53 protein-coding genes and 1 other annotated feature (2 of these 54 running past the window's edge) are annotated in these 56,746 nt (G+C 53.8%); of the genes, 42 read left to right on the forward strand and 11 right to left on the reverse strand.

The annotated features are described in order from the left end of the window. From AC2TF6_RS09495 to AC2TF6_RS09510, 4 genes are all read left to right on the forward strand, one after another. Window positions 1–114 carry the 3' end of a hypothetical protein gene (locus AC2TF6_RS09495; RefSeq protein WP_491310822.1) on the forward strand. It extends 426 nt beyond the left edge of the window, so 114 of the gene's 540 nt are visible here — the last part of the coding sequence; the start codon falls outside the window, past its left edge; its stop codon occupies window positions 112–114. Then, the gene (locus tag AC2TF6_RS09500; RefSeq protein ID WP_491310823.1) at window positions 101–1,084 is read left to right on the forward strand and encodes a hypothetical protein; all 984 of its coding nucleotides are present in this window, start codon (window positions 101–103) and stop codon (window positions 1,082–1,084) included. Before AC2TF6_RS09495 ends, AC2TF6_RS09500 begins: the two co-directional genes overlap by 14 nt. A gap of 563 nt (window positions 1,085–1,647) precedes the next feature. Beyond that, a complete protein-coding gene (gene gnd, locus AC2TF6_RS09505) occupies window positions 1,648–3,060 on the forward strand; it encodes an NADP-dependent phosphogluconate dehydrogenase (protein ID WP_491310824.1) in 1,413 nt (470 codons plus the stop codon). A 618-nt stretch (window positions 3,061–3,678) separates the two neighbouring features. After that, window positions 3,679–4,224 (forward strand): shikimate kinase, encoded by a 546-nt coding sequence (locus AC2TF6_RS09510; protein WP_491310825.1) that lies wholly within the window; start codon window positions 3,679–3,681, stop codon window positions 4,222–4,224. 25 nt (window positions 4,225–4,249) lie between these two features. Here the strand turns inward: AC2TF6_RS09510 and AC2TF6_RS09515 are convergent, their stop codons facing one another. Then, entirely contained in the window at window positions 4,250–4,543 is a 294-nt protein-coding gene (locus tag AC2TF6_RS09515) for a rhodanese-like domain-containing protein (RefSeq protein WP_009672581.1), read from the reverse strand. A 132-nt stretch (window positions 4,544–4,675) separates the two neighbouring features. Here AC2TF6_RS09515 and crcB point away from each other — a divergent pair, with 132 nt between their 5' ends. From crcB to AC2TF6_RS09575, 12 genes are all read left to right on the forward strand, one after another. Continuing rightward, the gene (gene crcB, locus AC2TF6_RS09520) at window positions 4,676–5,053 is read left to right on the forward strand and encodes a fluoride efflux transporter CrcB (protein ID WP_491310826.1); all 378 of its coding nucleotides are present in this window, start codon (window positions 4,676–4,678) and stop codon (window positions 5,051–5,053) included. Next, a complete protein-coding gene (locus AC2TF6_RS09525) occupies window positions 5,050–5,409 on the forward strand; it encodes a fluoride efflux transporter FluC (RefSeq protein WP_491310827.1) in 360 nt (119 codons plus the stop codon). Before crcB ends, AC2TF6_RS09525 begins: the two co-directional genes overlap by 4 nt. A 57-nt stretch (window positions 5,410–5,466) precedes the next feature. Beyond that, the gene (gene aroA, locus AC2TF6_RS09530; RefSeq protein WP_491311614.1) at window positions 5,467–6,765 is read left to right on the forward strand and encodes a 3-phosphoshikimate 1-carboxyvinyltransferase; all 1,299 of its coding nucleotides are present in this window, start codon (window positions 5,467–5,469) and stop codon (window positions 6,763–6,765) included. A gap of 34 nt (window positions 6,766–6,799) precedes the next feature. Continuing rightward, window positions 6,800–7,594, forward strand: coding sequence for a C39 family peptidase (locus AC2TF6_RS09535; protein ID WP_491311615.1), 795 nt, complete (start codon window positions 6,800–6,802; stop codon window positions 7,592–7,594). Between the two features lie 52 nt (window positions 7,595–7,646). Continuing rightward, complete coding sequence (locus AC2TF6_RS09540; RefSeq protein ID WP_377625454.1) at window positions 7,647–8,072, forward strand: CoA-binding protein; 426 nt, start codon at window positions 7,647–7,649, stop codon at window positions 8,070–8,072. 196 nt (window positions 8,073–8,268) lie between these two features. Beyond that, entirely contained in the window at window positions 8,269–9,033 is a 765-nt protein-coding gene (locus AC2TF6_RS09545) for a hypothetical protein (RefSeq protein ID WP_491310828.1), read from the forward strand. Between the two features lie 135 nt (window positions 9,034–9,168). Continuing rightward, window positions 9,169–11,061, forward strand: a complete 1,893-nt coding sequence (locus AC2TF6_RS09550; RefSeq protein ID WP_491310829.1) for a glucose PTS transporter subunit IIA — start codon at window positions 9,169–9,171, stop codon at window positions 11,059–11,061. Then, window positions 11,054–12,784 (forward strand): phosphoenolpyruvate--protein phosphotransferase, encoded by a 1,731-nt coding sequence (gene ptsP, locus AC2TF6_RS09555; protein ID WP_491310830.1) that lies wholly within the window; start codon window positions 11,054–11,056, stop codon window positions 12,782–12,784. The genes AC2TF6_RS09550 and ptsP overlap by 8 nt, the downstream gene beginning before the upstream one ends. Window positions 12,785–12,815: 31 nt before the next feature. Further along, window positions 12,816–13,361, forward strand: coding sequence for a type 1 glutamine amidotransferase domain-containing protein (locus AC2TF6_RS09560; protein ID WP_009672636.1), 546 nt, complete (start codon window positions 12,816–12,818; stop codon window positions 13,359–13,361). Window positions 13,362–13,526: 165 nt separating this feature from the next. Next, entirely contained in the window at window positions 13,527–13,973 is a 447-nt protein-coding gene (locus AC2TF6_RS09565) for a hypothetical protein (protein ID WP_491310831.1), read from the forward strand. Window positions 13,974–14,214: 241 nt separating this feature from the next. Next, window positions 14,215–15,234 (forward strand): catabolite control protein A, encoded by a 1,020-nt coding sequence (gene ccpA / locus AC2TF6_RS09570; RefSeq protein WP_491310832.1) that lies wholly within the window; start codon window positions 14,215–14,217, stop codon window positions 15,232–15,234. Window positions 15,235–15,273: 39 nt separating this feature from the next. Further along, a complete protein-coding gene (locus AC2TF6_RS09575) occupies window positions 15,274–15,972 on the forward strand; it encodes a 5'-methylthioadenosine/adenosylhomocysteine nucleosidase (RefSeq protein WP_218228457.1) in 699 nt (232 codons plus the stop codon). A 159-nt stretch (window positions 15,973–16,131) separates the two neighbouring features. Here the strand turns inward: AC2TF6_RS09575 and AC2TF6_RS09580 are convergent, their stop codons facing one another. Continuing rightward, window positions 16,132–17,310: an acetoin utilization protein AcuC gene (locus AC2TF6_RS09580; RefSeq protein WP_491310833.1), complete on the reverse strand. Its 1,179-nt coding sequence runs from the start codon at window positions 17,308–17,310 to the stop codon at window positions 16,132–16,134. Between the two features lie 36 nt (window positions 17,311–17,346). Further along, complete coding sequence (locus tag AC2TF6_RS09585) at window positions 17,347–17,985, reverse strand: GNAT family N-acetyltransferase (RefSeq protein ID WP_009672639.1); 639 nt, start codon at window positions 17,983–17,985, stop codon at window positions 17,347–17,349. 206 nt (window positions 17,986–18,191) lie between these two features. Between AC2TF6_RS09585 and acsA the strand changes: the two genes are divergently transcribed. Then, a complete protein-coding gene (gene acsA / locus AC2TF6_RS09590; protein WP_491310834.1) occupies window positions 18,192–19,916 on the forward strand; it encodes an acetate--CoA ligase in 1,725 nt (574 codons plus the stop codon). A 115-nt stretch (window positions 19,917–20,031) separates the two neighbouring features. Further along, the gene (locus AC2TF6_RS09595) at window positions 20,032–20,397 is read left to right on the forward strand and encodes a hypothetical protein (protein WP_491310835.1); all 366 of its coding nucleotides are present in this window, start codon (window positions 20,032–20,034) and stop codon (window positions 20,395–20,397) included. Between the two features lie 259 nt (window positions 20,398–20,656). Here the strand turns inward: AC2TF6_RS09595 and AC2TF6_RS09600 are convergent, their stop codons facing one another. Next, the gene (locus AC2TF6_RS09600; RefSeq protein ID WP_491310836.1) at window positions 20,657–23,755 is read right to left on the reverse strand and encodes a transglycosylase domain-containing protein; all 3,099 of its coding nucleotides are present in this window, start codon (window positions 23,753–23,755) and stop codon (window positions 20,657–20,659) included. Window positions 23,756–23,900: 145 nt separating this feature from the next. After that, window positions 23,901–24,217, forward strand: a binding site (T-box leader). A 60-nt stretch (window positions 24,218–24,277) separates the two neighbouring features. Here AC2TF6_RS09600 and tyrS point away from each other — a divergent pair. Beyond that, on the forward strand, window positions 24,278–25,543 hold the full coding sequence (gene tyrS / locus AC2TF6_RS09605) for a tyrosine--tRNA ligase (RefSeq protein WP_491310837.1): 1,266 nt from the start codon (window positions 24,278–24,280) through the stop codon (window positions 25,541–25,543). 97 nt (window positions 25,544–25,640) lie between these two features. On the opposite strand, the gene rpsD is transcribed toward tyrS, so the two are convergent. Beyond that, window positions 25,641–26,246, reverse strand: coding sequence for a 30S ribosomal protein S4 (gene rpsD, locus AC2TF6_RS09610; protein ID WP_217557720.1), 606 nt, complete (start codon window positions 26,244–26,246; stop codon window positions 25,641–25,643). A 317-nt stretch (window positions 26,247–26,563) separates the two neighbouring features. On the opposite strand from rpsD, the gene AC2TF6_RS09615 reads away from it, so the two are divergent. The 5 genes from AC2TF6_RS09615 (at window position 26,564) to AC2TF6_RS09635 (ending at window position 31,437) form a co-directional block, all read left to right on the forward strand. Beyond that, the gene (locus AC2TF6_RS09615; protein WP_491310838.1) at window positions 26,564–28,579 is read left to right on the forward strand and encodes a diguanylate cyclase; all 2,016 of its coding nucleotides are present in this window, start codon (window positions 26,564–26,566) and stop codon (window positions 28,577–28,579) included. Window positions 28,580–28,774: 195 nt separating this feature from the next. Then, window positions 28,775–29,488 (forward strand): TVP38/TMEM64 family protein, encoded by a 714-nt coding sequence (locus AC2TF6_RS09620; RefSeq protein ID WP_491310839.1) that lies wholly within the window; start codon window positions 28,775–28,777, stop codon window positions 29,486–29,488. Window positions 29,489–29,538: 50 nt separating this feature from the next. Further along, a complete protein-coding gene (locus tag AC2TF6_RS09625; RefSeq protein ID WP_491310840.1) occupies window positions 29,539–30,654 on the forward strand; it encodes an aminopeptidase in 1,116 nt (371 codons plus the stop codon). 104 nt (window positions 30,655–30,758) lie between these two features. After that, window positions 30,759–31,007: an HPr family phosphocarrier protein gene (locus AC2TF6_RS09630; protein ID WP_009672583.1), complete on the forward strand. Its 249-nt coding sequence runs from the start codon at window positions 30,759–30,761 to the stop codon at window positions 31,005–31,007. A 145-nt stretch (window positions 31,008–31,152) separates the two neighbouring features. After that, complete coding sequence (locus AC2TF6_RS09635) at window positions 31,153–31,437, forward strand: Fpa/YlaN family protein (RefSeq protein WP_009672628.1); 285 nt, start codon at window positions 31,153–31,155, stop codon at window positions 31,435–31,437. Window positions 31,438–31,485: 48 nt separating this feature from the next. On the opposite strand, the gene cax is transcribed toward AC2TF6_RS09635, so the two are convergent. Beyond that, window positions 31,486–32,529 (reverse strand): calcium/proton exchanger, encoded by a 1,044-nt coding sequence (gene cax, locus AC2TF6_RS09640; RefSeq protein ID WP_491310841.1) that lies wholly within the window; start codon window positions 32,527–32,529, stop codon window positions 31,486–31,488. A gap of 198 nt (window positions 32,530–32,727) precedes the next feature. Here cax and AC2TF6_RS09645 point away from each other — a divergent pair, with 198 nt between their 5' ends. Then, on the forward strand, window positions 32,728–33,114 hold the full coding sequence (locus tag AC2TF6_RS09645) for an Asp23/Gls24 family envelope stress response protein (protein WP_009672597.1): 387 nt from the start codon (window positions 32,728–32,730) through the stop codon (window positions 33,112–33,114). Between the two features lie 108 nt (window positions 33,115–33,222). On the opposite strand, the gene ftsW is transcribed toward AC2TF6_RS09645, so the two are convergent. Then, window positions 33,223–34,404, reverse strand: a complete 1,182-nt coding sequence (gene ftsW / locus AC2TF6_RS09650) for a putative lipid II flippase FtsW (RefSeq protein ID WP_491310842.1) — start codon at window positions 34,402–34,404, stop codon at window positions 33,223–33,225. Between the two features lie 12 nt (window positions 34,405–34,416). Beyond that, entirely contained in the window at window positions 34,417–34,761 is a 345-nt protein-coding gene (locus AC2TF6_RS09655; protein WP_491310843.1) for a YugN family protein, read from the reverse strand. A 136-nt stretch (window positions 34,762–34,897) separates the two neighbouring features. Between AC2TF6_RS09655 and AC2TF6_RS09660 the strand changes: the two genes are divergently transcribed. Beyond that, complete coding sequence (locus AC2TF6_RS09660) at window positions 34,898–36,136, forward strand: M20 metallopeptidase family protein (protein WP_491310844.1); 1,239 nt, start codon at window positions 34,898–34,900, stop codon at window positions 36,134–36,136. Between the two features lie 50 nt (window positions 36,137–36,186). Beyond that, window positions 36,187–36,621, forward strand: coding sequence for a CBS domain-containing protein (locus AC2TF6_RS09665; RefSeq protein WP_491310845.1), 435 nt, complete (start codon window positions 36,187–36,189; stop codon window positions 36,619–36,621). 68 nt (window positions 36,622–36,689) lie between these two features. On the opposite strand, the gene AC2TF6_RS09670 is transcribed toward AC2TF6_RS09665, so the two are convergent. Then, the gene (locus AC2TF6_RS09670; RefSeq protein ID WP_491310846.1) at window positions 36,690–37,460 is read right to left on the reverse strand and encodes a thermonuclease family protein; all 771 of its coding nucleotides are present in this window, start codon (window positions 37,458–37,460) and stop codon (window positions 36,690–36,692) included. A gap of 172 nt (window positions 37,461–37,632) precedes the next feature. On the opposite strand from AC2TF6_RS09670, the gene AC2TF6_RS09675 reads away from it, so the two are divergent. From AC2TF6_RS09675 to AC2TF6_RS09685, 3 genes are all read left to right on the forward strand, one after another. Further along, window positions 37,633–39,330 carry a DNA repair helicase XPB gene (locus AC2TF6_RS09675; protein ID WP_491310847.1) on the forward strand — a complete coding sequence of 566 codons (1,698 nt, stop codon included), beginning with the start codon at window positions 37,633–37,635 and terminating at the stop codon, window positions 39,328–39,330. A 1,144-nt stretch (window positions 39,331–40,474) separates the two neighbouring features. Continuing rightward, complete coding sequence (locus AC2TF6_RS09680) at window positions 40,475–41,317, forward strand: helicase-associated domain-containing protein (RefSeq protein WP_491311616.1); 843 nt, start codon at window positions 40,475–40,477, stop codon at window positions 41,315–41,317. A gap of 219 nt (window positions 41,318–41,536) precedes the next feature. Beyond that, window positions 41,537–41,989, forward strand: a complete 453-nt coding sequence (locus tag AC2TF6_RS09685) for a YlbF/YmcA family competence regulator (RefSeq protein ID WP_009672603.1) — start codon at window positions 41,537–41,539, stop codon at window positions 41,987–41,989. A 159-nt stretch (window positions 41,990–42,148) separates the two neighbouring features. On the opposite strand, the gene AC2TF6_RS09690 is transcribed toward AC2TF6_RS09685, so the two are convergent. Next, on the reverse strand, window positions 42,149–43,159 hold the full coding sequence (locus tag AC2TF6_RS09690) for an asparaginase (protein WP_491310848.1): 1,011 nt from the start codon (window positions 43,157–43,159) through the stop codon (window positions 42,149–42,151). A gap of 73 nt (window positions 43,160–43,232) precedes the next feature. Here AC2TF6_RS09690 and AC2TF6_RS09695 point away from each other — a divergent pair, with 73 nt between their 5' ends. From AC2TF6_RS09695 to AC2TF6_RS09735, 9 genes are all read left to right on the forward strand, one after another. Beyond that, the gene (locus AC2TF6_RS09695) at window positions 43,233–43,496 is read left to right on the forward strand and encodes a YlbG family protein (RefSeq protein ID WP_009672616.1); all 264 of its coding nucleotides are present in this window, start codon (window positions 43,233–43,235) and stop codon (window positions 43,494–43,496) included. A 299-nt stretch (window positions 43,497–43,795) separates the two neighbouring features. Beyond that, on the forward strand, window positions 43,796–44,233 hold the full coding sequence (locus AC2TF6_RS09700) for a hypothetical protein (protein WP_009672645.1): 438 nt from the start codon (window positions 43,796–43,798) through the stop codon (window positions 44,231–44,233). Window positions 44,234–44,350: 117 nt separating this feature from the next. After that, window positions 44,351–45,262, forward strand: a complete 912-nt coding sequence (locus AC2TF6_RS09705; RefSeq protein ID WP_491311617.1) for a selenium metabolism-associated LysR family transcriptional regulator — start codon at window positions 44,351–44,353, stop codon at window positions 45,260–45,262. Between the two features lie 79 nt (window positions 45,263–45,341). Continuing rightward, window positions 45,342–46,199: a PHP domain-containing protein gene (locus tag AC2TF6_RS09710; protein ID WP_491310849.1), complete on the forward strand. Its 858-nt coding sequence runs from the start codon at window positions 45,342–45,344 to the stop codon at window positions 46,197–46,199. Next, complete coding sequence (gene galU, locus AC2TF6_RS09715; protein ID WP_376125168.1) at window positions 46,186–47,067, forward strand: UTP--glucose-1-phosphate uridylyltransferase GalU; 882 nt, start codon at window positions 46,186–46,188, stop codon at window positions 47,065–47,067. The genes AC2TF6_RS09710 and galU overlap by 14 nt, the downstream gene beginning before the upstream one ends. 15 nt (window positions 47,068–47,082) lie before the next feature. Continuing rightward, complete coding sequence (locus tag AC2TF6_RS09720) at window positions 47,083–48,399, forward strand: UDP-glucose dehydrogenase family protein (protein WP_491310850.1); 1,317 nt, start codon at window positions 47,083–47,085, stop codon at window positions 48,397–48,399. 72 nt (window positions 48,400–48,471) lie between these two features. Next, window positions 48,472–48,900: a MerR family transcriptional regulator gene (locus AC2TF6_RS09725; protein WP_491310851.1), complete on the forward strand. Its 429-nt coding sequence runs from the start codon at window positions 48,472–48,474 to the stop codon at window positions 48,898–48,900. Window positions 48,901–48,914: 14 nt separating this feature from the next. Beyond that, window positions 48,915–49,151 carry a hypothetical protein gene (locus AC2TF6_RS09730; RefSeq protein ID WP_491310852.1) on the forward strand — a complete coding sequence of 79 codons (237 nt, stop codon included), beginning with the start codon at window positions 48,915–48,917 and terminating at the stop codon, window positions 49,149–49,151. A gap of 5 nt (window positions 49,152–49,156) precedes the next feature. Continuing rightward, on the forward strand, window positions 49,157–49,351 hold the full coding sequence (locus tag AC2TF6_RS09735; RefSeq protein WP_491310853.1) for a hypothetical protein: 195 nt from the start codon (window positions 49,157–49,159) through the stop codon (window positions 49,349–49,351). A 103-nt stretch (window positions 49,352–49,454) separates the two neighbouring features. Here AC2TF6_RS09735 and AC2TF6_RS09740 read toward each other — a convergent pair whose 3' ends face one another. Continuing rightward, window positions 49,455–51,212 (reverse strand): Rqc2 family fibronectin-binding protein, encoded by a 1,758-nt coding sequence (locus AC2TF6_RS09740; protein ID WP_491310854.1) that lies wholly within the window; start codon window positions 51,210–51,212, stop codon window positions 49,455–49,457. Window positions 51,213–51,386: 174 nt separating this feature from the next. Here AC2TF6_RS09740 and AC2TF6_RS09745 point away from each other — a divergent pair, with 174 nt between their 5' ends. The 3 genes from AC2TF6_RS09745 to AC2TF6_RS09755 all read left to right on the forward strand — a co-directional run. Beyond that, entirely contained in the window at window positions 51,387–54,167 is a 2,781-nt protein-coding gene (locus AC2TF6_RS09745) for a calcium-translocating P-type ATPase, SERCA-type (RefSeq protein WP_491310855.1), read from the forward strand. A gap of 161 nt (window positions 54,168–54,328) precedes the next feature. Further along, a complete protein-coding gene (gene dapF / locus AC2TF6_RS09750; protein WP_009672613.1) occupies window positions 54,329–55,165 on the forward strand; it encodes a diaminopimelate epimerase in 837 nt (278 codons plus the stop codon). 109 nt (window positions 55,166–55,274) lie between these two features. Continuing rightward, window positions 55,275–56,746: the 5' portion of a bifunctional homocysteine S-methyltransferase/methylenetetrahydrofolate reductase gene (locus AC2TF6_RS09755; RefSeq protein WP_369993826.1), read on the forward strand. 421 nt of this gene lie beyond the right edge of the window; the window shows 1,472 of its 1,893 coding nt (coding positions 1–1,472); its start codon is at window positions 55,275–55,277; its stop codon lies off the right edge, out of view.

The raw sequence follows: 56,746 nt of genomic DNA on the forward strand, positions 1-56,746 counted from the left end.
AGCTTGAACCGTACACCGGCAGTTGTCTGGCAGGACGCTCTAAACGGGACGAATACGCCCGGCGGACAGCTTTACATGCCGTACGGAGGAATGGTCCGCAATGAAGATAACTAAACTGGCCATTTTCTTTGTTCTCATTTATGTGCCCTTCGCCTGGACGAACAAATTCGATGCAAAAGCCCAGTTTCAAATGCTGTTTCTGGAGACGAAATACGATGCCGCTGTGAATGCGGCCGTCCAGGACGGCGCGGCGGCTCTTTCCGTCAATGAAAAGCAGGGGGAAGAGGCCCGGTACGAATCCTCGAAGAAGGTCCGGGTCAACCGGAAAGAGGCTGTCGATAGCTTTTATAAAACCTTCTATTCGAATTTCGGCGTGTCGGAGAATGCGGCGGGCCGACAGGTTCTTGATTCTTATCTTTCCGCTCTCCTCGTTGTCGGCTACGACGGCTGCTACTCCTACACATTCGAATCCTATACGGGTGAAGACGGCTTTGAACGGAGCCGGAGACTGGAAGGGCCGAAAAGGCCGTACGTCTACCAGGACCCGACAGGAGAGGTTATAGCCTTTACGCTGGACGAATACGTAACCGTGAAAAATGCTGCGGGAACCGGCTGGGTAGAAGGGTTCCGGAGCGAGATCCAGCCTAAAACGCAAACGGCGCTTTTAAAGACGGGGGCACGCTTTGACGAAGTCAGGAGATTCGCGATTATAAACACGATCCAGCGCGAGCTCGAAAATACGATCCGGGAGCACAATATTCAGACACGCCGTTTGGGAGCTGCCTATACGTTCACGCTGCCCCTTCTGTCGGACGAAGAATGGAGCAATACGATCGACGATGTGGGGATGCTCGCTTTTGTACAGGGCATTCCGATCGGATACCGGACCTATAACAATTACGCGCTGGGAGGGGCAAGGATCGTGAAGCGGCCCGTGTTTTATGGATACCGGCAGAACAACCTTCCTTATTTCACGAGCAGCCGGTGCCCGCGGCCCCAGGAGATTCTGGAAACCTTCACAAGCTCCAAAGCCGCTGCTGCAGCCGGTTATTACCCGAAGGAATGCATCAACGGACGGACATAAAACACTCGTTTTCCGGACGGAACAAAGAAAGCGCTCTACCGAAAAAGATTGTCCGATAAAATTGACATCCGATCCGCGGAACGTTTATCATCAAGTCAACGATGAGTTCGATGCGGCTTCCGCACATTTGTGATGCCACGTTTCATTTATGACTGCAGTGGTTTAACGTCATAATGCGGTTCACGGGCGGAATCAGCATGTTGGGCGGTTTGACTGATCTGTGCTATCGGGGCGCTCGGGTCCATGTTAAGAACTGAAACATGAGGCACGCGGAATCAGGCGCAGATGCTTTGGGAAATCTACGGGAATGTGGAAACTACCGGGCAATGTGCTTTTTTTCACACAAATTTTCGTCTGTTCTTACACGTGTATCGCCCCGAATTTTGATCAGCAAACGCAAGCCCGGAAGCTTTGCCTCGAGCCGGGAGCAGCGGTCCTTGCATGATCCGTAACGGAAAATGCGCCGTTTGTTCCCGAGCGGGTCGAATCCATCCTTCGGCAGCCGTTCTGACACCAAGTGGGAGCGGTGACGATCTAATACAAGAGGAAAGGGTGTTTGATTCATGTCCAAACAGCAAATTGGTGTAATCGGTCTTGCGGTCATGGGTAAAAACCTGGCGCTTAACATCGAGAGCCGCGGCTTTACCGTTTCCGTTTTTAACCGCTCGCCTGAGAAAACGAAAGAACTTCTTGAAGAGGCAACCGGTCGCAAACTGGTCGGTACTTTCAGCATGGAAGAATTTGTGCAGTCGCTCGAAACTCCGCGCAAAATTTTAATTATGGTCAAAGCCGGACAAGCGACCGACGCGACCATTGAACAACTCGTTCCGCTTCTGTCCGAGGGAGATATCCTGATCGACGGCGGAAACGCCTACTTCCCGGATACCCAGCGCCGCAACAAAGAACTGGAAGCACGCGGCATCCGCTTTATCGGCACGGGTGTTTCCGGCGGTGAAGAGGGCGCGCTTAAAGGCCCGTCCATCATGCCTGGCGGACAGAAAGACGCATACAAGCTCGTGGAACCGATCCTGACGGCGATCTCCGCCAAAGTGAACGGCGATCCATGCTGTACGTATATCGGTCCGGACGGCGCCGGTCACTACGTTAAAATGGTACATAACGGCATCGAATACGGCGATATGCAGCTGATCTGCGAAGCTTATCAACTGCTTAAAGACGTGCTGAACGTCAGCACGGAAGAACTGCACGAAATTTTCACGGAGTGGAACAAAGGCGAGCTGGACAGCTACCTGATCGAAATCACCCGTGATATTTTCACGAAATACGACGAAGAAACCGGCAAGCCGATGGTCGACGTTATCCTCGATTCCGCAGGTCAGAAGGGCACGGGCAAGTGGACCAGCCAGAGCTCCCTGGATCTGGGCGTGCCGCTTTCCATCATTACGGAATCGGTGTTCTCCCGCTTCCTGTCCGCCATGAAAGAAGAGCGGGTAGCTGCAAGCAAAGTGCTGAACGGTCCGGCGGTGAAGCCGTTTGAAGGCAGCCGCGAAGAGTTCATCGAAGCGGTCCGTAAAGCTCTGTACGCGAGCAAAATCGCTTCGTATGCACAAGGCTTCGCTCAAATGCGCGCCGCATCCGAAGAGTACAACTGGAATCTGAGTTACGGCGAAATCGCCATGATTTTCCGCGGCGGCTGTATTATCCGTGCCCGTTTCCTGCAAAACATCAAGGATGCGTACGACCGCGATCCGGAACTCCGCAACCTGCTGCTGGACGATTACTTCAAAAACATCGTGGAAAACTACCAGGATGCTTGGAGAAACGTCGTTTCCGTAGCGGTAACGCGCGGTATTCCGGCACCGGCTTTCGCCTCCGCGCTGGCTTATTACGACAGCTACCGCACGGAGCGCCTGCCAGCCAACCTTCTGCAGGCCCAGCGCGATTATTTCGGCGCGCACACGTTCCAGCGTGTGGATAAAGAAGGCACCTTCCACTACAACTGGCTCGAAAGCTAACAACGGAACCCGAACAGGCTCCGTTCCGTCTTACCGGACACTGCGTCCGTTTCGCTGGCTTCCAATGGGGTACGGCATCGTCCGCGCTTCCTAATCGTTTGCCGGTGAGGAATCCCGCTCCGAAGGGGGTTCATTCTCTAAAAGACCGTACGAAGCTTCTTTCAGACAGCTTTTGATACGGTCTGCTTCCTGATCGAAGGCGCTTCTGCGATGGACAAGCATCATGGACACTTCGGCGAAAGATTCAAAGTTTTTCAATAGACGCGGCTGAGTGAGTTCCTTTAACCGGGGATCCTGCTCAGCCATTTTTTTGCGTATAAACTCGAGCGCCCAGACTACGTCATCTCTGCACAGCATGTACGAGGGCTGAAGCATCTGACTCAGCCGACCGGAAGTATTCCGACCGGGATTGGGAATCCTGGGATGAGGCATCAATCGGACATCGCTCCTTGTAATCTACTGATCCTTCTACGGATTGTGTACGTACTCTCATTTTTGCTGTCTTTGAAAAGGTTTATTCACTATACCATATGAAATTGATGCGATTTGTATTCATCCGGGGCTTTTGCTGTGATATGATAGTGGAAAGTTTAAACCGAGAGAGGATCGACGGGCACGATGAGCACACAACCGAGATCAAATATAGTGCTGATTGGGTTTATGGGCACTGGTAAAACGACTGTCGGGTTAAAGTTGGCTGATCGGCTGGGTTGGCCTATGATTGATACCGATGAGGAAATTGTAAAAAAAGCCGGAATGTCGATTCCGGAGCTGTTCGCCGCACACGGGGAAGCTCATTTCAGGACTTTGGAGCGTGAGGTCATCCGGGAGACGCTGGACGGCAGCCATCGCGTGATTTCAACCGGGGGCGGTGCCGTACTGGCGGAGGAGAACCGGGTGTGCATGAGCGAGCGGGGCTTTGTCGCGGCTTTATCCGCAAGTTTGGAAACCATCGTGGAGCGGGTTAAAAACGACTCCAACCGGCCTTTGCTGCAGGGAAGCGGACTGGAAGAAAAGGTCCATACGATGCTCCAGGAACGTCAAGATGCGTACAGGTTTGCCGACCTTACAATCGATACGTCACCGCTTGCCGCGGACGACATTGCCGAACACATCTTTAACGCCTGGACCAAAGAAAGGCTGAAGCGGGAAGTTTCAGGCTGACCGAGCCGCTCGTCCGGCGGCGGGCTTAAAGCTGTTCCCAGGCGAGCATTCCGCCCTCCATGTTTTTCAAATTCGCAAAGCCTTGAGACTCCAGGAAATCGTATGCTTTCCCGCTCCGGTTGCCGCTGCGGCAGACCAGAATGACTTCGCCTTCTTTAGGGATTTCGTGAAGACGGGTGTGAATTTCCATCAAGGGAATCGATTTGGCGCCGGCAATTTGACCGGCCGCGACTTCTTCGGGCTCGCGTACGTCGATAACGCACAGCGGCTCACCCGCCGCAAGTCGGGCTTTCAATTCCGAGGGTTGAATCTTATTCATATAAAGCGCACCTCCTGTATTCTCGTTTTCCCTGTAACTATACAAAACCCGGAAGCACGGAGTCAAACCGTCTGCGGACTTCACCGAATCTATCTTCAAAGCAAAATACGGGACAGAATAGGTGGTTTGCCCATGAAAAGTTGGATCATCGGAACAGCCGGCGTGTTCGGAGCCCTGTCCCGTTACGGGTTATCCGTTCTATGGAACGAAGGGGACGGTTCCTTCCCGTGGGGCACGCTGGCCTGTAATATGATCGGCTGCCTGCTGCTCGGTTATTTCAGCGAAGCTCTGCTGCCGAAATGGCCGCAGGAGCTGCGTACTGCCGTTACGACTGGTTTTATCGGGGCTTTCACGACTTTTTCCACCTTCAGTATGGAAACGGTCCGGATGCTTCGGGATAATCAGGTGCCGGCAGCCCTGCTTTACATCGGGATCAGTCTGTTCGGAGGGCTTGTTGCCGTCAGTCTGGGCACGGCTGCCGCGCACCGCAGGAAGGAGAAAGCCCTATGAATGCGGGCTGGATGAATGTACTGCTGGTAGGGGCAGGAGGATTCGTCGGCTCCATCGCCAGATATAAATTAGCCGGCTGGGTCCAGAGCCGTACGGCTTCTCCGTTTCCATTCGGTACACTGGCCGTCAATCTCACAGGCTGTTTTTTTCTGGGGTGGCTGTTCGGGCATGTGACGGATGCCGCCTTGCTTATCGGGCTGGGAACAGGCTTTACCGGCGCCTTTACGACGTTTTCCACTTTAAAGCTGGACAGCTGGAAGCTGAGAAAGAGAAAACTTTTTAATCTGGATATGATCTATCTGCTCGCAAGCTATTTGGCCGGAATCGGCTTGGCTTTTGCCGGCTTTTATATATAAACAGAAGGCCGTACACAGACCACTCATCGACCAAAGGAGAGAACTACCATGAATTCCATGAAAGCCATTGTAAAAGCGACACCGAACCTGCAGGGAGAAATTCAGGCGCTGTCTTCCAAAAACTATACGACTCGTTACCTCCTTCTTGCAGCGCTGGCTGACGGTACGAGTACGATCCACTACCCGGCTCACAGTGAAGACAGTGACGCCATGCGCCGGTGCATCCGGGATTTGGGTGCGGTTATCGAAGAAGACGAGCATAAGATGGTTATTAAGGGATTCGGCAAAAACCCTCTCCCGATCAAAGAATTAAACGTCGGCAACGCGGGAGCGGTTCTCCGTTTTCTGATGTCTACGGCAGCGCTCTGCCAAAGCGAAGTTACTTTCATTAATCAATATCCGGAATCGCTCGGCAAGCGGCCGCATATGGATCTTATTGATACGCTGGAACAAATGAACGTCCAAGTCGAACATAATGAGGGCCGTCTGCCGATAACTATTAAAGGGGGACAGCCCCGCGGCGGCAAAATTACCGTGTCGGGCAGCGTAAGCTCGCAGTTTTTGAGCTCCCTTCTGTTTTTGACTCCTCTGCTCCAAGAAGACAGTGAAATCGAAGTGCTTCACGATTTGAAGTCCAAAGTGATTGTCGGACAAACCCTGGAAGTGCTCGAACAAGCAGGGATTCGCGTGGAAGCCAGCGAAGATCTTATGCATTACCGGATTCCCGGCAATCAATCCTACCGTGCGCAGGAGTATGTCGTGCAGGGGGATTACCCAGGATCCGCGGCGATCTTGGCGGCTGCGGCCGTCACCCGCTCGGATGTTACCGTTCATCGTCTCGACGAGAACAGCCGTCAAGGCGAGAAAGCCTGCGTGGACGTTCTCCGCGCCATGGGCGTCTCGCTGACTCACAAGGATGGAATCGTGCGCGTACAAGGCACGGGCAAACTTAAAGCCGGCGAATTCGACGGCGATCATTTTACGGACGCGGTGCTTGCTATGGTAGCGGCCGCGGTGTTCGCGGAAGGCACCTCCCGTTTTTACAACGTGGAGAATCTTCGCTACAAAGAGTGCGACCGGATTACGGATTTCCTGAACGAGCTGCGCAAAGCCGGAGCCGACGTGGAAGAGCGTCAAAGCGAAATCATTGTCCACGGCCGGCCGGAAGGGCTTGAAGGCGGCGTGGAAATTAACGCGCATTATGACCATCGCGTCATTATGGCCCTGTCCGTGGCAGGGCTGAGGAGCAAGCAGGGTCTTGTTATCCGTGACGCCCACCATGTGGCCAAATCTTATCCGCAGTTTTTCGATCATATGATTTCACTCGGAGCGCACATCGAATTAACGAACGAATGAATGGGTGAATAGGATGCGCATTATTTGGAGGGGCATGAAAGTAACGTTCGGTTTCTTTCTGATCCTCGGGTTATTGTTCTCAGGCGGTTTCATGTCTGTGATGCTATATGCCAAAATAAGCGGGCAAGACGTTCAGACTGTCATGGCCATGGACGCGAAACTGGAAAAACAGCCTCTGCCTGAACCTGAGCAGCCACCGGCGGCGGAACAGGTTCAAGAGCAGCGGAAAACGAAGGCTATGATCGATGCGCCCGTTATCGCGCAGAAACCGGAACTGCCGTCTGGCTGTGAAATTACTTCGATTGCCATGATGCTTCATTATAAAGGCATCAAACTGGACAAGATGCAGCTGTACGACGAAATGCCGAAGGACCCGACTCCTATCGTCTGGAACAAAGACGGGACGATTGCCTCGTGGGGCCACCCGAACATTGGCTACGTGGGAGACGGTACCGGGAAATCCAAAGGCTTCGGCATTTACCACAAGGCGCTGTTTCCGCTGTTGAAATCGCATATTCCTTCTGCCGTAGATTTAACGGGCGAATCCTTTGACGTGTATGAAAAACAAATCGCAAACGGCCGCCCGGTTGTCGTTTGGACGACTATCGGTTTCACGATGCCGACCCGCTGGTCCGAATGGAATACCTCCATCGGTCCGATCCGCGCGACATTTTCCGAGCATGCGGTATTAATGGTCGGTTACGACGAGACGTCCGTTTACGTGAACGACCCGTGGACGGGCAGCAAAAATGTTCAGCTGGACAAAAAGCTGTTCATCGGCATCTGGGAAGCGATGGGCAAGCAGGGCTTGTCCTATACGGCTGATTAAGAACAGACAACGGACAATGCCGGTTCTTTAAATAGCGAAAGGGAGTGTTCTCATGCCTTTTGAAAATCCGTCCAGAGACGAAATCAAAACCTTGCTGGCTTCAGCCGGCCCCATTGCCGTAGTAGGTTTGTCCGATAACCCGGAAAGGGTGTCGCACATGGTATCGGCAGCCATGAAATCCCGCGGTTACGAGATTATTCCGGTTAATCCGAATGCGGATGTCATTTTGGGCGGAAAAAGCTATGCCAGTCTGTCCGATATTCCCGGTCATGTGGATATCGTCAATGTGTTCCGCAGAAGCGACCAGGTTGTGCCTATCGCGGAGGAAGCGGTTCGCAAGGGAGCTAAAGTTCTTTGGCTGCAGCAGGGCGTTTATAATGAAGAAGCGGCTGAAATTGCGCAACGCGGCGGGTTGACGGTCGTAATGGACCGCTGCATCAAGGTGGAAGATGCGATTTTGAATCCGAGAGGCAACTGAACCGGTGCGGCACAGCCGCTAAAAGTGTCATGACCCGACTAAAGCGCAAGCTCTAGTCGGGTTTTGTTTTTTCTGAAAAAAATATTTCTGGGAAGCTTCATAATTTCAGCGGCTCCTGCAAACAATAGTGGAGGCTTCAGAACAAGGAAAGACTTGTCTGGAAGACTCATTAATTTCCTTAAAGGAGGAACTCCGCATGTACAACCAGTATCAAAATCAAGCTGGTATCGGCTCCCAGTCCCAATACCAAAACAAGTTCCAGCCGACCGGTTATGTTCAATCTTCGTATGGTCAGAACCAGTTCCAAAATTCCCAATACGGCAGCCACCAAAACCCGCAATCGTTCCACACGGCTAACTACCGCGGCCACCAACCGGGTCATGACAGCTACCTGCACTCGGATTCCCAAACTCCGGCCCAGCATCAAGGCTTCGGACAAGCTTCCTACGGCCTGACTCAATCCTTCGGTTCCCAAGCTTACGGCAACCAAGGAAATCAATCCTACACGAGCCAACAACAAAGCTACGGACAATTCGCTTCCCCTCAGTCTTATCACACGGCTAACTACCGTGGCGATCAGCCGGGACACGACAGCTACCTGCGTTCGGATTCCCAGAATCCGTCCCAGCAAGGCTACGGCCAAGCTTCTTACGGGCTGAGCCAATCCGCTATCGGCCAAGGCTACGGCTCTCAACAAAATTACGGTTCCCAATCCTACGGTCAATCCTCTGGCCAATCCTCTGGCCAAGGCTACGGCACGCAAAGCTACAGCCAATCCGCGTCTCCGCAGTCTTACCATACGGCTAACTACCGCGGCGACCAGCCGGCCCATGACAGCTACCTGACTTCGGATTCCCAAACTCCGGCTCAGCAGCAGTTCGGCGGTTACTCCAGCAGCGTGGGTTCCGCTCAATCCGGCCGTTTTAACACGGGCAATCCGTACACGACAGGTACGTTTTAATTAAAGGCTGACGATAGCTCACAGCATCGTCATGCTGCATGACGCCAACAAGCGGGTCTTCGGACCCGCTTATTTGTTTTTGACAAAAAGTGCGGTAGCCATTAGGATCGAAATAGAGAGGGGGCAAGGCTTAAGTTGAACTGGATGGGAAATTTGCAGCAATTCGGGCGTTCTTTGATGCTTCCGATGATTACGCTCCCTGTTGCCGCAGTGCTTATACGACTGGGAATCCTGCCATGGGATAGTATGGGGGCGGCATGGCTCGGCGACATGATGCTGCTTGCGGGTCATACTATTTTTACATATTTGCCGCTCGTGTTCGCGGTAGGCGTTGCTCTCGGTTTGACGGAGAATGCGGGTATCGCCGGACTTTCCGCACTGATGAGCTACTTTTTATTCACCGTACTGACCCAGCATCAGCTGGGCGAAGCGTTTCAACTGGGTGTCGCGGGAGGAATCCTGATCGGTCTGCTGTCGGCGGTCGCGTACCACCGATGCAAGCGAATCCAGCTCCCCGAATACGTACAGTTTTTCGGAGGGCCGCGGATGGTTCCGCTTATTATGGGAGTCGTTACGCTCGCCCTGTCCATTCTGATGATCAAGCTGGGCCCCGTCCTGGAGAACGGGATGGAGCAGTTGACGGCATGGGTTCTCAGCCTCGGCGGATTCGGTGCTTTCTTGTACGGCATCGCGCATCGTCTTCTTGTGCCTTCCGGGCTTCATTATATCCTGAACAATTTCTTCTGGTTTCAACTGGGTGCTTACAAAGAACCGAACGGAGACATGGTTTACGGCGATTTGCCCCGTTTCTTCGCGGGTGATCCGACGGCCGGGGCCTACATGGCCGGACTGTATCCGATTATGATGTTCGCGCTTCCCGCCATTGCCTTCGCCATTATCCACGAGGCCCGGGAAGATTTGAAGCCTCATGTCCGAGTGACTTTTATGACGGCGGCGCTGACTTCGTTCCTGACCGGCGTCACGGAGCCGATTGAGTTTGCCTTTCTGTTCGTCGCTCCTTACTTGTTCGTGATTCATGCCATTTTATCCGGCTTTGCCATGTGGATCGCATATGCGCTGAATATCTCGCACGGCTTCTCTTATTCCGCCGGAGCTATCGATTTTGTCATTAACGAGCATTTGTCGCGCAACGGTTGGATGCTCATTCCGATCGGACTCGTGTTCGGAGCGGTGTACTATGTCATGTTCAGGTACGCCATCCGGCGTTACCGCATTCCGACCCCGGGGCGGGAGGAAGGTTCATCGCTCGAAGAATGGGCAGGCGATATCCCTTACCGGGCGCCGCTTATCGTCCAAGCGCTCGGAGGCAAGGGGAATATCAAGAAAATCGAAGCTTGCATCACACGGCTGAGATTGACGCTTGAATCCGACCGCCTCATGGATATCGCCGCACTGAAGCACCTTGGAGCGGCCGGAGTCATCCGCTTAGGCGGCGGCAACGTGCAGGTCGTTTTCGGCACATTCTCCGAGCTGATCCGGGAAGAAATCATGAAGCTGCTGCGCAAAGACATCCAGCTTGTGCTCTTCAGTTCCCCGATGGCGGGGAGAATGATTCCGCTGGAGGACGTTCCGGACCGCATTTTTGCGGGGAAAATTGTCGGCAACGGGGTTGCTTTCATACCGGATAAAGGGGAGCTGCTGTCGCCGGTAGCCGGTAAAATCATGCACGTCTATCCGACGATGCATGCGCTTGGGATTCAGACAGAGGAAGGACTTGAAGTTCTGCTGCACATCGGCATCGACACATCCACATTAACCGGAAATTTCTTCGAGGCCCAGGTACAGCCCGGAGACGAGGTGGAGGCGGGGCAACTGCTGATCCGTTTTAACTACAATCAGTTGAAGAAGCACGCCAAATCGCTGGCCACCCCTATGGTGATTACCAATTCGGACCGTGTCAAATCATGGAGCTTCGCCCCCTATAAATCCGTGAAAAAAGGGCAGGCGTCCGTGATGTCCGTTGTGCTGAAAAAACCGGAACAGAGCGGAGGGACTTCAAATGTTTAAAGGGATAGGAGCTTCATCGGGGATCGCCATGGGTCCCGCTTACGTGATCCCCGCCTGGGACTGGGAGTTCCCGGATAAGATGGTGGACGCCACCGATTTGTCGTTTGAATTCGAACGGCTGTATGACGGGATCCGTTCGTCCAAAGACGAATTGGAACATATCAAACAAGAGATCCGGGACGTCCTGGGCCAGGAGCAATCGTACATTTTCGACGCTCATCTGGCGATTCTGGAAGATCCCGTGTTTATGAACGAAATTCAGGGCATCATCAGCCGGCAGTACAAAGCCGCAGAGGTGGCCGTCAAAGAAGTGATCGACAAATTCGTCGAAATGTTCGACGTGCTGGACGATGACTATATGAAAGAACGGGCCATGGACATTAAAGACGTAGGCAACCGTCTTCTGAAGCATCTGTTGGGCAGCGGGGACGATACTCCGCCGCCGACGGATCATTCCTACGTACTCGTGGCGAAGGAGCTTACCCCTTCCCAACTGGTGCATCTGGACCCGGCCCGCGTTCTGGGTATCGTCACGATGATGGGCGGACTGACCTCGCACACGTCGATTATGAGCCGCGCGATGGGAATTCCTTTCGTGCTCGGGCTGGAAGGCAAGCTTATCCGGCCTATTCAGAACGGAGACTTGATGATTGTGGACGGCGAGGAAGGGATCGTCTACGTGAACCCCGACAGCAGCACCGTGGAGCTGTACGAGTCGCGTAAGACGGACTGGCTCAAGCACCGCGAGCGGCTGCAGGAAATCGCCCACGTCCCGTCCATGACTCAGGACCGCAAGCAGGTCCGGCTGGCGGCGAATATCAGCTCGATCAAAGAAATCGATCAGGTGCTCAAAAACGGCGCCGTCGGGGTCGGTTTATTCCGCTCGGAATTTCTCTACATGGATCGCGACTCCCTGCCGGATGAAGAGGAGCAGACCGAGGTGTATAAGCAGGCGGCGGTCAAGCTGGACGGCAGGCCGCTCATCATCCGCACGCTGGATATCGGCGGAGACAAGAAGCTGGATTATCTTCCGCTTCAGGTGGAGGAGAATCCGGCACTGGGATGCCGCGCTATCCGGATCTCGCTGGATCGCCGCGAGCTGTTCAAAACCCAGCTTCGCGCGATTTTGCGGGCCTCGCACTTTGGTCAAGTAAAGCTTATGTACCCGATGATCTCCTCGCTAGGCGAGCTCAGAGAGGCCAACGCTCTACTGGTGGAAGCCAAGCAGGAGCTGAAAAGCCGTGGCAAGCCGTTTAACCCCGACATTGAGGTTGGCTTGACGATCGAAGTGCCGGGCGCGGCCCTGATTGCCGACGTTCTGGCCAAAGAAGTCGATTTCTTCAGCATCGGAACCAATGATCTGATCCAGTTCGTTTTGGCGGTGGACCGGATGAACGACAGCATCGCCCATTTGTACAATCCGTATCATCCCGCGGTAATCCGCCTGCTGAAGCTGACCATTGATGCGGCTAAGGCGGCCGGTATACCCGTTGCCGTATGCGGGGAGTTCGCCGGGGATATCCGCGCGCTGCCTCTTTGGCTGGGGCTAGGCATCGAGGAGCTGAGCATGTCCGTCCAGCTCATTCTTCCGATCAAGCACCGTCTGCTGACGAGCAATCACGCCGAGTGCGAACGCCTGCTTCAGGAAGTCCTGCAGTGCGGCACCAGCGAGGAAATCGAGCAGGTGCTCCGGCAGGCGGATTCCCGGTCGAGCGCTTCTTAACCTATTCTCACTAAACCAGGAGGGATTTACTATGACCGTACAGGATTTGAAAGGCCAGCGCATACTGGCGTTTGTCGATGAGGAGTTCGAGGATCTGGAAATGTGGTACCCCGTTCTTCGTTTGCGGGAAGCGGGAGCAGTCGTCGATATCGCAGGGCCTAAAGCGGGCGAAATTTATCACGGCAAATACGGTGTGCCGATTACGACGGATGTCGCGTTCGGAGACGTAAGCGCGGCCGATTATGACGGGCTGTACGTGCCTGGCGGCTGGGCGCCCGATAAACTGCGCAGATATGCCGACGTTCTGCGGTTTACCCGCGAAATTCATGAGGCGCAAAAACCGATTGCGCAGATTTGTCACGCGGGCTGGGTTTTGATTTCGGCCAAAATCGTGGAAGGCTATACGATGACCTCTACGCCGGGCATCCGGGATGATCTTGAAAATGCCGGAGCGATCTGGGTGGACGAGGAAGCCGTGGTCGACCGCAATATCGTTTCGGGGCGGCGTCCTCCGGATCTGCCCGCTTTTATGAAAGCTTTTATTGAGGTATTGATTCAGAAAAAGGCCTCAAACTAGCGATTGGCACAGAGATTACGCTGCCTTCAAAAATAAAATGAAATTTTCATAAAAAGGGAATATGTGACAGTCCCCGAAAAGCAGGAATCTTATTCACCCGGATAGAAGTAGCTAGGTAAGACGAAGACAGCAAGGTTTTATCGGCTGCTAAAGGAGTGAGTGATTATGCAAAAAGGGTACTGCTGCGGACAACCGATTCATTTATGCCTAAGAACCGTCGTTTTTCAACAGAAGGTAGAGATTGAAAACGTACCCATCTACTCATGCGAAGCATGCGGGAAAAGCGTTGTTTATTCGAGCGTAAAACCTAAAGTTACGGAATTGATCGATACGTTGGGCCCGAAACCGGAAAAGCAGATCCTGCGGTTCGAAGACGTGTCCGAAATCGCCTGCCTCATTGTACGGCTCGCCTGTTCCTCTGAGGATGGGTACGGATTTAAGCAGGCCGTGGAGGAAAGAGTCAATGAACTGCTGGATCTGCTGCTTCTGGCTGCCTCTGTCGGGGATAGGGGCTGGGAGGGGGAGATTCGCAGCAGGCTGGCCCAAATCAGCGAGCATATGCTGTCGGACAATCGGTTGCAGGAAGTTTTTGCGGATAGGACCAGCGGCTGATTGCCCGCAGTGCCCTTTCCTTACATACCCACCCGCCGGATGCGCTTGGATAGGATTGCAGTTGATTACATAGCCAACTTGTACGATGGAATTCCTGCGGGGAGCGGGTATGAAAATCGGAGAGTTGGCTTTCATGCGTATTTTTTGCTACTATTAGGTGTGAAAGTGTTTTAATTGCGAAAAGGGAAATAATGTCGTATGATAGTCTGTAATATGGCAAGGACGACGAATATTCGAATAAATGGAGAGAGTGACCGTGACCGTTACTATTTATGACGTAGCAAGAGAAGCAGGAGTATCGATGGCCACGGTTTCGCGTGTCGTCAACAATAACCCGAACGTGAAGCCGCAGACAAGGAAGAAAGTATTCGAAGCAATCGAACGGCTCGGTTATCGCCCCAATGCTGTTGCCCGGGGACTTGCATCGAAGAAAACAACGACAGTCGGCGTGGTTATCCCCGATATTTCAAACTCGATTTTTGCGGAAGTGGCGCGCGGAATCGAAGATATTGCGAACATGTATCATTACAATATTATTTTGAGCAACGCCGACAAGAAGAAAGAGAAAGAAATCCGCGTCATCAACACCCTGCTGGAGAAGCAGGTGGACGGGCTTCTCTTTATGGGCGGCGTCGTGACGGAAGATCATATCAATGCGTTCCGGACTTCTTCCGTTCCGGTTGTGCTCTGTGGTACGGCCGACGAGCAGAACGTAATGCCGTCCGTCGATATCGATCACGAGAAAGCGGCTTACGATGCCGTGCAGCTTCTGATCGAGAGCGGCCACCGTACGATCGCCATGATCTCCGGACCTCTTCAGGATCCGGCTAACGGCTTTGCTCGCTACCAGGGCTACAAGAAGGCACTGGAGCACGCAGGCATCGAAGTGAACGAAGATTACGTAAGACTGGGCAATTACCGGTATGAATCGGGAATCGATGCGACGGATTATTTCCTGAAGCTGCCGACGCGCCCAACCGCTATTTTCTCGGCGACGGACGAAATGGCGATCGGCGCCATTCACAAAATCCAGGACGAAGGGCTTTTCGTACCGAAGGATATTTCCGTGATGAGTATCGATAATATCCGGATGGCTTCTATGGTGCGTCCTCAATTAACGACAGTGGCACAGCCTATGTACGATATCGGCGCGGTGTCCATGCGTCTGCTTACGAAGTTGATGAACAAGGAAACGATGGAACTTACTCAAGTCGTTCTCCCGCATGAAATCATTAAGCGCAGCTCAGTGGCTCCTCGTTGAGCCGCTTTTTGTTGAGCGGAAAGTAGAGGTTACACAAGGATGATAAATAAAATCGGTCTGATCGGCGCCATGAATGAAGAAATCGAACTGCTTGTCGGCGGGATGAGCGGCGTAACCGAAACGAATAAAGCCGGCATTACATACAGGGAAGGCCAGTTTGAAGGCAAATCCGTTGTGGTTTGCAAGTCGGGAGTAGGCAAGGTGAACGCCGCCGTCTGCACGCAAATTCTGATTGACGGCTTCGGCGTTGATGCCGTGCTGTTTACAGGTGTTGCCGGAGCACTGGATCCCGAGCTGAATATCGGTGATATCGTCATTTCCACAACCTGCATGCAACATGATATGGATGTGACGCCCCTTGGATTCCCGCGCGGAGTCATTCCTTACGAGGAAGTTTCGGTCTTCAAAGCGGACCCTCAGCTGGTTGAACTGGCGGATGCGGCAAGCCGGGAACTGTTCCAGGGAAGAACGAAGCAAGGACTCGTCCTGTCCGGAGACCAATTCGTCGCTTCGCGCGACAAAGTGGCGGAGCTTCACCAGGAGCTCGGCGGGACCTGTACGGAGATGGAAGGCGCGGCTGTGGCGCAGGTTTGTTCCATGAACAAAGTTCCGTTCGTCGTGATCCGGTCCATGTCCGATAAAGCGGACGGCTCGGCGCACGTTAATTTCGCGGAGTTTACCAAGCAGGCTTCCGAAAATTCGCACCGGATCATTGAACATATGGTGCGCTCGTTATAATGGACGGATGGGCATATGAAAAAGGCTGACGGGTTTTATACCGGTCAGTCTTTTTTGTTCCAACGGATTTGTATGCAGCGCCGTCCGGCATGCACGCAGCAGCGCAGATATCACGCATGAGCGGAAGCAAATTCAATTAAAAAACCGTGGAGATCGCTCTTATTTCAAATAAAGCAGAGCGATCTCCACGGTTTTCTTGTTCTTCTCGGCAATAATGTCCCGGCGCGGGATGGGTTCCCAATCGTCGACGTCGTCGAGCCAAGTGGCAGGCAGCTTAACGGGGCTGCCCGGCTGATGCTCGGCAAGCCAGCCGGCGGGCAGGGGAAGGAGCGGATTGCTCTCCAGCTCCTGAAGCAGCGGGTGGCCGGTCATGACCAGCCAGACCAGGCTCCAGGCACGCGGAACGACCCTATAGATGTCATATCCTCCGCCGCCGAGCGCAACCCAGCGGCCGTCACACCACTTGTCGGCCAGCTCGCGGATAAGCTCGGGCATTTTTTTGTAGATCCGCATGGAACAGTGTACGTGGGCCAGCGGATCAAGGGCATGCGCGTCACAGCCGTGCTGCGACACGATGATATCGGGCTTGAAACGCTCAATCAGCGGCACCAGAACCGCTTCAAAGCTTTCAAGCCAGGAGTCGTCTTCGGTGTACGGCTCCACCGGAACATTCACGCAGGTGCCGAAGGCTTCGCCCTCGCCCCGCTCCGTCACATCCCCCGTCCCCGGAAATAAATATTTCCCGGTTTCATGAATGGAGAACGTGCATACGCGCGGATCGCTGTAAAAGCTCCATTGAACGCCGTCTCCGTGGTGGACATCCGTGTCGATGTACAGAACCCTCGCGTTGTAGTGCTCGGTAAGATGGGCAATGGCCGCGGAAGCGTCGTTATAGACACAGAAGCCGGCTCCCTTGCTCTGCAGAGCGTGGTGCAGGCCGCCGCCCAGATGGAACGCGCGCTTCGCTCTACCGGACATTACGGTGTCGGCAGCCGTTATGGAACCGCCGACTACCATTGAGGTGACGTCATGCATCCAGGCGAAATAGGGCGTGTCCTCGGTGTCCAATCCGTACTTGGCCGCGCTGTTAACCCACTCAAGCGAAGGGGAGAGTTCGCTAAGCGCTTTCACGGCATCGATATAAGCGGGTTGATGGACGCGGAGAAGCTCGTCATCGGTGGCTACACGGGGAGTGACGATTTCGGAGTCGTTCAGAGCTCCGGCCTTTCTGAGAAGGTCAATCGTGAGCAGCAGTCTTTTCGGATTAAAAGGATGTTCCTCGTTGAACTTGTAGGTCGCTTCATGCTCGTTAAATACAAAAACCGATTCGTTCTTCATCTCGAGCTGTTCCTCCCGTAACCCAGGAAATGGTTCTTAATACATGAACCGTTGTTGAAAGCGGATGCGGTCGAACTGCTCGACGGAAGCCAGGGGAACTTTGCTTCCGATGCGAACCATCAGGCAGTTGGCCGGGTGCGAACATATTTCCGGATCGTCGGTGGCAAACCACACCATATCTACGCATTTCATCAGGTTTTCCATCATTTTGCGATAATCCCATACACTGAGCCCGCTGCTTTCCAGGTCCCAATGCCAATAATATTCGGTCGTGAACGTAATGACGTTCTCCAGTTGTCCGTCCGTAAAGGCGAGCCGGATCATCTTCTTGCCGAGTCCGAGAGCCCGGTAGCTGTTGGCAACTTCGATCGCCCCGAGTTCAATCAGGTCGGGCATATTGCCTTGGGACCAGCGTTCGATTTCATCGGGATAATGGAAGGTGACATAGCCTACAATCCAGTCCCCGGTACGGGCGATAATAATGCGGCCCTCGGGAAGCTCCGCGATTTCGATCAGGGCTTCGTGCTGGTCTCTCGGCTTGCGGAAAGCGTCCAGATCGGCATGCATCTGAAGGCCTCGCAGGTGATCAGGGGATACGGGACCCTCCACGGTGATCTCCGCATCCAGGTCAGGCGGTACGAAAGAGTGCGAATGATAAATTTTTTTATGGTCCATGAGAGGGAGTCTCCTTAAAAGCGGCGTCGGTAACGCAGTTCTCTCTATACTCTCTTATATCACATTTTTCGGCAAATTGAAAAGCAATAGGCAAACATAACCTGCTGTGATATAATATACATGGTGAAAAGTGCGCTTTTCTTCCTGTCAGGCACAAAGCATTCAAAAAAGATTGAAAGCGTTTCAATTGTCGGGAGGTAGGAGAAATGAACCAATTAAAAGGTGAAGTGGTAGATGCGGTTTCACAAAACGGCAACCTAGGCAATTACGAGAAAGCCCGGGAATCGTTCAATTGGGAAGAGATAGAATCCAATTTTTCCTGGTTCGATACGGGCAAAGTGAACATGGCTTACGAAGCGATCGACCGCCATGCCGAATCTTCCAGAAAAGACAAAGTTGCCCTCTATTATAGCGATCAGAAGAGAGACGAGTCCTATACTTTCTCTCAATTGAAAACGACATCCAATCAATTCGGGAATGTGCTCCGCAAACTTGGTGTGAATAAGGGAGACCGTATCTTTATTTTCATGCCGCGTACTCCGGAACTGTATATGGCGCTTCTCGGGGCCATCAAGATCGGTGCGGTAGTCGGACCGCTTTTCGAAGCATTCATGGAAATGGCGGTACGCGACCGTCTGCAGGACAGCGAAGCTGTTGCCATTATTACAACACCCGCACTCGTACACCGTATCCCAACGGCCGAGCTGCCTAATCTGAAGCATGTCATTGTCGTTGGCGAAGATCTTGATCTTCAGGAAGGCCAAGTGGATTTCCACAAGGAAATGGCGCAGGCGTCCGAAGAACTCGATATCGAATGGGTAGACCGTGAAGACGGATTGATTCTGCATTACACATCCGGTTCGACAGGCAAACCTAAAGGCGTTTTCCATGTGCATAACGCCATGGTTCAGCATTACTATACGGGCAATATTGTCCTTGATCTTAAAGAAGACGATGTGTACTGGTGTACGGCCGATCCAGGTTGGGTTACCGGCACATCTTACGGTATTTTCGCCCCTTGGCTTAACGGAGCTACGAACGTAATCCGCGGCGGACGTTTCAGTCCGCAGGACTGGTATAATACGATTCAGAAATACGGAGTGACCGTCTGGTACAGCGCTCCGACCGCTTTCCGTATGCTGATGGGTGCCGGAGACGATGTGGTCAGCCAGTTTGATCTGTCCTCGCTCCGTCATGTACTGAGCGTAGGTGAGCCTCTTAACCCGGAAGTCGTCCGCTGGGGTCTGAAAGTATACGGCCAGCGTATTCACGACACCTGGTGGATGACCGAAACAGGCGGCCAGCTCATCTGTAACTACCCGAGTATGCCGATCAAGCCGGGCTCCATGGGACGTCCGATTCCCGGCGTGGAAGCCGCCATTATCGATGACAGCGGCAATGTTCTTCCGCCTAACCGGATGGGCAATCTCGCGGTCAAAACGCCTTGGCCGTCCATGATGCGCAAAATTTGGAACAACCCTGCGAAATACGAAGAGTATTTCAGATTAACCGGCTGGTATATATCCGGGGACTCCGCTTACATGGATGAGGACGGCTACTTCTGGTTCCAGGGTCGTATCGACGATGTTATTAACACCGCGGGCGAGCGGGTAGGCCCGTTCGAGGTGGAAAGCAAACTGGTCGAGCATCCGGCCGTTGCGGAAGCGGGTGTTATCGGCAAGCCGGATCCGATGCGCGGCGAGATTATCAAAGCGTTCATCGCGCTTCGCGAAGGGTTCGAGCCATCCGATGAACTTAAAGCGGACATCGCCAAGTTTGTAAAAGAAGGTTTGTCTGCGCATGCATCTCCTCGCGAGATCGAATTTAAAGACAAACTTCCTAAAACGCGCAGCGGTAAAATCATGCGCCGCGTGCTCAAAGCTTGGGAACTTAACCTGCCGACAGGCGACCTGTCGACGATTGAAGATTAAGAGAGGAAAGAGCGGCCGTCAGGCCGCTCTTTTTTCTTTAAGCTTCTTTTATTTAACTATTACCTGGTTGTTCGTAAAATAGTCAAATAGTGATAGAAGGTGAGTTTAAGAAATCATGTATGCAGTTATCGGTTTGTTGGATGAACAGACAGAACATCTTATTAAAACGATTTGGAGAGAACTCCAAGAAAGATCGATTTCTTTTTATGCGGAAGAAATTGTAGATAGAAGGCCTCATATGACAATTGCCAATCATAACAACCTGGATAAAATTGAGTTTGTAAATGAAATGGATAAATTTTATGAGGATAAACCCATTATTCATTTCCTCATCAATTCGATTGGTTCTTTTCTAAACTCAGGGGCACTGTATTTTGCTCCGGTAGTTACGGAACAATTAACGAACCTTCATTCTAATCATCATCAGCACTTCGGTAAGTTTAACGACATACCCGATTCCCTATATGCTCCTGGGAACTGAACACCGCATTGTACAATAGCCAATAGATTATCCGAGCAAAAACTAGAAGAAGCATTCAAATACTGTTTAAAGAGAACGGCTAACATAACCGGTCATATAGCTGAAATTGCACTTATCGAGTTTGTTGATAAAAGCAATGTTCCGGTGATTTACTCTAAAAGATTAATTGGTTAAAAAGAAAAGCCCGGAGCTGCCAAGCAATCAAGCTTGGCAGCCTCACGGGCTTTTCTTTAACATTTATCCGGCGCGGTCCGCGGACTTAACGTGCCGCATATTTTACCGCGGAAGACAACCGGGATTCGCCGGCATCGTTCACGGCCGACACTTTGTAGTACCCATCGTGTTTTACGGACGAGATTGCGTATTCGGAAGAGAGAGCGGCATCGATCTTTTTGTAACTTCCGTCCGCTTTCTCGGCATAGTAGACATTGTAGCGTTTAACTTTATCTTTGGAAGAATTCTCGTTCCATTGTAGCCTCAAACCACTGCCGTTTCCTTTCGCGGTAAGTCCTGAAGGAGAGGACGGTGTCTGCTTGGGATCCGATTCCTGGTCGGAACCGCCGTTCCCTCCGTTTTGGCTGCCTCCGTCTGACCCGCTGCCTCCGCCTCCCGGAACTAATCCGGAGTCAATGGAGGAGTTGGAGCCCGTTGAAGAGGCTTTTCCGGGAGCGGATTCCCGTCCGGCTACGTCAACCGCCGTGACATAGTAAGATTGGGCGGAAGACGGGCTGACACTGTCCGTAAACTTGCTGTCGCTTCCGGTCATGACAACCTTACCCGTCTGCCGAATATACGGACCCCCGTTGTCGGAGCGGTACAGCCGGTAGCCGACTACGTCGTTGTTTCCGCTCGGCTGGAACGTGATGACCACGGAGCCGCCCGATTTGGTTGCCGCCACTCTCGAAGGGGGATTCGGATCGCTTCCGTCATCCTTGCGCGGATCGATCTCAGAAGGCGCGTCCTCATCGTAATCCTTCGGTTTGTAGAAGCTGAGCGGACGGCGGTTTTTGGCCGGGAGTTTGTTCAGAACCGCGGAAAGTTCCTTCAGCAGGGTATTGACCGACTTCTCGCGGACAATAACAAACTTGGATTTTACCATGTCGCCCGGAGTCTGATCCTGTGCGATATAGTTAATGCCGTTGTATTCGATGGTGTTCATCGATTTCATGGAATTATCGACAGTTTTAGGGATGTACTTCCGGTTAAACCAATCCGTCACCACGTGTCCGGACTGCCGGTTCAAATCGCTCGGAAGCTTGCCGGATACGTCGGAAACGGTCGCCTGAACGACCGTAGAAGGCCGTTTAAACGAGGTGTCCGGGAACAGCTCGGGTTTCTTCTCGACGGCCGCGTTCATAATGAGCGACCACATGTTCATGGCACGCTGAGTCCCGGCTTTGCTGAGCTTATTCACCGGAAGCTCGTAACCCGCCCACACACCGACCGTAATGTTCGGAGTATACCCCATGAACCAGGCGTCGGCGTCATCCTGCGTAGAGCCGGTTTTACCGACCACCGGTATTTTGCCGTAAAATTTAAAGCTTTTCTTGATACTTGTCGCCGTTCCTTCGGTAATAACGGTTCTCATCATGTCTGTAATCAGGTAGGCTGTCTCCTCGGAGAAGACACGCGTCGGCTTCATTTCGTGCTCATAAATCACTTTGCCGGTCGAATCCGTAATTTTCCGGATCATAAACGCTTCGTTGTACAGTCCTTTGTTGGACATGGCGGCATAAGCACCGGTCATATCCTTGACGGTCACGCCGTATTTAAGACCGCCGATTACGCCCGTTTGAGCGTTATAATCGTCTTTTTCAATCGTGGTTATTCCCAGTTTCTTGGCGAACGTCCAAGCTTCCTTAATTCCGACGGTGTCCGTGAACAGCTTGATCGCCGGGATGTTGTAGGATTGGTTCAACGCCTTGCGGGCAGTGATCAGACCGCTGTACTTGTGGTTCCAGTTCTCGGGAATGTGATAGCCTTTCGCTCCGTCCTTCAAAATTACGGGCGAATCGTCGATAATGCTGGCCGGCTGAATTTTGCCGGATTCCATGGCGGGAATGTATGCCGCAATCGGCTTCATCGTGGAACCCGGCTGCCTGACGGCCTGGATCGCGTTGTTCATCTGCGATTTGTTGAAATCGCGGCCTTCAATCATCCCGAGAACGGCGCCCGTTTTGCTGTCCATCATGACCGCTCCGACTTGTTCCTCGCCTTTTTTGGAATCGGTCGGGGAATAGTTCTTCGCTTCTTTGCCGATCGTCTGCATGGAGTCATAGATCGTTTTGTCTATGCTCGTGTAAATCTGATAGCCGCCGCGCAGAAGCTGAGTATGCATAGCCTTGGATGCTTCGTTGTAAGCGGCCGTGTCTTTCTCGGGATCAAGGTCGGGATTCTGCTGCTTAAGAAGCAGATTGACGGCTTCCTTCTCGGCTTCAATCATGAGATAGGGGTAGCTGGCATATGCTTTTTGCTGGCGCTGGGCAAGAGAAGCTTCAATACCGAAGGCGAGTGCCTCGTTGTACTGCGCTTCGTTTATTTTGTTTTCCTCGCGCATCCGCTTCAGCACAAGCTTCTGGCGTGTAATCGCGTTTTTGAGTCCCGTCGGATTGGGCGCGCCGCTGCTCGTGTATGCCGAGTAGTTGCTCGGCTGTTGAGGAAGGCCGGCTAGGTATGCAGCCTGGGCGACATTCAGCTGTTTCAGATCGTCGATATTGAAGATGCCTTTGGCGGCCGCTTTAATGCCGAACAGGTTATAGCCCGTAGCTCCGTTTCCGTAAGGGATTTTATTTAAATAGGCCAGCAGAATCTCGTCTTTGGATAAAAGTCTTTCCATCCTCAAGGACAGCAGGATTTCTTTGGCTTTACGCCCCTCATCCCGGTCCAATGTCAGAAAAACGCGCCTGGTCAGCTGCTGGGTGATCGTACTTCCGCCGGTTTGTACGTCTTCGTTCAGCAGTTTCTGCGTTACGGCACGGGATAAGCCTTTTAAGTCAACCCCGTTGTGTTTGTAAAAATCGTTATCTTCAATCGCGAGCACCGCATCAAGAACGACTTGAGGAATTTCCGCCAATTCGGCAAGCCGCCTGTCTTCTTCCGTACGAAGCTGTCCGATAACGGCATCGTCGTTAAAGTAGACAAAACCCGTGATGGCGTTCTCTTCGATTTTTTTGCGCATTTCCTCTTTATTTCGGACGGGTTCGTTTTTGACCAGAGCGCTCACGTAACCGAAAGCGGCGGCTCCCCCCATAATTCCGACAACAAGAAATGCCACAAACAACCACTTAACCGTATGAAAAGTGACTTTAAGCGTTTTTCGGACTCCCGGATTTTGTAAAAAAGAGAGTTTTTTTGCCATATTACCAGGATTCCTCCTTTAATAACCGCCTCAATTATAGCACAAAGCCAAAATCTTGAATACCGCCGGGACTTTGGTCCTAAGGACTGCGGATTGACATCGTTTGTTTCTTTATGATATAAATTTAAGGAACTGGATATTAATCAAAAATGCGTCGATGGACTTCAGTAGCGGGAAGATGCAGGGAACAGAGAGCCGATGGCGGGTGTGAATCGGTGCCGGTCTCCTCAGCGAAATACCGTCCGGAGCAGAGATTGTGAACACGAGAGCAGCCGGCCGTATCATCCGGAACGGCTTGACGACCGCCGCCTGGACAGGATCGAGCGGAAGTTTCTTTCAGTAGCTTTCTTCCGGGATCTTTCCCGTTATCCGAATGAAGTGAAAGCTCCTGCCCGGCCGTATGCCGGTGAAGGTGCTTTAATTAGGGTGGTACCGCGAGTTTAAAGCCTTCTCGTCCCTTGTGGACAGGAAGGCTTTTTGTTATGCAGCGAAAACTACAGCGATGAGAGGGATGGAAGCAAGATGACGATGAAAGACGTATGGGAAAAGTTGTCGGCCGAGCAGAAGGCCGAAGCGGAACGCCAGGTTGAGATCCTGCGCCGCGGAGCGGTTGAAATTGTGCCGGAGGAAGAATTGAAGCTGAAAATCGCCGAGTCCCTTGCGGACAACCGGCCGCTCAAAATCAAGCTGGGTCTGGACCCTTCCGCGCCCGATATTCATGTGGGCCATACCGTTGTGCTTCACAAGCTCCGGCAGTTCCAGGAACTGGGGCACCATGTACAGCTTCTGATCGGGGACTTCACGGGCCGTATCGGCGATCCTACGGGAAAATCCGAGACGCGCAAGCAGTTGACGGAAGAAGACGTGAAGCGGAATGCGGAGACGTACAAAAAGCAGATCTTCAAGATTCTCGATCCGGAGCAGACGACCGTTTGTTACAACTCGGAATGGCTCAGCCCCCTGACTTTTGCCGATGTGGTGGAGCTATCCGCCAAATTGACGGTTGCCCGCGTGCTGGAGCGCGACGATTTCTCCAAACGCTACACCTCCGGTCAACCTATCCACGTGCACGAGTTTTTCTACCCGCTCATGCAGGGCTACGATTCCGTTGCGCTGAAATGCGACGTGGAGCTTGGGGGCACGGACCAGAAATTCAATCTGCTTATGGGGCGCACCCTGCAGAAGGAGTACGGCGTGCCGGCCCAGGTCGCAATCATGATGCCGCTGCTTGAAGGACTCGACGGCGTTAATAAGATGAGCAAAAGTCTCGGCAACTACATCGGGATCGATGAAGCGCCTAACGAGATTTACGGCAAAGCGATGTCCGTTCCCGACGAGCTCATGCTGAAGTACTACGAGCTGGCGACGGATCTGAGCCATGACGAGCTCAGCGCGCTCCGTGCGGGAATCGAAGACGGAAGCGTTCATCCCCGCGACGCCAAAATGCGGCTGGCCGCTACGTTTGTGCGCATGTACCACGGCGAGGAAGCTGCAAGTGAAGCGGAGCGCCACTTCGTCACGGTATTCCAGCAGCGTGCGCTGCCGGACGACATCGAGGAAGTCGAGCTTGCGGCCGGGGAGCTTGAAGAAGGCGGAATCCGCCTGGTGAAGCTGCTCGTAACGCTGGGCCTGCAGGCGACCAACGGAGAAGCGAAGCGCAGTATTCAGCAGGGCGGTGTCCGCTTGAACGAAGAGAAAGTAACCGACCCGAACGCGTCCGTAGAAGTAAAGGACGGCGATATTCTTCAAGTAGGCAAGCGTAAATTCGCGAAAATCAAATTAGCTTAATGCACGAAATATGCTTCCCCCGTACAAACGGGGAGAAGCACAAAAAGAGCCCCGATCCGGAGATCGGGGCTCTTTTGCAGTCGAACCTGACGGTTGACTAGGAAAGACGGTTGTAGAACTCGACAATTTGCTTCTCGTCGATCTCTTGCGGAAGCTCGGAACGCTCAGGCAGACGAACGTATTTACCTTCCAGAGCCGCTTCGTTGAATTCAACGTAAGCCGGGAGGTAGTTACGGTTAGCCAGTGCTTCTTTGATTACGGAGAGACCGCGGCTTCTTTCACGAAGACCGATCACGTCGCCGGTTTTAACCGAGTAGGAAGCGATGTCGACTTTTTTGCCGTTTACAGTCACGTGACCGTGAGCAACAAGCTGACGCGCGCCTGCACGGGAGTTGGAGAAACCAAGACGGAATACGAGGTTGTCCAGACGGCTTTCAAGAAGCTGCATGAACGTTTCGCCCGTAATCCCTTTTTGCTTTGCAGCAAAGCTGTAAAGGTTGCGGAACTGCTTCTCGTGTACGCCGTACATGAGGCGAAGCTTTTGTTTCTCTTGAAGCTGCATGCCGTAGTTGCTCAGCTTCTTGCGTTGTCCCGGGCCGTGTTGACCTGGAGGAAACGGACGCTTGAGTTCTTTGCCGCTGCCGCTCAGAGAAATACCGAGACGACGGCTAAGTTTAAATTTAGGACCTGTATAACGTGACATATGGATGTTACCCCTCTTCAAATGTTATTTTGGATAGATGGGCAGATCACGTGATAGTTTCGCCGGCGGACGCGAAGGGCGTCCTCTGAGAAGCTTGTTCAGCCGCAGGCTAATCAGCAGCGAAGCTATAGAGGGTGAGTCACGAAAATCTCCCGACAACCTTTTGTACTCGACTACTTATTTTATGCAAAAAAAGAACATATGTCAAGCGCGGCACTCTGTATAAACTCTTGGAAAAGATAGTGCATAACTACTAAAAATTTAGTATCATTAGGAGTATACTTCTTAATTATTCGGAAGTGGAAAAGGAGTTGTCTATGAGCGACAAACTTCACCACCCCTTACCGTACTATCCCGTCGAAAACGCGAAAAAGCTTGATGAATCAAGCCTGGAGCCCTATGTTCTCCATCTTGGCAGGCAGGGCGGCGTTCTATCGCAGCGCGACGAACTCTATCAGCTTTTCAAAGATTGGATAGGCCGGTCGGCTCGGTACCTGCGTAAGTTTAATGGTTCTTTGGAACTATTTGATTCTTTCGGTCAAATTATCGGATTTTATACCGCGGATAATTTTTTGCACCCTCTATACCGGGACGGAACAGCATGGACGGAGGAGCTGCTCGAACAAACCGCTTTCTCGCAGTGTAAGCGCCACCAGAGACTGGTTACCGTCGACGGTTCCAAATATAACGAAGGGGCGCTGCGCGGCTGTGTGACCTGCGCCGCTCCGCTGTACAGCCCGTTCGGAGAATGTGTCGGAACGATCGGCATCCTTGCCGGCCCGGTTCAGGATCACGCCCTGCTGGAGGCGCTGCTCGAGTCTCAGATCCTGTCGCTGCAGCAGCTCAGCATGAGCGTCCATTCCGCCCGCATGGCGCTTTCCTTGTCGGGGCAGGTCAACCGCAGCGAGCGGGAGCTGCGCAAATGGGAGATGCTGTTCGAGATGACGAACAAGCTGCATGCGCAGATCGACGTTAATGCCGTTCTTACGGTCGTGATCGATTGCATCCAGGAGCTGTACCCGTTCGTCATGCTGGATTTGCTGCTTTCGCAGGACCATCATAACGGAGCTCTTCCCTTCAAGCTTCTCCGCTACCAGAGCGGCGAGGAAGACATCTGCGCCAAGGCGTTTCTGGAAGGCGAGCTGTTCGTCTACGAAGAAGATTTGGGAGACGGAATCCGCCGCAGGGAGATTGCGGCGCCTCTTTCGGGAAATCAGGGTGTATACGGAGTTCTTCATCTTAAATATACGTGCGATACGGTCGATCCGGCGGAGCTTTCCTTTATAACTCTGCTCGCGGACGCGGCCGGCACGGCGTTCGAGAATGCGAAACTATACGAGCATTCCAATCTGCTGGTCAACGAGCTGCGGCTCATCAACGATATGACCCAGAAGCTGACCCAAAGCTTGAGCCTTCACGAAATTTTCGATTTCGCCTGCGGAGAACTTACGGATATATTCAAAGGAGACATCTGCTGCATTCTCCAGAAGGAAGAAGAGAAGGAGCGGCTTGTCGTCAAAGCGAGCAACTTCAATCCGATGCATTACGAGCATCTCGAACTGGGGAGAGGCTACTCGGGGCTCGTTTACGACCGGAAGGAAGCCATCATCGTTTCGGATTACGACCCACGATTCCACGTTTCATCGAAACTGATGGAATTGTCGAAATCGAGATCGCTGATGGCGGCCCCGATTCTTGGAGGGGGAGAAGTGCTTGGCGTTATTCTGGTCGCTCACCGCGAGCCCCACTATTTCTCCTACGATAACTTCAAACTGCTTCAGGCGCTCTGCAGCCATATCGGTCTGGCCATCACGAATGCGACTTTGCATGCCGAGCTCCAGCGGCTGGTCATTATGGATCAGCTGACCGGGTTGTATGCGCGTCATTATTTGAATAACCAGGTACAGGAGATGCAGAAGAAAGATTTCTGCGGGTCCCTCATCGTAGTGGATATCGATTATTTTAAACAAGTGAACGATACATACGGCCATCAGGTCGGAGACCAGATTCTTATGCAGGTCAGCGGTATTCTGGCTTCAAGTATCCGCGACACGGACATCGCTGCCCGCTGGGGAGGTGAAGAGTTGGCTGTTTATTTACCGAAAGTCGGAAAACAGCAGGCTCTTCGCGTAGCCGAAAGAATCCGGGAAAGAGTCATGAACGAGACGCGTCCGGGAGTAACCGTGTCCTGCGGGGTTTCGGACTGGTTCTGGGAAGATGATAAAATCAGCGTGGAATCCCTGTTTTACAAAGCCGATATGGCCTTGTACCAGGCCAAGAATGATGGCCGGAATCAAATCGTTATGGATCAAAGCCGCTCCTTCACCTCGTGAGGAGCGCTTTTTTATGCCAAAAGGGACCGAGTCTAAGTCTGAGTCTAGGTGATATGCGCCCGCTTTACATTACATTTATTACCATTAAAAATGCTTCGTGTGGCTATTCGCCGGTTAAAAGGGTACGTGCCGCGTAATAATAGGACTCGCAGTTTACATCATCCCAGAAAATGTTACAATAAAAATGTCAGGAGGATGGCGAGTTTGAAATGGCTTACATTTATTCGTACCAAACGATTTGTTTATGGGATGACGATAGTGCTGGTTATCATTGCCGTTCTTTCGATCCTTTATAGAAAATCGGCCTGGAGGCATACGGGCGCGTCTATGGAGCAACTGACTCCATGGCTTATTTCGCTTGGCATGCTGGGCAAAACTCTGGGTATAGCCTTGGTCTATCTGCAAACCCTGTTCCCCTTCGTACCGTTCGTGCTCATAGCGGGCGCCAACGTCGCGCTGTTCGGAATCAAATGGGGGTTTGTGGTGAATTACGTGATGTCGGTGCTCGGCAGCGTGACGGCGTTTATTATCGCCCGCTATTTCGCCCATGACTGGGTCGAAAGAAGACTGAGCTCCAAGCCGCTTGTACAGCAGTTTAACAAGAAAATGGAGCATCATGGTTTTTTGTACATCCTAATGGGGAGGCTAATTCCCGTCATTCCTTCATCAGCCATCAGCTTCGGCGCCGGTGTCACGTCGGTAACGTTTCGTCAGTTCGTACTGGGGACGACGCTCGGCAAAATTCCGATGGTGCTGCTGGAATCCCTGATTGCCCATGATTTATTTCATTTCAAAGCGTATAAGGGCCGATTATTCGTTCTGCTTGCCATTTTTGTTATTCTGATGGTACTCGGCAGTCTATTTAAAAAACGGCTGGATGCTCGGAAGCAGGACAAACCGTCCTCGTGACCGAAGGAAAATACATAACCAGCGCTCATTTCAAGGAGGCAACGAAGTTCATGCGCGACCCGAGAATTCAACAGCTTGCGGCCAATTTGGTCCAATATTCGCTTGATGTTAAGCCAGGAGAAAATGTATGGATCGAGATGTACGGATCCGAACGGGAACTCGTCCGCTGTCTGATCGAAGAAGTTTATGCCCGCGGCGGTAAGCCTTACGTGGATCTGATCGACCGGCGCGTACTCGGCTCCCTGATTAAGTCCGCTACGAAGGAACAAATGCAGGAGTGGGGAGAAGCCGATCTTGCCCGCATGAAAAGAATGGACGGTTACATAGGAGTAAGAGCGGGAGAGAACGTGAACGAATGGGCGGATGTGCCCGAAGAGCAGATGAAGCTCTACAGTCTTTACTATCAGAAGCCTGTTCATTTGGAACAGAGAATCAAGCATACCCGCTGGGTGGTGCTCCGCTATCCGAACGCTTCCATGGCGCAGCTGGCCAGCATGAGCACGGATGCTTTCGAAGATTTCTATTTCGACGTCTGCAATCTTGACTACGGCAACATGGACGCGGCGATGGATCCGCTGAAGGCTTTAATGGAGCGGACTGACAAGGTGCGGCTGGTGGCGCCCGGTACCGATCTGACTTTTTCAATCAAAGGAATTCCGGCGATCAAATGTTCCGGTCAAAATAACATACCGGACGGGGAATGCTTTACGGCACCTGTCCGCGATTCCGTAAACGGAACGATCGCGTTCAATACGCCGTCGATTCAGTCGGGTGTTACGTTCGATAACATTTCATTCCGTTTCGAGAACGGCAAGATTGTGGAAGCGACAAGCAGCGACACGGCGCGCATTAACGAAGTTCTCGATATGGATGAAGGCGCCCGTTACATCGGAGAATTCAGTCTGGGCTTTAACCCTTATATCCAGCATCCGATGAAAGACATTTTGTTTGATGAGAAAATCGACGGAAGCTTGCACTTCACCCCCGGACAAGCCTACGAAGAAGCGGATAACGGCAACCGGTCCTCTCTGCACTGGGATCTCGTTCTGATTCAGCGTCCGGAGTACGGCGGCGGAGAAGTGTGGTTTGACGACGTGCTTATCCGCAAAGACGGACGGTTTGTGATTCCCGAACTCGAGGGTCTTAATCCCGAAAATCTGAAATAAGCCTTTTTTAGAACGTGCAATGGAAAAAGTTGTTGCGTGTAAGGGGTTTCATCGTGTAACATGGAACTATATGACGACGTTGAACCGTATAGGAGGAATGCTTCATGCCAAGTGCCAACAATGCAGCGATTGTGGAAATTTCCCAGACTGCGAATCAGTTCAGATCTTCCATCGTACTGCAATACGATAACAAGTATATTGACGTTAAGAGCATTCTGGGTCTGTTCACGACGCTTCTGAGCTCCGGCAACTATGAGCTTCATGTTCACGGACCGGATGCGGATGAAGCCAAGAAAGCAATGGCCGAAGTATTCGCCAAGCATCAGCTGGCCATTCAAATCGTGGAAGACTAATCCGAGAAATAAGGGCGTCCCGCATGCGGGGCGCTTTTTTATATGGTTTGAAAAGGAAGGCAAAGGCCCTTTCTCTTGTAACTTGGCTTATTTTCGTCTATATTAGACTTAAGGCGTAGGAATCTGTACAGGGGGGAAAAGAAGTATGTCTTCATCGGATTTGCTGGTGAGTATGAACCAGAAAGCACTTAATCTTCTTGAAGAAGATGCATATAAAATCGAAAAGCTGATCGAAATTCAAATGGAAAACTTGACGACTCGTCAATGCCCTTTGTACGAAGAGGTGCTCGATACACAGATGTACGGATATTCGCGGGAAATCGATTTCGCAATCCGTGCAGGACTTATTCCCGCCAATGTCGGCAAGGAACTGCTGAATAAGCTGGAGCGTAATTTGGCGAAATTGTATGAAGCCTTAAATAAAAAGTAACCCACGTCAGGCGGGTTACTTTTTTTGTTGATTCTATAAGGAAGTTCACTAGACGAGGAAGAAGACCACACCGAGGATCAGGTAAACCGCCAGCAGAAGGACCCCTTCATACCAGTTGGAGGAACCGTCCTGGGAGATGGATTTCGAGATAATAACGGCTACCCCGATGGCAACCAGCTCGTAAGTGGTGAAGACGATGTCCATTGTGTTTCCCATGAAGAAGCTCGAGAAAATAAGAACGGGAGCTACGAATAAAGCAATCTGGAGCGAACTCCCGACCGCGATCTCTACGGCGGCTCCTATTTTATTCTTCAGAGCCATCATAACGGCGGCGCTGTGCTCGGCCGCATTCCCGATAATCGCAATAAGGAAGGCGCCGACGAACAGTTCGGAGAGTCCGAATTGGGAAGTGAATTCTTCCAGCGTTCCGACGAGCCACTCACTTTCGAAGCCCACCATAACCGTGGCGAGAATAAGGAAGAGGATCGACGTCCGTTTGGACCAGGCCGGCTCGCTGTGTTCGACAACTTGATCGGAGAGCTCTTTCTTGTGCGTCACCATCGAGAAAATGAGCCACAAAATGTAGGCTACAATCAGGATGCCGGCCACGATCAGGCTCATCTGCGTCGTTTCTTTCTGGGTCAGACTTTTTGCAAACACCGCCGGAATGAATAACGCGATCACGGCAAGCGTCATCAAGGAGGCATTATGCGAGGCCAGCTTGATGTTGAAATTTTGTTCTTTAAACTTCAGACCGCCAGCCAGCACGCTCGCCCCAAGAACGAGTAGAAGATTACCGATAATGGCTCCCGTTAAACTGGCTTTTACGACATCGAACATGCCGTCTTTGACGAGAAAGAAGGCAATGATAAGCTCCGCCGCATTCCCGAAAGTCGCATTCAGGAATCCCCCCATCCGGTCACCGGCGTAGTGGGCGACACTTTCGGTCGCTTTTCCCAGGAATCCGGCCACAAACAGGATAGCCAGACACGAGATAGCGAACTGTATCGTCGTGCCCCAGTGCATATAATGCGCGACGGCACTAAGTGCGAATGTGACAATTAAACCGATGTTGAACAGGTTCTTTCTCAAAAGCTATCCCTCCGCTTAAAGCTAAGTATCTTACAGGTATGTACGCCTTAAATAATATACCCACAAATGGCAATGTTGTAAAATAAGATTTCCTCGTCATAGAAAATAACCGTTTCCTTCCGGCTGTGACGCATTCGGTTGCTTTCTCAATTGCCAGCAATTACAATAAGGATAACGATTGCTGAAGGAGTGGTTCGGATGGTCGAAGAAATTCAAACGGGTAACATACGCATTTCAGACGATGTGGTGGCTACAATTGCCGGCCTCGCCGCTTTGGAAACACCGGGAATCGCCGCGATGTCCGGCGGAATATCGGAAGGATTCGCCAAACGTCTGAGCGGTAAAAATGTTCAGCGCGGTGTTTCTGTAGAGGTCGGGCAAGTGGAAGCGGCCGTCGATCTCCGGGTCATCGTCCTTTACGGAAGCAAGATCCAGGACGTATGCAGAGAATTGCAGCTTAACGTGCGCGAAGCGGTGGAGAACATGACGGGACTCCGGATCGTAGAGGTAAACGTCAAAGTGGAAGGCGTTTCTTTCAAGGAAGACGAAGCCGCCTCGCTTGACGATCCGACCCGCGTGAAATAATCCGATTCCGGTCCGTCTGCCGGGTAGCGTACATACCAAAAAAGGATGCCCCGAGGGGCATCCTTTTTTTCTTGTCGCACAGACGGTCGGAAAAGGGAGAGGACGCTTCTAGCGGTATACCCGCGTAGTCTGCGTAACCTTCTCGACCTTCTCCTTCTTCTCCAGCCGGTTCTGCTCGCGGGAAAGGCTGAGCATGATCCCCATGCTGATCAGCGTGACCATCATGGACGATCCCCCGTAGGAGATGAGCGGGAGCGTAACCCCGGTCATCGGCAGCGTTCCGGTTACCCCGCCGATGTTGATAATGGCCGTAACTCCGATCATGGTCATAATGCCTACGCCGGTCAGCATCCCGAACCGGTCCGGACATCGGACGGCAATGACCAGTCCGCGCCAAAGGAAGATGATGTAGACCAGAAGGAAAAGTATGCTGCCGATCATGCCGAGCTCTTCGCCGATAATGGCGAAAATAAAGTCCGTATAGGGCTCGGGCAGATAGAGCTTCTGAATGCTCTGCCCGAAACCGGCTCCGGTAATTCCGCCATGCCCGAAAGCGTAAAGAGACTGCATGACCTGAAAACCGCTGTCCAGCACATCGTCCTTGGGATTCAAGTAAGCACTGAACCGTTTCATCCTTAGACCGACATGATCGGAAGCGGATTTAAAATTAAACAGAAAATAGAAGCCGAGAAACACCGTAGCGGCCAGTCCGCCTGCCACCCCTAAGGAAAACAGATGCTTCACACGGGCGCCTCCTACGAAGATCACCACGCTGGCGCAAAGGATAAGAATAGCGGCCGAACCGACATCCGGCTGGAGGATAATCCAGAAGGCGATAAAAGCCGTAATGACAACAGCCGGCATTAGGCCTTTTTTCATATGCTGGATATTGTCGCCCTTCTTGCTGATCAGCTGTGCCAGGTAAACGATTACAGCGAGCTTGGCAAATTCGGCGGGCTGAAGGCTGAACGTTCCGAGCGGGAGCCAGCTTCTTGAGCCGTTAATTCCTTTGAAAAACAGGACGGCTACCAGCATGGCAACCACCACGAGAAAGCCGGGCTTGACCCAGTTTTTCAGTTTGCTGTACCGGATATTCATGCAGAACAGCATCAAGAACGTGCCGATTACGGCGAATAAAATTTGTCTGGTCGCAAAATACCAAGGATTGTTGAATTTGGTCGATGCGTATACTGAGCTGGAACTGAAAACCATCACGAGGCCGAAGCAGACCAACGCGAAGGTCAAGAAAAGAAGCAGAAAATCTGGCGTTCCTCTGCGCGGGGTACTCAAGAGAGTCTCCTGTTACGCCAACAGTTGTTGAAGTTGGGACAACTTCTGCTTCGCTTTGTTCAAGATCGCGTCCGGAATCGGGGATTCATAGTCGAGACCGTGCGGGAATGTAGCTTTTCCTATGTATGCTTCTTCGATGTACAGAATCGCGTAAGGAGATTCCAGCTTGCCGGATTCGGCACGTGTGTTCACACGCAGGTAATAGTCGGATTTTGTCGTCGGGTCTTCCATTTTCAAATCATAAGTCGCACGGGTATATTCCCACTGCCCACGTACAAAACCGAGTTTGGTTGTTACTTCGTCGAGGTGGGCGAGATCGCTTTTCAGGCCTTTAAACCCTTTGGTTTCAATAATCAATTCAGACGCCTCCAATTTCTATGCATTCTTTAACCATGATAGTATGTTTCCCTACGTCTTGCAAGTAAGAGCAAACCCGGAATCGTGTAAAATTGTTGTCGGTTTGGCGATGAAAGACGTGGGAGGATTTGGTACAATGAAAGGAAGAATCGTATCAAACACGTGGGCGGGTGATACCTTGATCAGACAGGGTGAGGAACTGGATAAAGAATGGGAAGCGATGTACGAGACGATGGTGTCCTGGAGAAGGCATCTGCATCAGCATCCGGAGCTCTCTTATAAGGAAGTCAATACGGCGGCGTTCGTAGCGGAAAAGCTTACCGAGTGGGGGCTCGATGTCCGTACGGGGATGGGTGGTTACGGGCTGATCGCCGATCTTCAGGGACACGCTCCCGGACCTACGGTCGCTCTCCGGGCCGATATGGACGCACTGCCGATACAGGACGAAAAACAGTGCGGTTACGCATCGAAGGTTCCCGGCATCATGCATGCTTGCGGACACGATGCGCATACGTCCACTCTGCTTGCCGCCGCGAAAATATGGAGCACGAAAAAAGAGCGGCTGAAGGGCAGAATCCGGTTTATTTTTCAGCATGCGGAGGAAGTTACCCCCGGCGGGGCCGCTTCCATGATAGAAGCGGGCGCCCTTGATGGGGTGGACGTTGTATACGGTGTACATTTGTGGACACCTTTACCGGTTGGGGTAGTCGGATCGAACCCTGGAGCGATGATGGCTGCGGCCGATGAGTTTCATTTTGAAATCCGGGGCAAGGGCGGCCACGGGGGGATGCCTCATCAAGCGATTGACAGCGTTGTCATCGGTTCTCACACAGTGGTGAATTTGCAGACCATCGTCAGTCGGACAGTAAGTCCTATCGAGTCCTGCGTGGTCACGATCGGTTCCATAAACGGCGGAACCAACTTCAATGTTATTGCGGAAACCTGCAAAATGAAAGGGACGACCCGGACGTTCGATTCCGTTCTGAGGCTGCAGGTGAAAGAAAGGATCGAGGACATTGTAGCTTCGACCTGCAAGATGTACGGAGCCGAGTCGGTCATGGACTACCGGCTGGGGTATCCGCCGCTGGTCAATCACCCCGGCGAGTTCGAACGGTTCCGGGAAGTCGCCTCCGGCATGCTTCCGGAAGACCGCGTTCTTACGATCGAGCCGGTGATGGCTGCGGAAGATTTCGCGTATTACCTTCAGCAAGTACCGGGCTGCTTTATTTTCGTGGGAGCCGGGAACGCGCAGACGGGGGCGGACTATCCGCATCATCATCCGAAGTTCGATCTGGATGAGCGGGCGATGCTGACCGCCGGCAAACTGCTGACGCGAATGGCTCTGCATGTTTTGGACGAAACGGGGACACGCTAATTCCTGCCCTAACATAACTTGCCGTCATGCAAGTGAAGGAGGAATTCTTCGTGCCTACAGTCAGAGATGTCATGTCTACCGACTGCGTAACCGTAACACTGCAGGATAACGTCTATGAAATCGCGGTTAAAATGAAACAGCACGATATCGGCTTCATTCCCGTCGTGGAAGGAAGCAAGCTGATCGGCGTCGTAACCGACCGGGATCTGGTCGTCCGCGGCTATGCCGAGAAACACAGCGGATCCACGGCCGTTAAGAAAGTCATTTCCGAAAATTTGACGACGATCTTGCCGGAAACGGATGTCCAGGAAGCGGCCAAAGTGATGGCCCAGCACCAGGTACGACGCCTTCCGGTCGTCGAAGACGGTAATTTGGTCGGCGTTATCGCGATCGGAGACCTTGCGGTCCGGGATAAGCTGGAAGACGAAGCGGGAGAAGCGCTGAGCCGTATTTCGGAAGGGCGGAGCACGTCCTCGAACAAATGAATGCTGCTTGACAGCCCGAAAAGACGCATCGGATGCCGGTGCGTCTTTTCGGGCTGTCAAAATATAGGCTATCCGGCTTTGCGGTAGCCGGCCTTCTTGGCGTCGTTCTCCGTGCAGAACATTGCTTCCGCCTGTGTCTGCTCGTAGGAGGAGCTCCCTGGAACGTGATAAATTTTTTCTTTCTTCGAATTGATATTGCCTTTGATTTGAGGATCGGGGCAGGCCGCCGTTTGATTGGCATCTTCCGGATTTTTGCCGGAGCCGTCCTTTGGGGAATCCCCGGTTTTGGCGGGAGATGAAGGGCTTTTAGCGCCCCAGAGGCCCTTGTTTTTGGACCGGGCTTCCCGCTCTGTTTTTACAAAACGATCGGAGAACATCACATTGGGCTGAATGGTCATCACGTTGGCATACCCCTCCTGGAGGAGAAGTTCGTTATACATGACGGACTCCCCTTCAATAAAGACGTATCGGAGCAGCCGGCCGTACTTATCGGTATCTCCGGCATCGTTGAACAGATAGACGGTTGCTCCAGTCAACCGTTTTTTCGTATAGTCGGACGCTTCCTTGCCGTAAGTTTCGACAGGGCTGTTCGGCTTGACGGTTTCAGGCGTGTTGCAGCCGATCAACCGCACTTTATCCCCGTTTTCCAGCTGGAACGTATCGCCGTCCACTACTCTTTTGACCTTGGCTGTCGTCATTTTTTGCGTTTTCAGCTCGGGATAACGGGCAAGGACGGTTTCTTTAAACGATCCGGAATCCGTTTTTGGTTGGGCGGACCCACAGGCCGCAAGAAAAAGGGCGGCAAGAATAAACAGAAGAAGGGCTTTTTTTGTGTTCATGAGATCAATTCCTTGTTGTGAGTTTGGATGCCCCTTTTTGGGAAAAGGAACCTAGCTATTATACAATGCTCCGAAATGGAGCACAATTGATGCAGCAACGTTTATTTCTCGGAAGTTCCCTTCATACTAGGAATAGTGAAGAGAGAATTCGGATTAAAAGGGAGGCCTCGCCGTGAATCCGGCATCTGAAAATGCGCTCATTGTGCAACAGGACCTCACTGTGCTGGCGGAAGCGGATCATGAGCGCTTCGAGTCGATCCGTGCGGAATTGGCGCTTTTCGCGGATCTCGTTAAAAGTCCGAAGCATCTGCATACCTACAAAATAACCCCCCTGTCCCTGTGGAATGCGGCGGCTTCGGGCCTGCGCAGCGGCGATATTATCCGTTTTCTGAAGCAGGAATCCAAATACGGGATTTCCCGCCGCATGGAGGATGAGCTTCTCTCCATTCTGGACCGGTATGGACTGCTCCGGCTCGTTTCCGACAAGGGGAAGCTGTATCTCCAATCCACAGACACGGAATTGCTGGCCAAACTGGGCGGTTTGAAAGAGTTTCAGCGGTTTTTCGACCGGGAAGACGCAGATCCCACGGAAGCCGTGCAAAGTTCCACACTCGCAGTCCGGCCGGACATGAGGGGCGTCATGAAGCAGGAGCTGACGCGGCTCGGGTATCCGGTCATTGATAGGGCCGGTTATCATACGGGAGAAGAGCTTCCGGCGGAGCTAAAGGGAGTGGAACTGAGAGACTACCAGCGCCAAGCGGTAGAGTGCTTCCATCCGGCCGGCGGTTCGGACGGAGGCAGCGGAGTGCTCGTTCTGCCCTGCGGAGCGGGAAAAACGGTCATCGGCATCGCCGCGTTGACAAAACTAAGCTGTGCGGCACTGATCCTGACTACGAATGTGACATCCGTCCGCCAATGGATCAAAGAGATTCTGGGCAAGACCAGTCTGGACGAATCACGCGTCGGCGAATACAGCGGGGACATCAAGCTGGTTAGACCCGTCACCATCGCGACGTATCAAATTCTTACACACCGGCGTGAAAAAGGCGGCGAACAAGCTCATATGGAGCTGTTCAACAGCCGCGACTGGGGGCTCATTATCTATGACGAGGTGCATCTTTTACCCGCTCCCGTTTTCCGGGCGACCGCGGATATCCAGGCAACCCGGCGGCTCGGACTGACGGCAACCCTCGTGCGGGAGGACGGACGCGAGGAGGATGTTTTTTCGCTGATCGGCCCCAAACTGTTCGATATGCCCTGGAAGCGGCTGGAGCAGGAAGGATGGATCGCACGGGTAACCTGTACGGAGGTTGGCGTGGAGATGGAGACCGTTGAGCTGCAAAACTATTACGAGGCGGACAAAAGAAGCCGGTTCCGCATAGCCGGGGAAAACTCCCGCAAATTTCTGGCGTTAACGCGTCTTCTGGCCCGCCATGACGGAGAAGCGATTCTCATTATCGGCCAATATCTGGACCAGTTGAAAGAAGTCGCCCGGAAATTAACTATTCCGCTTATTACCGGCGAAATGCCGCAGGTGGACCGGCAGCGGCTCTATGAAGCTTTTAACACCGGGCTTGTCCGGATTCTCGCCGTTTCGAAAGTGGCGAATTTCGCCGTCGATCTTCCGGATGCTTCTGTCGCCATCCAGCTTTCGGGAAGCTACGGCTCCAGGCAGGAAGAGGCTCAGCGCCTCGGGCGCATACTCCGGCCCAAGAAGGGGAGAAACGAGGCTTTCTTCTACACATTGGTCAGCAGAGGGACGAGCGAGCAGGAGTATGCGCTTAAGCGGCGGATTTTTCTGCTCGAGCAGGGGTACGAGTACAGGATAGAGGAGGGCGGGAGCGATGAACTATGCGCAAATACTCGATAAAATGCCGCCGGCCGTTTCCAGGCAGCTGCTCGGACAAGATTGGATAAAAAGCGCGGCGGCGCATGGTATGGAGGCCCGGGAAGCTTTCGGAAATGAGGAGGTGCTCAGAAAGCTCCGGGCAACTCTGCAGTCCGATGAGGAGAAGCTGCTTCGGCGGATCGTCGTCCGTTTCGGCAGCCGACCTTTTACACCGGCCGAACTTGAGAAGGAGACGGCGGACTGGGCGGCGGCTTTGGTTAAAACGGCCCTCACGGGTCTGCGCAGACGGGGGCTGATCGCGGCGTTCCGCAAATCGTGGGGCGACCGGCTGTTCCTGCTTCCGCAGGACGGTCTGCGGGGGTGGCAGGCCGTGTTTTTTGGCCCCGGCTGTAATGGAGTCGGGCACGGCGACGGAGCGGGGAGCCCGTGGAGTATCGGCAGCGGCGATAACGCCAAGCTGCGGCAGCTTTACGAGCAGGGCGACAAGCCGCGCCAGGGACTACCGCTGGACTTGTTTCTCCTGCTCAATTATGCGGATCTGCACGAGCTGCCGCTTACACAGCGCGGGGCTTTGCACAAGCGCCACGTACAGAGAATGACGGCGCTTCTCGGCTTTGACGAAACCGACCTGGCCGGCTGCGGGCTCCAGTTCGCGCATGCCGATACGTATCCGGTATCGCTGGCGGCAGCCTTGGATTTTTTGCAGCGGCTGGGGCTTCTGTACCGGAGCGGGGACCGGCTTGTTCTGCACAAGCCCCGGCTTCGTGACTGGCTCGCCACGGACGAGGCGCTTCAAACGGACATGCTGTACCGGCTGTGGACGGAACACCGTTTTCCCGAAGAAGTGGATCTGCAGCACGCGGTATGTCTGCTCGTCAAGCTCGCGGCCGGCACAAAAATACGGCTGAGCCGCTTGGCAGCCGAGCTGAACAGGCGGGAAACGCTGGCCGGAGGAGAGGAGGAGGCAGCGCGTTTTTCCCTCCAGCTGGTTCAGAAATGGCTTCAGCCTCTGCGGGCATTCGGATGGCTCGACTGGGAGCCGGAAGACAGCGGCGACGTATCGGTTAGCTGGCTTTATCCCGTACAGGATGAACAGAGAGCGAATGAGGAGCTGAAAACGGCGGAACCGTCCGCTTTTTTGTATGTACAGCCGGATTTCGAGGTGATGGTTTCGCCGGAATGCCCGTTTACGGTACGCTGGGAAATCGCCCGTTTCGCCGAGCTCGTGAAAAGCGACCGGATGGCCGTGTACCGCCTGACCAAAGAAAGCGTCCAAAGAGGGGCGGATCACGGAACTCCGCCGGAACAGGCCTTGGAGCTTCTCGAAAGCCATGCCCGCCACGGTGTGCCGGAAACCGTCCGGCTTACGATCACCTCATGGGGCGAACAGTACGGCCGGGTCGTGCTCGGCGGCGTGACTCTTCTGCGCTGCGCGGACGCACAGCTGGCGGAACAAATCTCGCGCCATCCCAAGATCGGGAGGCTGCTGCTTGAGAAAATCGGAGACGCTGATTTTATCGTTCCGGCAGGCAAAATGACCGACATGATGAAGCTGCTGGACGCAGCGGGCTTTTCTCCCCGACAGGCGGCTGGTTTTCAGGACGAAGAGGAAGCGCCGGGCCCGGATGGAGAAGCGGAAACAGAGGCGCTCAAAGGGATTGTGTACGATCAGGACCCTGTCCAGTACCTGGAACTGGAGACCCGGCTGCCTTCCGTAGAGGAAATGTATCCCGGAATGCGGGATATTCCCGCGGTCTGGTATCGGGACAGCAGGGGATACCATGCGTCGACCATTCTTAAAATCGCTCGGCAGGCGATTTCCTGGGGAGCCCCTGTTTTGGCCGAGGTTGAAGGCAGTACAGCGGCGGTATGGATCCCGCGCAGGGCCGTAGAACGGGGAGATGAGCTGACCATCGAACTGTCGGACGGCGCAGGCAGAAACAGAACGGTTCAAGCCGGTCGGATCAGCCGCATCCGCATCCTTTTGCCCGGGTTATCCGGCACTTAAATTTGTTAAACTTGATTTATGGAAAATTATGTAATATAATTTGTTTCGTGCGAATCATTTCTTTATTTTCTAACACTAGGACGCCTGTAAACGATCTATTTTTTTCTGAGGAATCTCCAACAAAAGTCACCCCGGATGCTTTTAAAAATGGAGAAAGTCCTAGGGAACTGTGATATGATAGGGGGAGTACGCAGGAAACACAAAAGGAAGTGATCGATTGTGAGTGTGGCGGAAGCCAAGACAATGGATATGTCGTCCATTCTTATGGGTGCGTATCAAGTGGGCGATCTCATTAACAACTCTGCCGAAGTGGCGGATTATCTATATTGGAAGCAGGCGGTGGAACAGGACTTCGAGGCGCAGAGGCTCGTGAGAGAGTTCAACAAAGCCAAAGATTTGTTCGAGGAATGCGAGCGTTTCGGCCATTTCCATCCCGATTACCATGCCGCACTGGAGAAAGTCCAGGCCGTACAGTCCCGGCTTGAGCAGGTGCAGAGCATAAGCAAGTTCAAGGAAGCGGAAGAACGGCTTGACCGATTGCTGTATACCATATCGAAAACAATCGCGACCGCCGTATCCGATACCATCAAAGTTCCCGGCGGGCTCGACTCCGGATCGGGCGGCTGCGGAGGCAGCTGCGGATCGGGCGGGAGCTGCTCCAGCTGCGGTTAACCTCCGCAGGGGACCGGACAAGCGGAACCGGGGGCTTAGCCCCCACAAGGTTTCCGTACCAACAGCCTTGACAATCCGAACGTCTCTTGACGGGGACGATAATAGCCGATTTAAAAAAAAGCCGTGCCTGCGGGTTATTCCCGCGGACACGGCTGCTGTTTAAGTAAGCTTGAAGTCGGCTTGAATGGAGCCTACGACGGTGCCCTGCCAATTCGTGACCTTCGGCTCGCGGAATTCCGCAAGGGCCTCCATCTCGAGCGCATGAAGCAGACCGAGCTGGACAAGCGCTTCGAACATCGCGCAGTAGAGCGCTCTCTGGGCGCCGTCCTCGATCTTGAGGACAAGGCCCAGTCCTTTATTGGGCACGGTAACGGCGAAGAGGCCTTCGGCGCCCATCTTCCCGATGATTCTGCCGCCGGTCGCCTCGGCCAGCCGCGTGTCGAAGCGGTCGCTTCCCGCTAGGTAGGAAGGCTCCCGCCGGATGGCCGCAATGATGCGGCGGCACGCGTCCGCGCGTTCGGCGGAGAGGCCGTCGGGCTTGCCGAGCCGAGCGTAAGCGAGCGCGAGGCGGTCGATGGCCAGCCCGAACACGGGCACGCCGCAGCCGTCTACGCCCAGAGGAATCTCCTCGGGGGCAAGGCCCGCCATTTCGGCGACGGCCTGGAGCATCTGGCGCTGCACGGGATGCTCGGGCGACATGTAATGCTCGGTGCTAACGCCGAGCTTAGCCGCCAGAGAGAGCATGCCGGAGTGCTTGCCGGAGCAGTTGTTGTGCAGGGGCGTGGGGGCTTCCCCCTCCTCGCGCATCTGCCGCGAAGTCGGCTTGTGGAACGGATAGTGCGATCCGCACTGCAGATCGTCCGCTTCCGCGCCCGCTTTGGCCAGAATGGAGCGCGCCGCGCGGACATGCCGGTCTTCCCCGTTATGGGAAGCGCAGATCAGGGCGATTTCGGCGTCCGTGAAGCCGAAGTCGGAAGCCGCGCCCGATTCGAGAACGGGCAGCGCCTGAATCAGCTTTGCGGTGGAACGCGCGAATGTAACCGCATGCGGATCGCCCAGGCTGTGAAGCAGGCGGCCCGTATGATCGACGACAGCGATATGGCCGCGGTGAATACTTTCAGTGATGGGCCCGCGAATGACGCGGGCAATGACAGCCGAAGAAGCCGACATTTAGGATCATCTCCAACCCGTAAAATAGAATTCAGTTTATCAAAAGCGAATACTGCTAAAGGAGTCAAACGACATGATAACGGAGCGAACCGGACTTATCATATGGGTGACTGATTTGAAAGCCGCCAAAAATTTGGAGCGCTTCGGATCGGTGCACTACATGTCCAAGAAAATGCACTATGTGGTGCTGTATATTCATGCCAGCCGCTATGACGAAACCGTACGCCAACTTCAGAAGCTGGCTTACGTACGCAAGGTGGAGCGTTCTTACCGCGGTGAAATTAAAACCGAGTACGAAAGCCACGGACCGGACAAATCAAAATTTTACACACTGTAGAGCAAAAGCGCAAATCTGTTTTTCCAAATAAGCCTGTTATTTGACCATAGGTCATCCCTTGCCGGTGCTGCGGCTGGGAACGCATCCTGAAATCTTATTTCATCATCTTTGCAGTTTATGAGAAGATTGATTTTTTTGTTAATTTTGAATTTTCTACAGTTGTGTGACATTTTTTCTTGTGCCGCGCCATATTTATGAATTAAGTGATCGTTTTTATTTGGAAATATTTAAATATTGAGTTACAATGGTGAAAACCAGTAGGTATAAAGGCCTAAACGCTTGGAGAGGAGTTGTGATTCATGAGGGACAAAACAATGGACCGCTGGAGCACGTACGAACCCTTTTATGTTAACCTGAACGACAAAAAAATTGCGGACATTGTGATCACGAATCACGCTCGTCTCCGCTGGGTGGACCGGGTCGAAAACGAGAAAACCGGCTTCGAGGACATTTGCGATTTTTTATGGGATAAACTGAAAGACGGACGGATCGCTTCGTATTACAAGAACGAACAGGACGTTTATCTCGTGGACGACGATCTGGTGATGGTCGCCGAGTTTTCCGTCATTGAGAACGAAACCGATATTGCGGGCAACCCGCTGCATAAAATGATTATCGTGACTTTCCTCGGCAGAATGTCGGAGACCATCGAGCTGCGCGATCTGAAATCGTACTACTCGTGGCTCCGCCACTCCCGCCGGATGACGCTGATCAAGAACAGCCGTAAGCGGCGGTAACTCCGGGCAGATGAAGGATTTACGGCGCGGCGAAGAGCATGCCTGCATTTTGCAGGCATGCTCTTTTTTCCGTCTTATAAATGCTATAATAAATGCGGAGAAAGGGCGGTGATGACGATGGCTCTGAATTTTCACCAGCTTCACATCTTTTATACGGTAGCCGAAAAAGGCAGCTTTTCGCACGCCGCGCAGGCGCTTCATATGACGCAGCCCGCGGTAACGATGCAGGTGCAGTCCCTGGAGGATCATTTCGGAATCAAGCTGTTTCACCGCTCTACCAAAAAAATCGAATTGACGGAAGCGGGAAGGACGCTGATTCCCTACGCCCGCAAGTGCGTCGAACTCATCCGGGAAACCGAGAACGCCATGACAGGCTTTACGGCCATGGCCGAAGGACGGCTGCAGCTCGGAGCCTCGCTGACGATGGGGGAATATATCCTGCCCCGCCTGCTGGGACCCTTCCGCAAAGAATACCCGAATATTTCGGTTGCGATGAAAGTAATGAATACGACGCAAATTTTGGACGAAATTTTTGCCCATCAGCTGACGTTCGGCCTTGTTGAGGCTCCCATCCAGCATCCGGATGTCCACACGGAAGCCATTTTGAGCGATGAGCTGAAGCTGATTGTCCCTGCAGGGCATCCGCTGGCGGAGATGGATACGATCCGTATGGAGGACGTTTTCCAATACCCGTTCGTCCTTAGGGAAGAAGGCTCCGGTACCCGGCGCGTCATGGAAGAGGAGCTGGAGCGGGCGGGCATCGCATGCAGCGGAATGGACATTGTCATGGAACTGGGCAGCACGGGAGCGATCAAATCGGCGGTAGAAGCCGGTCTCGGCGTTTCCATTTTGTCGCAGTCGTCGGTTAAACATGAGGTCCGGCTTGGTATATTAAAGATAAAAGAAATCGAAGGCGTATCTTTTTCACGCAGTTTCTACGCGATTTATTTGAATTCGACCCTTCTGCCGTTGTCGGCTGTTAGTTTTTTGAATTTTATGCGACGAGACGATCTGGTCAAATGGCTTTAGAAACGGATAGAAACGGGCGTTACATCCCTATAGAGATGACCGGATACACTTTGCCGGAGAAAAAGGAGGGGCACCATCTATGACTCAATGGGCCGATTTGCATACGCACACGACGGCGTCGGACGGAACACAGGCGCCAGAGGACAACGTCCGGCTGGCTAAGGAAGCCGGGCTTGCGGCCGTAGCAATAACCGATCACGATACGGTATCGGGCGTCAGGGCGGCGCAGCTTGAAGGCAGGCGGATCGGGATCGAAGTCGTTCCCGGCGTCGAAATCAGCACGGTAGCCGGCGGGCAGGATATCCATGTGCTCGGTTACTACATCGATACGGAGTCGGAAAGCTTTCTGGAGCGTCTGGAAGAGCTCCGGAATACGCGCAACAAGCGCAACGAGATGATGCTGGCGCGTCTGAACGAGCTGGGTCTTGCCGTTTCGATGGAGGAAGTCGTCAAACACCTGGAGGCCGGCAAAAGCGAAGAGGACACGATCGGCCGCCCTCATATCGCAAACGTTCTGCTTGCCAAAGGTTATGTAAGCTCGATGAACGAAGCGTTCGAGAAATATCTGGGCAAAGGCGGAGCCGCCTATGTCAATCCGCCGCGCATCCGTCCCGTCACGGCCATCGACTGGATTAGAGAAGCCGGCGGAGTTGCCGTGCTTGCCCATCCGGGTCTTTACGGCGATGAAGACATCGTGCGGGAACTCATCGCATATGGTTTAGATGGCATCGAAGTCGGCCACGCCGATCATACGCCGGAGCAGGAAGCCCATTACAGGAGTCTGGCCCGTGAGCACGGGCTGATCGCAACGGCAGGCTCGGATTTCCACGGCGTTCGTGCCGGTCAGGTATTTCACGCTCCGCTAGGTTCCAAGCGCACTTCGCTGGAAACCGTACGGAAGCTTCAGGAACGGAGGAACAATCGTGAAAATTCGTAAAGCGATCATTCCCGCGGCCGGTCTCGGAACGCGGTTTCTGCCCGCCACCAAGGCGCAGCCCAAGGAAATGCTGCCGCTGGTGGATAAACCAGCCATTCAATACATAGTCGAGGAGGCCATCGAATCCGGGATCGAGGATATTCTAATCGTCACGGGACGTAACAAGCGCGCGATCGAAGATCATTTCGACAAATCTGTCGAACTGGAAATGATGCTCGAGGAGAAGGGGAACGATGAGCTTCTTTCCCTGGTCCGTACGGTCACCAACCTGGCCGATGTGCACTATATCCGTCAAAAGCAGCCGCTTGGCCTGGGCCACGCGATTTACTGCGCCCGCAAGTTTATCGGGAACGAACCGTTTGCGGTACTTCTCGGAGACGATATCCTTCGTTCGTCCAAACCCGCTCTGCGCCAGATGATGGACGTGTTCGAGGAGACTCAGACGTCCGTCATCGGCGTCCGTGAAGTTCCCTGGGAAGATGTGAGCAAATACGGAATTGTCGCACCCTCGGACGAAATTACAGCTTATAAGAAAATTGCGGATCTCGTGGAGAAACCGGACCGCAGCGATGCGCCTTCCAACCTGGCCGTAATCGGCCGCTATCTGATTATGCCGGAGATTTTCGATATCTTGGAGAAATGCGAGCCCGGACGCGGAGGCGAAATCCAACTGACAGACGCGCTGCGCATTTTGAACGAAAAGCAGCCGATGGTCGCCTATCCGATCGAGGGGAGAAGATACGACGTCGGCGATAAATTCGGCTATATCCAGGCCACCATCGAAATGGCTTTGGAGCGGGAAGGGCTGCAGGAGGAACTGCGCTCGTATTTAACGAACCTCGTCCGTCACGAGTTTCATATCGGATAAGGAGGAGAATCTTGAATGGAGCGCATTGCCGTTATTGGGACGGGGTATGTCGGGCTCGTTACCGGGTGCTGCTATGCCGAAATCGGGCATGAAGTCATCTGCGTAGACATCGATCCCGATAAAGTCCGCCGTCTCAGCCTTGGCGAAATTCCGATTTACGAACCTGGGCTGGGGAAGCTTGCGGCCTCGAACCAGGCCGCCGGCCGGTTATCTTTCACGACCGACCTGGCAAGAGCCGTGCAGGACTCGTCCGTCATATTCATTGCGGTAGGAACGCCTACGCTCGAAAACGGGGAAGTCGACATGGAACAGGTCCGCGGCGCGGTGGAGACATTGGCGCGGCAGATGGACGATTATAAAATCATCGTGATGAAAAGCACGGTGCCCGTCGGAACGTCCAGGCGCATCCGGCAGTGGATGGAAGAAGGGCAGCAGCGGCCCGTTCCCTTCTCCGTCGTGTCCAATCCGGAGTTTCTAAGAGAAGGGACGGCCATTCACGACACGTTTCATCCCGACCGGGTCGTGATCGGGTCTGACGATGCGGATGCCGCTCTCCGCGTAGAGAAGCTGCAGGCCGCGTTCGGCGGCGAGGTTGTGCGGACCGACCCCGAGAGTGCCGAACTGATTAAATATGCGTCCAATGCCTTCCTGGCCGCTAAAATTTCATTCATCAACGAAATGGCGAACGTATGCGAGAAAGTAGGTGCGGACGTCAGTCTCGTTGCCCGGGGAATGGGGCTCGATAACCGGATCGGGCCCAAGTTTCTGCAAGCGGGAATCGGTTACGGCGGTTCCTGCTTCCCTAAAGATACGAGGGCCCAGTTGAAAATCGCCCAAAATGCCGATTATGATTTCCGCATTCTGCGGGCGGTCATCGAGGTCAATACGCTTCAGCGCGAACGGTTTGTCGAGAAGGTGACGGCCGCTTTGGGCGGAAATGCGACAGGCCGGAGCATTACGGTATGGGGGCTTGCGTTTAAGCCCAACACGGATGATCTCCGTGATGCCCCTGCGCTGGATATTATCCGTTCCCTGCAGGAGCGGGGAGCGATTGTGACGGCGTACGATCCGGCTGCGGCTTCCAAGGCGTCTGTTCTGCTTCCCGGTGTACGCTGCCTGACCGATCCTTATGAGGCCGCGGAAAATGCGGAAGCCGTAGTGATCGCAACCGATTGGGAAGACCTGCGGCATATCGATTTCGATAGGCTCCGCAACCTGGTCAGGGAGCCGCTGATTATCGACGGGCGCAACATGTTTGCCCCCGCCGAGATGGCGGAGAAAGGCTTTACTTATGTGTCCGTCGGACGCCCCGCATTCCCCGGAGCGGTTTAAACCGTTCATTGTCTAAGCTTTGTAAATGGCTTATAATTGGGGATGTTCAAGGTTAGCCGGGGGTACAAGGACATGAGCCGACTTTATACAATCAAGGAAGGTTCGATGCGTTCCGGGCTTTCCACCCATTTGATCCGCAAATGGGAGGAGCGTTACGGCGCCGTCCAACCGGACCGTTTTCCGAACGGATATAGAGGCTACACGAATCATGATATAGAAACATTGATATGGCTGAAAAGCAAGGCGGATTCCGGCGTTCCTATCGGTCTCGCCGTTCAGGAACAACAGCTGCAGCTCGAAAGCTCAGCCTCGACCGAGACATTCTCTCCGGCCGAGGCTGAGCTTCCGTTTATCCATCAGCGAACTGAAAGAGTATCAGGAGAAGCTGCTGGGTTTCTTTCTTCATCTGGATCAGGTGGGCGCCCAGCGGTTTTTCGACCAGCTTGCGGCGCTGCACCAAATGGACTTTATTCTGCTCTCAAGTTCTGCAGCCGACGCTGATCCGAGTCGGAGAGATGTGGGAACGGGGAGAAATCTCCGAATATCAGGAGCATTTCGGAAGTCATTTTATCCGGGAACGTCTGCCGGCGTTAAAGAACTTATTTTCCGTTCCGACCGACGGACCCAGATTGATTACCGCCTGTTCGCCTTACGAGCGTCATGAACTGGGGATTCTGTTTCTGGGTTATTTCGCGCTGCAAAACGGCTTTCAGATGCTGTATCTCGGAACTTCGCCTTCTGTTCTTCGATGAAGTCGATGCTGGACGAAGCTTATCCGTTCTATGCAAAGCTGGACCGGAGAATCGGGGAGCTCGGCCGCCGGACCAAAGTGTTTATCGGCGGAAACGCGATCAAACGCGACGAGGTGCTTCACGGCACGAAGCATATTTACCTGCTTTCCGGCGATGCGCGGGAATGCGCGCTTAAACTGAAAAAGCTGACAGCCTATTGAGCTGTCAGCTTTTTTTGTTCGGCGTCCTGGCGGAGTTTCCGCGGCCCAGACGCGGACGCGAGTTCCGGAACTGCGTTACGCGCCGGGAGCGTTGTCCTTGTTTTTAAGCCTTCACGGTCTGCGGCATCTGTTTGATCAGCTGATCGTCCGGGGTCACAAACAGCGTTTTCTGCTGTTCGTAAATGACGAATCCCGGCTTGGCGCCGCTCGGCTTATGCACGTGGCGGATGAGAGTATAGTCCACGGGAACCGAGCTCGATTCCTTCGCCTGGCTGAAATAAGCGGCAAGCTGGGCCGCCTCGTGCAGGGTGGCTTCTCCGAACGACTGGCTGCGAATCACGACGTGCGAGCCCGGGATATCCTTCGTGTGCAGCCAAGTATCTCCGGCGCTCGCAAGCCGGTTCGTCACATAGTCATTCTGGGTATTGTTCTTGCCGACGTAGATCGGAACGCCTTCGCTCGACGTGAAGCAGGCCACGGACGGCTTATCGGATTTTTTCTTGCGCTTGCCTTTCGTATGGCGCTCACGCACATAGCCCTGCTCCGCAAGCTCATCCCGGATTTCCGCGATATCCCGCATCGAGGCGGAACCGAGCTGCTGCAGAAGCGAGGAGAGGTACTGGATCTCCATCTCGGTCTGGCTCATCTGCTCTTCCACGTAGGCCAGACTGTTTTTGCTTTTTGTATACCGTTTAAAATAGCGCTGCGCATTCTCCGAAGGATTAAGCAGGGGATCGAGCGCTATGCTCTGCTGCGGCTGGGCTTCCTCGTAATAGTTGACCACAACGGCCGTTTTATCCCCTTTGCGGATTTGATGCAGATGGGCCGTAAGCAGTTCTCCCATAATGCGGAAACGGTCCGCGTCTTTCGCTTCTTCCTTCGTCTCCTGAAGTTTATCCATTTTCTTGATATTTTTGGCTTTCTCGTTCTGCAAAAGCTTAACGAGATCGGCGGCACGCTGCTTGACAGTGTCACGCTCCGCCTTGTCCCCGAAGTAGCTTTCCAGGCACTCGCTGACGGTAGGGAACACGCGGGACTCGCCTTCGATCTGGGTCAGTTCCATGACCGAGAAGAAGAGCTTGCCCGTCTTCGTTTCTTCAACGATGACAGGGGAATACCGCCGCTCGCGCACCGCGTCCGTCACGCTGCGGAAAGACTGCCACAGCGGGGCGAGCGCGTCCTCGCCGTACGGCACGCCGAGCCGGGTTCCGCTGCGGTAGACGATTTCCCGCGCCGCAAGGGGGCTTAGGCCGCTGAAGGAAGCGAGCATCTGCTTCTCCGGTGCGGCGTCTTCCCCGATTCCCGCGCCCATGCTCCGGCGGAACACGGCTTCGCTCGTATCCAGCGGATTCGCTTTGTCCTGAGCCGGCGGCTCCACGTAGGCGCTGCCGGGCATGACGATGCGATAAGAGCTGATCGCCGGCGTCACGTGATGAATGCCGTCCAGGATAGTGCCCGTGGAAGGGTCCATAAGAATCAGGTTGCTGTGTCTGCCCATGATCTCCACGACGATGGTTTTCGTGCTCACATCCCCGAGTTCGTCACGCTGGCGCACACGGAAGTGAACGATCCGCTCCAGCCCGACTTGCTCGATGGAGTCGATGATGCCGCCCTCGCAGTGCTTGCGGAGCAGCATGCAGAACATGGGGGCTTCCTGAGGATTCAAGTACTGCCCTTCCGTCACGTGCATGCGCGGATAGGTAGGATTCGCGGAGAGAAGAAGTTTAAGCGAACGACCGCGGGCGCGGATCTGCATAACCACGTCACTGCCCGTGGGCTGATGTATTTTATTAATCCGGCCTCCTACACATTCCTGCAGCTCGTGCACGATTGCATGGAGGACCAGTCCGTCTAATGCCATGATGAAAGTCTCCTATCCAAGTTCATTACATTCTATCATGCCATAAATGCGAGGAAATTTTAAGTTCTTTCTTTAGAAGCACCGTCCAAGCTGGGATATTTTGCGGCTTGTCTGAATACATTTAGCAAGAGAAGCGGGTCTTGCACCTGAAAGTAACCGGGAGGGGAAACGGTGATGAGTCAGAAAGAATGGTACCAGATGACGGCGGATGAAGTCCTGCAGACGCAGCGCGTTCATCCGTCCGAAGGTCTGTCATCGGCAGAGGCGGACAACAGGCAGACCGAAGCCGGCCGCAATGAACTGTCCGAAGGAAAAAGCGTTTCGCCAGTCACTTTGTTTTTAAACCAGTTCAAAGACTTTATGGTTCTCGTATTGATGGGCGCCACACTCGTATCGGGGCTGCTCGGCGAATTTTTGGACGCGATAACCATCGTCGCCATTATCATCATGAACGGAATCCTCGGGTTTATACAGGAGTTCCGCGCCGAGCGTTCGCTCCGTGCCTTGAAAGAACTTTCGGCGCCGGGAGCCAAGGTAATGCGCGGAGGCGAACTGCAGACGATCCCCGCCCGCGACCTGGTTCCCGGGGATATCATCCTCCTGGAGAGCGGAGACCGGGTTCCCGCGGATATCCGGCTCATCGAAGCGAACAGCTTCTACGTGGAGGAATCCGCCTTGACGGGAGAGTCCGTTCCGGTCGGAAAAACCGTCGATCCCTTAAGCTCCGACACCGTGACGATCGGAGACCAGCGGAATCTCTCATTTATGGGCACGATGGTTACGCGGGGGACGGGGAAAGGCGCGGTCGTGCGGATCGGCATGGAGACCGAAATGGGGAAGATCGCCGACCTGATCCAAAATACGGAGACGCTTGAAACCCCGCTGCAGCACCGGCTGGAGCAGCTCGGCAAGATCCTGATCATCGTAGCGCTCTGCTTGACGGTCATGGTGGTTGTCGCCGGTATCGTGCACGGACAGCCTCCTTATGCGATGTTTCTCGCGGGAGTCAGTTTGGCCGTAGCGGCCATTCCGGAAGGGCTGCCCGCCATTGTTACGATAGCTTTGGCCCTTGGCGTACAGCGCATGATCAAACGCAAGGCGATCGTCCGCAAGCTGCCCTCCGTCGAAACGCTCGGCTGCGCTTCCGTGATTTGCTCGGACAAGACGGGGACGCTGACCCAGAACAAAATGACGGTGACCCATCTGTGGGTCGGCGGCAGCCTGCTGGAAGTAAGCGGAGACGGGTACACGCCGGAAGGCGAGATCAGCGTCGGCGGCACAAGAGTCAATCCCGCAAAAAATGCGATGCTGCGCCAGTTTCTGCAGGTATCGGCTTTGTGCAGCAACGCCGTCCTTTATAAAGAGGAAACGGAACCGGTCAAGAAAAAGCGCGGCAAAGACGAACTGCCGGATACGGTATGGAACGTAAAGGGAGATCCGACGGAAGGCGCTCTTGTCGTATTGGCCGCTAAAGCCGGCGTTACGCACGAAGTCTTGAATCCGCAGTTCAGCAGGCTGGCCGAGTTCCCTTTCGACTCCGAAAGAAAGCGGATGTCGGTTATCGTCTCCGGCGGAGGCCGCAAGCTCGTGATGACCAAAGGAGCGCCGGATGTGCTCATGCAGCACTGCTCCTACATTTTATGGGACGACAAGGTGATTCCGTTCACATCCACGCTGAAAGCCAAAGTGATGGCTGCGAACGAAGGGATGGCGCGTTCGGCGCTCCGCGTGCTCGGAACGGCTTACCGGGAGCTGAAGCCGACGGAGTCGTGCGAGGATCACGAGGATGCCGAGCGCGGGCTCATCTTCGTAGGCTTGGCCGGCATGATCGATCCGCCGCGCCGCGAAGTCCGTGAAGCGATGGCCAAATGCCGCAAGGCCGGCATCAAGACGGTGATGATCACCGGGGATCACCTGACGACCGCGGAAGCCATCGCTAAGCAGCTCGGGATGCTCCCGGCCGGGGGGATGTGCATCAGCGGCCACCAGCTTGCGGCCATGGACGACGAGGCGCTCGAAAGCAAAGTAGACGATATCTACGTCTACGCCCGCGTATCGCCGGAGCACAAGCTCCGCATCGTCAAAGCGCTCCAGGCCAAAGGCCATGTGGTCGCGATGACGGGCGACGGAGTCAATGACGCGCCGGCCATCAAGGCGGCGGATATCGGCATCGCCATGGGAATAAGCGGCACGGACGTGACGAAGGAAGCGTCGTCCCTGGTGCTCAGCGACGACAACTTCTCGACGATCGTGGCGGCTATCGAGGAAGGCCGGGGAATCTACGAGAATATCCGGAAGTTCATCCGGTATCTGCTCGCTTCCAATGTCGGCGAAATCCTGACGATGTTCCTTGCCATGATGGCTGGGCTCCCGCTGCCGCTTATCCCGATTCAGATTTTGTGGGTCAATCTGGTGACGGACGGCCTGCCCGCGATGGCACTGGGCGTCGATCAGGCGGAAAAAGACCTGATGCAGCACAAGCCCCGCTCGGCCAAAGAAAACATTTTCGCACGCCGTCTGGGATGGAAAATCATTTCCAGAGGATTTCTTATCGGCATCTGCACGCTGGGCGCTTTCTGGCTCGTGCTGCGGGAAAATCCCGGAGATGCCCAGCATCTCGTCAAGGCGCAAAGCGTTGCCTTCGCGACGCTCGTTATGGCGCAGCTCATCCATGTGTTCGACTGCCGCAGCTCGCGCTCCATTTTTCACCGCAATCCGCTTCAGAACAAGTATCTGGTCCTGGCGGTCCTGTCTTCGCTCGTTCTGATGCTGGGCGTGATGTATACCCCGCAGTTGCAGCCTATTTTCAAAACCGTTCCGCTCGGCTTCAAAGACTGGATCATTGTGCTGATTGCGGCAGGTATTCCAACCTTCCTGATGGGACTGGGGAGCGTCATGCAGAATCCTTCCAAGAAAAAAACGTCGAAGTACAGCTCCAAGCCGAGTTTCCGGTAATCCCCGCGAGCCGGATCGCCCGGGAAGTTTTCAAACCCGTTAAACGGCCGAGGCCGTCACGGGTTTTTCTTTTTTGCGGGAAACTGGCGATAGCCAGACATATTCTTTTGCGCTATGATAAAGGGAATGACATTACATCGATTTAGCGAGAGGGAACCCTTATGGAATTTACGAAAATGAACGGTCTGGGCAACGATTTTATCGTGCTGTCCGGCTATAAAGAGCTTCCTGAGAATGTAGCGGAACTCGCTGTCCGCTGGTGCAACCGGTATTTCGGGATCGGCGCCGACGGGCTGGTGTTCATTCTGCCCTCCGAGAAAGCGGACGTGCAGATGCGCATCATCAATTCGGACGGAAGCGAACCGGAGCAGTGCGGCAATGCGATCCGCTGCGTCGCCAAATATGTGTACGACCGGGACCCCGGCAAAAGAGAAGCCATCACCGTCGAAACGCGCGGAGCCGGCGTGCAGCAGGTGCATGTGACGGCGGAGAAGGGCATCGCCAAAGCGATTCGCGTCGATATGGGAGAGCCTGTGCTTCAAGGTCTCGAAATCCCGACGACAATCGACGCCGAGCGGGTGATCGACCAGCCGATCGAAGCGGGGGGGCGGACCTTCACGTTTACGGCGGTTTCGATGGGCAATCCGCACTGTGTCATCGACGTGGAAGACGCGCCGAGCTTCGATCTGGCCGCCTGGGGGCCTTTGCTGGAGCAGCATCCGCTGTTTCCGAACAAGGCGAACGTCGAGTTTGTGACGGTCCGCTCCAGAGATTACGCGGATATGCGCGTATGGGAAAGGGGAGCGGGGCCCACGCTGGCCTGCGGAACCGGAGCGTGCGCTACGCTCGTCGCTCTCGTTTTGACGGGCAAAACGGATCGCACCGCCACGATTTCGCTTAAAGGCGGCGATCTGCTGATCGAATGGAACGAGGCCGACAACCGGGTGTATATGACCGGGCCGGCCGCGGAGGTTTACAAAGGAAAAGTCGAAGAGTAACGGCCGGCGGCGCGAAGCCGCCGGTTTTACTTTAGAACGTAAAAAGCCTTTAAGTTTGCCGGTCGTTTGTGTTAAAGTAAATGTACTATTTTGATGGGGTGGGAAGAACATGAAACCGGAACTCCGCCAGGTGCTTGCTCAGAAGATCCTTATCGGGGACGGAGCGATGGGGACCTACTTATATCAGCAGGGCTTTCCCGTCGGAATTTCCTACGAGGAGCTTAACCTGATTCAGTCCGAAGTGGTTGCCGACGTTCACCGTCGCTATTATGAAGCCGGTGCCCGGCTTATTGAAACGAATACTTTCTCCGCAAATAGGGAAAAATTATCCAAATACGGCCTTGAACAGGAAGTCGAGGCCATCAACAGGGCCGGCGTCGAGCTGGCCCGCAGTTCGGTCGGCGAGGATGCTTACGTGGTCGGAGCGATCGGCCCGATCCGGGCGGGCATGCGCAAGAACGTCCGCACGTCGGATGTCGAGGATGCGCTGCGCGAACAAATTCTCGTGCTGCTTGATACTCAGGTGGACGGGCTGCTGCTGGAGACGTTCTACGATCTTGAGGAGATGCTTATCGCGCTGCGTCTGATCCGTCAGCTCAGCTCGATTCCCGTCATCTGCCAGTTCGCTACCGAAGGAATCAACACGACGCACGACGGTATCTCTCTGCAGGACGCGTTCCTCCGCCTGAAAGAGGAAGGGGCCGATGTGATCGGATTTAACTGCCGCACGGGTCCCAACGGCATCCTGCGCTCCCTTCAGGGAGTCGCCCAACTGAGCGACATCCCGTTCTCGGTATTCCCGAACGCGGGTATTCCGGACTACGTGGACGGCCGTTATTCGTATGCCGCGACGCCGGAGTATTTTGCCGAAAGCGCGCTGCGCTTTGCCGATTTAGGCGCCAGGATCATCGGCGGCTGCTGCGGAACGACACCGGAGCATATCGCGGCTATGGTCAAGGCTCTCCAGGGCTACGAGCCGAACCGGAGCGAAGTATATGCGGCGGAATCCGTTTCCGCAGCGGAACGGGCCGTCGTGACCGAAGCCGCTCCGCAGACGTCCGTCCGGGAGGCGGATGTCGAACCTACTCTGGTCGACCTTGTGAAACAGCGCCATACGGTCATCGTGGAGCTGGACCCTCCGCGCGACCTCGACATCGGCAAGTTCATGGAAGGGACGAAAGCCCTCCAGGACGTGCATGTGGACGCCATTACGATGGCCGACAATTCACTGGCCGTGACGCGGATGAGTAATCTTGCGCTCGGCATGCTCGTTAAAGAGCAGCACGGGGCGCGACCGCTCATTCACATCGCCTGCCGAGACCGCAACAGCATCGGCACGCAGTCCCACCTGATGGGCCTGCACGCGCTGGGGATCGATCACGTGCTCGCCGTGACGGGAGATCCCGCGAGATTCGGCGATCTGCCGGGCGCAAGCTCCGTCTATGACATGACTTCGTTCGAAATGATCCGCATGATCAAACAGCTCAACGAAGGCATCGCTTTTTCGGGCAAGCCGCTCAAGAAGAAAGCCAATTTCATTGTCGGCGCGGCTTTTAATCCGAACGTGAAATATTTGGACAA

This window comes from Paenibacillus sp. JNUCC 35, assembly GCF_058269095.1.

What these genes read in the sequence shown, in the direction of transcription:
- AC2TF6_RS09690 (WP_491310848.1), bottom strand. Translation starts at nt 43,159, where the DNA reads ATGTCGGCTTCTTCGGCTGTCATTGCCCGCGTCATTCGCGGGCCCATC.
- AC2TF6_RS09725 (WP_491310851.1), top strand. Translation starts at nt 48,472, where the DNA reads ATGAGCCGACTTTATACAATCAAGGAAGGTTCGATGCGTTCCGGGCTT.
- AC2TF6_RS09600 (WP_491310836.1), bottom strand. Translation starts at nt 23,755, where the DNA reads ATGGCAAAAAAACTCTCTTTTTTACAAAATCCGGGAGTCCGAAAAACG.
- dapF (WP_009672613.1), top strand. Translation starts at nt 54,329, where the DNA reads ATGGAATTTACGAAAATGAACGGTCTGGGCAACGATTTTATCGTGCTG.
- rpsD (WP_217557720.1), bottom strand. Translation starts at nt 26,246, where the DNA reads ATGTCACGTTATACAGGTCCTAAATTTAAACTTAGCCGTCGTCTCGGT.
- AC2TF6_RS09595 (WP_491310835.1), top strand. Translation starts at nt 20,032, where the DNA reads ATGTATGCAGTTATCGGTTTGTTGGATGAACAGACAGAACATCTTATT.
- AC2TF6_RS09700 (WP_009672645.1), top strand. Translation starts at nt 43,796, where the DNA reads ATGAGGGACAAAACAATGGACCGCTGGAGCACGTACGAACCCTTTTAT.
- AC2TF6_RS09660 (WP_491310844.1), top strand. Translation starts at nt 34,898, where the DNA reads ATGAAAGGAAGAATCGTATCAAACACGTGGGCGGGTGATACCTTGATC.
- AC2TF6_RS09500 (WP_491310823.1), top strand. Translation starts at nt 101, where the DNA reads ATGAAGATAACTAAACTGGCCATTTTCTTTGTTCTCATTTATGTGCCC.
- AC2TF6_RS09710 (WP_491310849.1), top strand. Translation starts at nt 45,342, where the DNA reads ATGACTCAATGGGCCGATTTGCATACGCACACGACGGCGTCGGACGGA.
- acsA (WP_491310834.1), top strand. Translation starts at nt 18,192, where the DNA reads ATGAACCAATTAAAAGGTGAAGTGGTAGATGCGGTTTCACAAAACGGC.
- AC2TF6_RS09580 (WP_491310833.1), bottom strand. Translation starts at nt 17,310, where the DNA reads ATGAAGAACGAATCGGTTTTTGTATTTAACGAGCATGAAGCGACCTAC.
- AC2TF6_RS09705 (WP_491311617.1), top strand. Translation starts at nt 44,351, where the DNA reads ATGGCTCTGAATTTTCACCAGCTTCACATCTTTTATACGGTAGCCGAA.
- AC2TF6_RS09720 (WP_491310850.1), top strand. Translation starts at nt 47,083, where the DNA reads ATGGAGCGCATTGCCGTTATTGGGACGGGGTATGTCGGGCTCGTTACC.
- AC2TF6_RS09680 (WP_491311616.1), top strand. Translation starts at nt 40,475, where the DNA reads ATGGTTTCGCCGGAATGCCCGTTTACGGTACGCTGGGAAATCGCCCGT.
- AC2TF6_RS09615 (WP_491310838.1), top strand. Translation starts at nt 26,564, where the DNA reads ATGAGCGACAAACTTCACCACCCCTTACCGTACTATCCCGTCGAAAAC.
- AC2TF6_RS09560 (WP_009672636.1), top strand. Translation starts at nt 12,816, where the DNA reads ATGACCGTACAGGATTTGAAAGGCCAGCGCATACTGGCGTTTGTCGAT.
- AC2TF6_RS09515 (WP_009672581.1), bottom strand. Translation starts at nt 4,543, where the DNA reads ATGAATAAGATTCAACCCTCGGAATTGAAAGCCCGACTTGCGGCGGGT.
- AC2TF6_RS09735 (WP_491310853.1), top strand. Translation starts at nt 49,157, where the DNA reads ATGCTGGACGAAGCTTATCCGTTCTATGCAAAGCTGGACCGGAGAATC.
- AC2TF6_RS09585 (WP_009672639.1), bottom strand. Translation starts at nt 17,985, where the DNA reads ATGGACCATAAAAAAATTTATCATTCGCACTCTTTCGTACCGCCTGAC.
- AC2TF6_RS09740 (WP_491310854.1), bottom strand. Translation starts at nt 51,212, where the DNA reads ATGGCATTAGACGGACTGGTCCTCCATGCAATCGTGCACGAGCTGCAG.
- AC2TF6_RS09635 (WP_009672628.1), top strand. Translation starts at nt 31,153, where the DNA reads ATGTCTTCATCGGATTTGCTGGTGAGTATGAACCAGAAAGCACTTAAT.
- ccpA (WP_491310832.1), top strand. Translation starts at nt 14,215, where the DNA reads ATGGAGAGAGTGACCGTGACCGTTACTATTTATGACGTAGCAAGAGAA.
- AC2TF6_RS09670 (WP_491310846.1), bottom strand. Translation starts at nt 37,460, where the DNA reads ATGAACACAAAAAAAGCCCTTCTTCTGTTTATTCTTGCCGCCCTTTTT.
- crcB (WP_491310826.1), top strand. Translation starts at nt 4,676, where the DNA reads ATGAAAAGTTGGATCATCGGAACAGCCGGCGTGTTCGGAGCCCTGTCC.
- AC2TF6_RS09625 (WP_491310840.1), top strand. Translation starts at nt 29,539, where the DNA reads ATGCGCGACCCGAGAATTCAACAGCTTGCGGCCAATTTGGTCCAATAT.
- AC2TF6_RS09730 (WP_491310852.1), top strand. Translation starts at nt 48,915, where the DNA reads ATGTGGGAACGGGGAGAAATCTCCGAATATCAGGAGCATTTCGGAAGT.
- AC2TF6_RS09630 (WP_009672583.1), top strand. Translation starts at nt 30,759, where the DNA reads ATGCCAAGTGCCAACAATGCAGCGATTGTGGAAATTTCCCAGACTGCG.
- AC2TF6_RS09620 (WP_491310839.1), top strand. Translation starts at nt 28,775, where the DNA reads ATGGCGAGTTTGAAATGGCTTACATTTATTCGTACCAAACGATTTGTT.
- AC2TF6_RS09545 (WP_491310828.1), top strand. Translation starts at nt 8,269, where the DNA reads ATGTACAACCAGTATCAAAATCAAGCTGGTATCGGCTCCCAGTCCCAA.
- gnd (WP_491310824.1), top strand. Translation starts at nt 1,648, where the DNA reads ATGTCCAAACAGCAAATTGGTGTAATCGGTCTTGCGGTCATGGGTAAA.
- AC2TF6_RS09745 (WP_491310855.1), top strand. Translation starts at nt 51,387, where the DNA reads ATGAGTCAGAAAGAATGGTACCAGATGACGGCGGATGAAGTCCTGCAG.
- aroA (WP_491311614.1), top strand. Translation starts at nt 5,467, where the DNA reads ATGAAAGCCATTGTAAAAGCGACACCGAACCTGCAGGGAGAAATTCAG.
- AC2TF6_RS09525 (WP_491310827.1), top strand. Translation starts at nt 5,050, where the DNA reads ATGAATGCGGGCTGGATGAATGTACTGCTGGTAGGGGCAGGAGGATTC.
- ptsP (WP_491310830.1), top strand. Translation starts at nt 11,054, where the DNA reads ATGTTTAAAGGGATAGGAGCTTCATCGGGGATCGCCATGGGTCCCGCT.
- AC2TF6_RS09540 (WP_377625454.1), top strand. Translation starts at nt 7,647, where the DNA reads ATGCCTTTTGAAAATCCGTCCAGAGACGAAATCAAAACCTTGCTGGCT.
- AC2TF6_RS09510 (WP_491310825.1), top strand. Translation starts at nt 3,679, where the DNA reads ATGAGCACACAACCGAGATCAAATATAGTGCTGATTGGGTTTATGGGC.
- AC2TF6_RS09695 (WP_009672616.1), top strand. Translation starts at nt 43,233, where the DNA reads ATGATAACGGAGCGAACCGGACTTATCATATGGGTGACTGATTTGAAA.
- AC2TF6_RS09645 (WP_009672597.1), top strand. Translation starts at nt 32,728, where the DNA reads ATGGTCGAAGAAATTCAAACGGGTAACATACGCATTTCAGACGATGTG.
- AC2TF6_RS09565 (WP_491310831.1), top strand. Translation starts at nt 13,527, where the DNA reads ATGCAAAAAGGGTACTGCTGCGGACAACCGATTCATTTATGCCTAAGA.
- AC2TF6_RS09575 (WP_218228457.1), top strand. Translation starts at nt 15,274, where the DNA reads ATGATAAATAAAATCGGTCTGATCGGCGCCATGAATGAAGAAATCGAA.
- AC2TF6_RS09535 (WP_491311615.1), top strand. Translation starts at nt 6,800, where the DNA reads ATGAAAGTAACGTTCGGTTTCTTTCTGATCCTCGGGTTATTGTTCTCA.
- tyrS (WP_491310837.1), top strand. Translation starts at nt 24,278, where the DNA reads ATGACGATGAAAGACGTATGGGAAAAGTTGTCGGCCGAGCAGAAGGCC.